The organism is Microbacterium sp. NPDC089189, from assembly GCF_040685095.1.
In the GTDB taxonomy this organism is placed as follows: Bacteria; Actinomycetota; Actinomycetes; order Actinomycetales; family Microbacteriaceae; genus Microbacterium.
Genome location: NZ_JBFBHG010000003.1, coordinates 1 through 56,045, shown reverse-complemented (window position 1 = coordinate 56,045; position 56,045 = coordinate 1). Strand labels below are relative to the sequence as shown.

At 70.0% G+C, this 56,045-nt stretch carries 51 protein-coding genes, 1 tRNA gene and 1 pseudogene (1 of these 53 running past the window's edge); 25 read left to right on the top strand and 28 right to left on the bottom strand.

What is annotated here, in order from left to right; translation table 11 throughout:
* Window positions 1-1,197, top strand: partial view of a D-mannonate dehydratase ManD gene (gene manD, locus AB0N73_RS02585; protein ID WP_363560051.1) — the 3' portion only. Its footprint begins 45 nt before the window's first position; 1,197 of the gene's 1,242 nt are visible here — the last part of the coding sequence; its start codon lies off the left edge, out of view; it ends in the stop codon at window positions 1,195-1,197.
* A 64-nt stretch (window positions 1,198-1,261) separates the two neighbouring features.
* Here the strand turns inward: manD and AB0N73_RS02580 are convergent, their stop codons facing one another.
* The 5 genes from AB0N73_RS02580 to AB0N73_RS02560 form a co-directional block, all read right to left on the bottom strand.
* Window positions 1,262-3,871, bottom strand: a complete 2,610-nt coding sequence (locus AB0N73_RS02580; protein ID WP_363560049.1) for a family 78 glycoside hydrolase catalytic domain — start codon at window positions 3,869-3,871, stop codon at window positions 1,262-1,264.
* 50 nt (window positions 3,872-3,921) lie between these two features.
* Entirely contained in the window at window positions 3,922-6,384 is a 2,463-nt protein-coding gene (locus tag AB0N73_RS02575) for a glycoside hydrolase family 3 N-terminal domain-containing protein (RefSeq protein ID WP_363560047.1), read from the bottom strand.
* Window positions 6,385-6,393: 9 nt separating this feature from the next.
* On the bottom strand, window positions 6,394-7,596 hold the full coding sequence (locus AB0N73_RS02570; RefSeq protein ID WP_363560045.1) for a family 1 glycosylhydrolase: 1,203 nt from the start codon (window positions 7,594-7,596) through the stop codon (window positions 6,394-6,396).
* A gap of 100 nt (window positions 7,597-7,696) precedes the next feature.
* Entirely contained in the window at window positions 7,697-10,708 is a 3,012-nt protein-coding gene (locus AB0N73_RS02565; RefSeq protein ID WP_363560043.1) for a glycoside hydrolase family 2 TIM barrel-domain containing protein, read from the bottom strand.
* Between the two features lie 110 nt (window positions 10,709-10,818).
* Complete coding sequence (locus AB0N73_RS02560) at window positions 10,819-11,286, bottom strand: MarR family transcriptional regulator (RefSeq protein ID WP_363560041.1); 468 nt, start codon at window positions 11,284-11,286, stop codon at window positions 10,819-10,821.
* Between the two features lie 188 nt (window positions 11,287-11,474).
* Here AB0N73_RS02560 and AB0N73_RS02555 point away from each other — a divergent pair, with 188 nt between their 5' ends.
* A complete protein-coding gene (locus tag AB0N73_RS02555) occupies window positions 11,475-13,298 on the top strand; it encodes an NAD(P)/FAD-dependent oxidoreductase (RefSeq protein WP_363560039.1) in 1,824 nt (607 codons plus the stop codon).
* A gap of 78 nt (window positions 13,299-13,376) precedes the next feature.
* Window positions 13,377-13,499 (top strand): type B 50S ribosomal protein L36, encoded by a 123-nt coding sequence (ykgO, locus tag AB0N73_RS02550; RefSeq protein WP_363560037.1) that lies wholly within the window; start codon window positions 13,377-13,379, stop codon window positions 13,497-13,499.
* Window positions 13,500-13,561: 62 nt separating this feature from the next.
* Here ykgO and AB0N73_RS02545 read toward each other — a convergent pair whose 3' ends face one another.
* Window positions 13,562-14,815, bottom strand: a complete 1,254-nt coding sequence (locus AB0N73_RS02545; RefSeq protein WP_363560035.1) for an acyl-CoA dehydrogenase family protein — start codon at window positions 14,813-14,815, stop codon at window positions 13,562-13,564.
* Window positions 14,816-15,054: 239 nt separating this feature from the next.
* Between AB0N73_RS02545 and AB0N73_RS02540 the strand changes: the two genes are divergently transcribed.
* On the top strand, window positions 15,055-16,011 hold the full coding sequence (locus tag AB0N73_RS02540; protein WP_363560033.1) for a helix-turn-helix domain-containing protein: 957 nt from the start codon (window positions 15,055-15,057) through the stop codon (window positions 16,009-16,011).
* 154 nt (window positions 16,012-16,165) lie between these two features.
* On the opposite strand, the gene AB0N73_RS02535 is transcribed toward AB0N73_RS02540, so the two are convergent.
* Entirely contained in the window at window positions 16,166-16,726 is a 561-nt protein-coding gene (locus AB0N73_RS02535) for an NAD(P)H-dependent oxidoreductase (RefSeq protein ID WP_363560031.1), read from the bottom strand.
* 113 nt (window positions 16,727-16,839) lie between these two features.
* Window positions 16,840-17,313 (bottom strand): MarR family transcriptional regulator, encoded by a 474-nt coding sequence (locus tag AB0N73_RS02530; RefSeq protein ID WP_363560029.1) that lies wholly within the window; start codon window positions 17,311-17,313, stop codon window positions 16,840-16,842.
* A gap of 112 nt (window positions 17,314-17,425) precedes the next feature.
* On the opposite strand from AB0N73_RS02530, the gene AB0N73_RS02525 reads away from it, so the two are divergent.
* From AB0N73_RS02525 to AB0N73_RS02515, 3 genes are read left to right on the top strand one after another with little or no spacing between them, the layout of a single operon-like run.
* The gene (locus AB0N73_RS02525; protein WP_363560027.1) at window positions 17,426-18,475 is read left to right on the top strand and encodes an LLM class flavin-dependent oxidoreductase; all 1,050 of its coding nucleotides are present in this window, start codon (window positions 17,426-17,428) and stop codon (window positions 18,473-18,475) included.
* Window positions 18,468-19,172, top strand: coding sequence for an NAD(P)-binding domain-containing protein (locus AB0N73_RS02520; protein WP_363560025.1), 705 nt, complete (start codon window positions 18,468-18,470; stop codon window positions 19,170-19,172). The genes AB0N73_RS02525 and AB0N73_RS02520 overlap by 8 nt, the downstream gene beginning before the upstream one ends.
* A 54-nt stretch (window positions 19,173-19,226) precedes the next feature.
* Window positions 19,227-19,592 (top strand): DoxX family protein, encoded by a 366-nt coding sequence (locus AB0N73_RS02515; RefSeq protein ID WP_363560023.1) that lies wholly within the window; start codon window positions 19,227-19,229, stop codon window positions 19,590-19,592.
* Here AB0N73_RS02515 and AB0N73_RS02510 read toward each other — a convergent pair.
* The 3 genes from AB0N73_RS02510 to AB0N73_RS02500 all read right to left on the bottom strand — a co-directional run bounded on the left by AB0N73_RS02510 (window position 19,576) and on the right by AB0N73_RS02500 (window position 23,948).
* Complete coding sequence (locus AB0N73_RS02510; protein WP_363560021.1) at window positions 19,576-21,258, bottom strand: ATP-binding protein; 1,683 nt, start codon at window positions 21,256-21,258, stop codon at window positions 19,576-19,578. The two genes, AB0N73_RS02515 and AB0N73_RS02510, sit on opposite strands and share 17 nt — an antisense overlap.
* Before the next feature lie 178 nt (window positions 21,259-21,436).
* A complete protein-coding gene (locus AB0N73_RS02505) occupies window positions 21,437-22,861 on the bottom strand; it encodes an FAD-dependent oxidoreductase (RefSeq protein WP_363560019.1) in 1,425 nt (474 codons plus the stop codon).
* A gap of 142 nt (window positions 22,862-23,003) precedes the next feature.
* Entirely contained in the window at window positions 23,004-23,948 is a 945-nt protein-coding gene (locus AB0N73_RS02500; RefSeq protein ID WP_363560017.1) for an aldo/keto reductase, read from the bottom strand.
* An 86-nt stretch (window positions 23,949-24,034) separates the two neighbouring features.
* Between AB0N73_RS02500 and AB0N73_RS02495 the strand changes: the two genes are divergently transcribed.
* The 3 genes from AB0N73_RS02495 (at window position 24,035) to AB0N73_RS02485 (ending at window position 25,691) form a co-directional block, all read left to right on the top strand.
* On the top strand, window positions 24,035-24,640 hold the full coding sequence (locus tag AB0N73_RS02495) for a TetR family transcriptional regulator (protein WP_363560015.1): 606 nt from the start codon (window positions 24,035-24,037) through the stop codon (window positions 24,638-24,640).
* A gap of 83 nt (window positions 24,641-24,723) precedes the next feature.
* Window positions 24,724-25,380: a hypothetical protein gene (locus AB0N73_RS02490; RefSeq protein ID WP_363560013.1), complete on the top strand. Its 657-nt coding sequence runs from the start codon at window positions 24,724-24,726 to the stop codon at window positions 25,378-25,380.
* Window positions 25,377-25,691 (top strand): transcriptional regulator, encoded by a 315-nt coding sequence (locus tag AB0N73_RS02485; protein ID WP_363560011.1) that lies wholly within the window; start codon window positions 25,377-25,379, stop codon window positions 25,689-25,691. Before AB0N73_RS02490 ends, AB0N73_RS02485 begins: the two co-directional genes overlap by 4 nt.
* 96 nt (window positions 25,692-25,787) lie before the next feature.
* On the opposite strand, the gene AB0N73_RS02480 is transcribed toward AB0N73_RS02485, so the two are convergent.
* Entirely contained in the window at window positions 25,788-26,393 is a 606-nt protein-coding gene (locus tag AB0N73_RS02480; RefSeq protein WP_363560009.1) for a TetR family transcriptional regulator, read from the bottom strand.
* A gap of 101 nt (window positions 26,394-26,494) precedes the next feature.
* Between AB0N73_RS02480 and AB0N73_RS02475 the strand changes: the two genes are divergently transcribed.
* Together AB0N73_RS02475 and AB0N73_RS02470 are read left to right on the top strand one after the other, a co-directional pair.
* Window positions 26,495-27,313, top strand: coding sequence for an SDR family oxidoreductase (locus tag AB0N73_RS02475; RefSeq protein WP_363560007.1), 819 nt, complete (start codon window positions 26,495-26,497; stop codon window positions 27,311-27,313).
* Between the two features lie 147 nt (window positions 27,314-27,460).
* Window positions 27,461-27,754: a hypothetical protein gene (locus AB0N73_RS02470; protein ID WP_363560005.1), complete on the top strand. Its 294-nt coding sequence runs from the start codon at window positions 27,461-27,463 to the stop codon at window positions 27,752-27,754.
* Window positions 27,755-28,524: 770 nt separating this feature from the next.
* On the opposite strand, the gene AB0N73_RS02465 is transcribed toward AB0N73_RS02470, so the two are convergent.
* The 6 genes from AB0N73_RS02465 to AB0N73_RS02440 all read right to left on the bottom strand — a co-directional run bounded on the left by AB0N73_RS02465 (window position 28,525) and on the right by AB0N73_RS02440 (window position 32,234).
* Entirely contained in the window at window positions 28,525-28,974 is a 450-nt protein-coding gene (locus tag AB0N73_RS02465) for a hypothetical protein (protein ID WP_363560003.1), read from the bottom strand.
* Between the two features lie 325 nt (window positions 28,975-29,299).
* Window positions 29,300-29,668: a hypothetical protein gene (locus tag AB0N73_RS02460; protein WP_363560001.1), complete on the bottom strand. Its 369-nt coding sequence runs from the start codon at window positions 29,666-29,668 to the stop codon at window positions 29,300-29,302.
* 335 nt (window positions 29,669-30,003) lie between these two features.
* Window positions 30,004-30,363, bottom strand: a complete 360-nt coding sequence (locus AB0N73_RS02455; RefSeq protein ID WP_363559999.1) for a hypothetical protein — start codon at window positions 30,361-30,363, stop codon at window positions 30,004-30,006.
* Between the two features lie 105 nt (window positions 30,364-30,468).
* Window positions 30,469-30,747 (bottom strand): hypothetical protein, encoded by a 279-nt coding sequence (locus tag AB0N73_RS02450; protein ID WP_363559997.1) that lies wholly within the window; start codon window positions 30,745-30,747, stop codon window positions 30,469-30,471.
* Window positions 30,748-30,945: 198 nt separating this feature from the next.
* On the bottom strand, window positions 30,946-31,920 hold the full coding sequence (locus AB0N73_RS02445; RefSeq protein ID WP_363559995.1) for a HEAT repeat domain-containing protein: 975 nt from the start codon (window positions 31,918-31,920) through the stop codon (window positions 30,946-30,948).
* Window positions 31,917-32,234 carry a putative toxin gene (locus AB0N73_RS02440; RefSeq protein ID WP_363559993.1) on the bottom strand — a complete coding sequence of 106 codons (318 nt, stop codon included), beginning with the start codon at window positions 32,232-32,234 and terminating at the stop codon, window positions 31,917-31,919. The genes AB0N73_RS02445 and AB0N73_RS02440 overlap by 4 nt, the downstream gene beginning before the upstream one ends.
* 44 nt (window positions 32,235-32,278) lie before the next feature.
* Between AB0N73_RS02440 and AB0N73_RS02435 the strand changes: the two are divergent.
* Window positions 32,279-32,428: pseudogene (locus AB0N73_RS02435) on the top strand (site-specific integrase); the annotation flags it as partial.
* A 190-nt stretch (window positions 32,429-32,618) separates the two neighbouring features.
* Here the strand turns inward: AB0N73_RS02435 and AB0N73_RS02430 are convergent.
* Together AB0N73_RS02430 and AB0N73_RS02425 are read right to left on the bottom strand one after the other, a co-directional pair.
* A tRNA-Ser gene (locus AB0N73_RS02430) sits at window positions 32,619-32,708 on the bottom strand.
* A 238-nt stretch (window positions 32,709-32,946) separates the two neighbouring features.
* Window positions 32,947-33,801, bottom strand: a complete 855-nt coding sequence (locus tag AB0N73_RS02425; RefSeq protein WP_363559991.1) for an LLM class F420-dependent oxidoreductase — start codon at window positions 33,799-33,801, stop codon at window positions 32,947-32,949.
* A gap of 163 nt (window positions 33,802-33,964) precedes the next feature.
* On the opposite strand from AB0N73_RS02425, the gene AB0N73_RS02420 reads away from it, so the two are divergent.
* Together AB0N73_RS02420 and AB0N73_RS02415 are read left to right on the top strand one after the other, a co-directional pair.
* The gene (locus tag AB0N73_RS02420; RefSeq protein ID WP_363559989.1) at window positions 33,965-34,915 is read left to right on the top strand and encodes an L-lactate dehydrogenase; all 951 of its coding nucleotides are present in this window, start codon (window positions 33,965-33,967) and stop codon (window positions 34,913-34,915) included.
* A 5-nt stretch (window positions 34,916-34,920) separates the two neighbouring features.
* The gene (locus AB0N73_RS02415) at window positions 34,921-35,661 is read left to right on the top strand and encodes a creatininase family protein (RefSeq protein ID WP_363559988.1); all 741 of its coding nucleotides are present in this window, start codon (window positions 34,921-34,923) and stop codon (window positions 35,659-35,661) included.
* A gap of 133 nt (window positions 35,662-35,794) precedes the next feature.
* Here the strand turns inward: AB0N73_RS02415 and AB0N73_RS02410 are convergent, their stop codons facing one another.
* Genes AB0N73_RS02410 through AB0N73_RS02390 form a run of 5 tightly spaced genes read right to left on the bottom strand, consistent with a single transcriptional unit; the run spans window position 35,795 to window position 42,069 of the window.
* Window positions 35,795-37,396, bottom strand: coding sequence for an ABC transporter ATP-binding protein (locus tag AB0N73_RS02410; RefSeq protein ID WP_363559986.1), 1,602 nt, complete (start codon window positions 37,394-37,396; stop codon window positions 35,795-35,797).
* The gene (locus tag AB0N73_RS02405; RefSeq protein WP_363559984.1) at window positions 37,393-38,190 is read right to left on the bottom strand and encodes an ABC transporter permease; all 798 of its coding nucleotides are present in this window, start codon (window positions 38,188-38,190) and stop codon (window positions 37,393-37,395) included. Before AB0N73_RS02405 ends, AB0N73_RS02410 begins: the two co-directional genes overlap by 4 nt.
* Window positions 38,187-39,206 (bottom strand): ABC transporter permease, encoded by a 1,020-nt coding sequence (locus AB0N73_RS02400; RefSeq protein ID WP_363559982.1) that lies wholly within the window; start codon window positions 39,204-39,206, stop codon window positions 38,187-38,189. The genes AB0N73_RS02405 and AB0N73_RS02400 overlap by 4 nt, the downstream gene beginning before the upstream one ends.
* Entirely contained in the window at window positions 39,206-40,816 is a 1,611-nt protein-coding gene (locus AB0N73_RS02395; RefSeq protein WP_363559980.1) for an ABC transporter substrate-binding protein, read from the bottom strand. The genes AB0N73_RS02400 and AB0N73_RS02395 overlap by 1 nt, the downstream gene beginning before the upstream one ends.
* 47 nt (window positions 40,817-40,863) lie before the next feature.
* Window positions 40,864-42,069, bottom strand: a complete 1,206-nt coding sequence (locus tag AB0N73_RS02390) for an amidohydrolase family protein (protein ID WP_363559978.1) — start codon at window positions 42,067-42,069, stop codon at window positions 40,864-40,866.
* A gap of 282 nt (window positions 42,070-42,351) precedes the next feature.
* Between AB0N73_RS02390 and AB0N73_RS02385 the strand changes: the two genes are divergently transcribed.
* Both AB0N73_RS02385 and AB0N73_RS02380 read left to right on the top strand, forming a co-directional pair.
* On the top strand, window positions 42,352-42,834 hold the full coding sequence (locus AB0N73_RS02385; protein ID WP_363559976.1) for a PPC domain-containing DNA-binding protein: 483 nt from the start codon (window positions 42,352-42,354) through the stop codon (window positions 42,832-42,834).
* A 44-nt stretch (window positions 42,835-42,878) separates the two neighbouring features.
* Window positions 42,879-43,631 (top strand): GntR family transcriptional regulator, encoded by a 753-nt coding sequence (locus AB0N73_RS02380; protein WP_363559974.1) that lies wholly within the window; start codon window positions 42,879-42,881, stop codon window positions 43,629-43,631.
* Between the two features lie 16 nt (window positions 43,632-43,647).
* Here the strand turns inward: AB0N73_RS02380 and glsA are convergent, their stop codons facing one another.
* From glsA to AB0N73_RS02365, 3 genes are read right to left on the bottom strand one after another with little or no spacing between them, the layout of a single operon-like run.
* Entirely contained in the window at window positions 43,648-44,586 is a 939-nt protein-coding gene (gene glsA / locus AB0N73_RS02375; RefSeq protein ID WP_363559972.1) for a glutaminase A, read from the bottom strand.
* 57 nt (window positions 44,587-44,643) lie between these two features.
* Complete coding sequence (locus AB0N73_RS02370) at window positions 44,644-45,450, bottom strand: alpha/beta fold hydrolase (protein WP_363559970.1); 807 nt, start codon at window positions 45,448-45,450, stop codon at window positions 44,644-44,646.
* A 49-nt stretch (window positions 45,451-45,499) separates the two neighbouring features.
* Entirely contained in the window at window positions 45,500-45,988 is a 489-nt protein-coding gene (locus AB0N73_RS02365; protein WP_363559968.1) for a nucleoside deaminase, read from the bottom strand.
* 181 nt (window positions 45,989-46,169) lie between these two features.
* Between AB0N73_RS02365 and add the strand changes: the two genes are divergently transcribed.
* From add to AB0N73_RS02325, 8 genes are all read left to right on the top strand, one after another.
* Window positions 46,170-47,270, top strand: coding sequence for an adenosine deaminase (gene add, locus AB0N73_RS02360; protein WP_363559966.1), 1,101 nt, complete (start codon window positions 46,170-46,172; stop codon window positions 47,268-47,270).
* The gene (locus AB0N73_RS02355) at window positions 47,267-47,893 is read left to right on the top strand and encodes a hypothetical protein (RefSeq protein ID WP_363559964.1); all 627 of its coding nucleotides are present in this window, start codon (window positions 47,267-47,269) and stop codon (window positions 47,891-47,893) included. Before add ends, AB0N73_RS02355 begins: the two co-directional genes overlap by 4 nt.
* Before the next feature lie 49 nt (window positions 47,894-47,942).
* Window positions 47,943-48,953, top strand: coding sequence for a BMP family ABC transporter substrate-binding protein (locus AB0N73_RS02350; RefSeq protein ID WP_363559962.1), 1,011 nt, complete (start codon window positions 47,943-47,945; stop codon window positions 48,951-48,953).
* Window positions 48,953-50,488: an ATP-binding cassette domain-containing protein gene (locus AB0N73_RS02345; protein ID WP_363559960.1), complete on the top strand. Its 1,536-nt coding sequence runs from the start codon at window positions 48,953-48,955 to the stop codon at window positions 50,486-50,488. Before AB0N73_RS02350 ends, AB0N73_RS02345 begins: the two co-directional genes overlap by 1 nt.
* Window positions 50,485-52,296, top strand: coding sequence for an adenine deaminase C-terminal domain-containing protein (locus AB0N73_RS02340; RefSeq protein WP_363559958.1), 1,812 nt, complete (start codon window positions 50,485-50,487; stop codon window positions 52,294-52,296). The genes AB0N73_RS02345 and AB0N73_RS02340 overlap by 4 nt, the downstream gene beginning before the upstream one ends.
* Complete coding sequence (locus tag AB0N73_RS02335; RefSeq protein WP_363559956.1) at window positions 52,296-53,462, top strand: hypothetical protein; 1,167 nt, start codon at window positions 52,296-52,298, stop codon at window positions 53,460-53,462. Before AB0N73_RS02340 ends, AB0N73_RS02335 begins: the two co-directional genes overlap by 1 nt.
* Window positions 53,459-54,373, top strand: a complete 915-nt coding sequence (locus AB0N73_RS02330; RefSeq protein WP_363559954.1) for an ABC transporter permease — start codon at window positions 53,459-53,461, stop codon at window positions 54,371-54,373. The genes AB0N73_RS02335 and AB0N73_RS02330 overlap by 4 nt, the downstream gene beginning before the upstream one ends.
* 66 nt (window positions 54,374-54,439) lie before the next feature.
* Window positions 54,440-55,552, top strand: a complete 1,113-nt coding sequence (locus AB0N73_RS02325; RefSeq protein ID WP_363559952.1) for an acyl-CoA dehydrogenase family protein — start codon at window positions 54,440-54,442, stop codon at window positions 55,550-55,552.
* The last annotated feature ends 493 nt before the right edge of the window (window positions 55,553-56,045 follow it).

The window sequence follows — 56,045 nt, the reverse complement described above, 5'->3', positions numbered from 1 at the left end:
CGCAACTTCGTCACCCTCAAACTGACGACCGCCGACGGAGTGACAGGGCTCGGGGACGCCACGCTCAACGGCCGCGAGCTGGCCGTGGTCGCCTACCTGCAGGAGCACGTCGTGCCTCTGCTCCTGGGTCGCGATGCGTCCCGTATCGAGGACACGTGGCAGTTCCTGTACCGCAGCGCGTACTGGCGCCGCGGTCCTGTCACGATGGCCGCGATCGCCGCCGTCGACATGGCGCTGTGGGACATCAAGGGAAAGGTCGCCGGGCTCCCCGTCTATCAGCTGCTCGGCGGCGCCTCGCGCAACGGCCTGCTCGCCTACGGCCACGCCAGCGGGCGCGACAACGAGGAGCTCTTCGACTCGGTGCGCTCGCATCAGGAGCAGGGCTATCGGGCGATCCGCATCCAGACCGCCGTGCCCGGGCTGAAGTCGATCTACGGCATCGCCTCGAACGCCACCTACGAGGCGAACTCGGGCGTGCGGTACGACCACGAACCCGCGCAGCGCGGCGGGCTCCCGAACGAGGAGGACTGGGACACCCGCAGCTACCTGCGTCACGTTCCCACCGTGTTCGAGGCCGTCCGCAACGAGTTCGGCGGCGAGCTGCCGCTGCTGCACGACGCCCACCACCGGATGACCCCCATCCAGGCGGCGAAGCTCGGCAAGTCCCTCGAGCCGTACGACCTGTTCTGGCTCGAGGACTGCACGCCGGCGGAGAACCAGGAGGCGCTCCGGCTCGTCCGCCAGCACACCACCACGCCGCTCGCGATCGGCGAGATCTTCAACACCGTGTGGGACTACCAGCAGATCATCCGCGAGCAGCTCATCGACTACGTCCGATCCGCGGTGACCCACACCGGCGGCATCACCCATCTCAAGAAGGTGCTCGACTACGCCTCGCAGTACCAGATCAAGTCGGGCATGCACGGCCCGACCGACATCTCGCCGGTCGGCATGGCCGCGGCGATGCACCTCGGGATGTCGATCCACAACTTCGGCATCCAGGAGTACATGAAGCACGGCGAGAAGACCGACAGCGTCTTCCAGCAGTCCTACACATGGCAGGACGGCTTCCTGCACCCCGGCGACAAGCCCGGTCTGGGTGTCGAGCTCGACGTGGATGCCGCCGGCACCTACCCGTACATCCGGGCCTACCTGCCCTACAACCGCCTCGCGGACGGAACCGTCCACGACTGGTGAGCGGGCGACGACGAAGGCCGCGGAGCGAGACGCCCGCGGCCTTCGTCGTCTGTGCCGGTGGCGCTCAGCCGTGTTCGATCACGGCACGGCGCTCGCGGAACGCCCCCGCCGTCACCTCGCGCACGGTGCCGTCCGGGAAGACGACCCGCCCGCGCGCCCCGACCGGAGTGTCCACGGTGATCTCGATGTCGCTGCCGTCGGTCTCCCACCGCACCGCGATCGACCCCTGCGGGCTGTCGAGTCGCCCCTGCGCCCACCGCAGCCCGCCGCCGGTGACCGGTCGGACGGTGAACGACTCCCAGGCCGCGGACTCCTCGTCCTGCGACAGACCGACGAGGTGCGTGTGCAGGAAACGGACGACCGCCCCCTTGCTGTAGTGGTTGAGCGACTCGCGCGCCTCGCCGTGCTCGTCGACGCCCTCCCAGTCCTCCCACACGGTCGTGGCGCCGCGGTCGAGCATCGCCAGCCACGATGGCGACGTGCGCTGCAGCAGCAGCTCGTAGGCGACATCCGCATACCCGGCGTCCGCCAGCACCGGCAGCAGATCGCCGGTCGACAGGAAGCCGGTGCCGAGGTGGGTGTCGGCGCGGCGGATGAGCTCGACCAACCGGTCCGCCGCGGGCCCCCGGAGCGTCGACGGGAGAAGGTCGAAGGCGAGAGCCCGGACGTAGGAGGCCTGCGTGTCGACCGCGGTGCGGCCGTCGTCGCTCACGAACTCCCGCTGCCAGGCATCGCGGATGCGCTCCGCGAGCATCGCGTAGCGTTCGGCCTCGGCAGGCCGGCCCAGAAGCGCGGCGATGCGCGCCACCGTGGCCGTCGAGCGGTACAGGTACGCGGTACCGACCTCGCCGTTGTCCGCCATGAACCACGCCATCGGGTCGTCGGCGACGGGGTCCGCCCGGGTGCCGTCGGCCCGCAACGGCTGCGGCTCGATCCACTCGCCCCAATGGAACGTGCCGTCCCAGAGGTACCGCTCGTGCGCCAGCGGTTCGGCGGAGCGGGCGACACGGGTGTGGTGGCGCGACGAGGCCGCAGCCTCCAGCGCCCACTCCACCCAGCGGCGCATGGCCTCCCAGTTCTCGGCGAGGATCTCGGCGTCGCCGTACGCGCGATACATCTCCCACGGCACGGCCACGATCGCGTCGCCCCATCCCGCTGACCCGGTCATCATCGCGAACTGGTCGTCGAGGTTCTGCCGGATGCGGCGGCCGTCCGGGGAGAAGTTCGCGATGCGGCCGTCGTCCAGCTGGTCGTCGCGCACCGAACGCAGCCATTTGCGGGTGAACCCGGAGACGTCGTACAGCCGGGCCGCCGTCGGCGTGAACACCTGATAGTCGCCGGTCCACGCCAAGCGCTCCCGGGTGGGGCAGTCGGTGGGAACGTCCACGGCGTTGCCGCGGAAGCTCCATTGCGCCATGGCGTGCAGGCGCTCCAGGTCGGCGTCGCTGCACGAGAAGGCGGCGATGGGTGCCAGGTCGGTGTGGACGATCCGCATGCGCACGGTCGCCGGATCGAGGACCGCGTCGGGTCGCCGGATGCGGGCGTACCGGAAGCCGTGGACGGTGTGGCGGGGCTCGAACGAGCTGCCGTCACCCCGCGAGACGACCTCGTCGCGCTGCACGAAGATCGTCGGCGGCTCACCGGGGCGGGAGGAGTCGAGGTGCGACGTCGAGAGGTCGCCGGCCGCGTCGACGTGCTCGCCGTAGTCGATGCTCGTGCGGGTGCCCGCCGGCCCGAGATCGGCCAGCGAGACCCAGCCCGACGCGTTCTGCCCGAAGTCGAGCACCCAGGTGTCGTCGGCCACACGGGTCGCCGACGAGACGGCGCGATCCTCGATGACGCGCACCGGCGGCGCGGGCGACCACGAGATCGGGGGCGCCGCGACCACACCGACCTCCACCGGCTGCGCCGGCGGCACCGCCCGGGTCAGATCGACCCGCTCGCCCTCCATCAGGTCGGCCGACACGATGGACGACGGCCTGCTCGTCCAGCGCGCATCGGTGCGCACGACCTGGTGGGTGCCGTCGACGAGATCGAGGTGGAGCTCGGCGCGGGCCGCGGTGCGAGGGCCCCACTGTGCGGGCATGCGGTGCGCCCCCACCTGGCCGCGGAACCATCCGTCCGACAGCACGATGCGAAGCGTGTTGCGGCCGGCACGGAGGCTCGCCGCGACATCCGACGCCTGCGCGTACAGCGTCTTGTCGTAGGAGGTGGAGCCGGGCGACAGCTCCGCCGTCCCCGCCCGCGTGTCGTTGACGAACGCCTCGTAGACCCCGAGCGCGGTGGCGTACAGCCGTGCCCGTGCGACCGGCACGGCGGGAGGATCGAACGTGGCCTCGAGGACGTACGCGGGACGTCGCCCGGCGGTGTGTCCGGGCTCCTCGACCGGCGAGATCCAATCCGCGGTCCAGTCGGCGTCGAGGAGTCCGCACTCGAGGTCGGACCATGCGGACCACCGGCTCCAGTCCGCATCCGCATTCCGCGTACTGACGCGCCACCGCACCTGCGCTCCGCTGCTCAGCGGCGCCCAGGGCCAGCCGACGACGAGGTGGCGGCCGGACTCGGCCTGCACCTCGGCGAGAGGCACGCCGTCGCGGAGGGCCTGGAGCCGGTACGCCGTCTGCGCCCCCGGCCCCGAGACCTTCCACGACAGGCGCGGCGCGGCCTCCGACACGACGACCTCGTCTCCGCCGCTGTCGACCGACAGTGCGTACGGCGCGGGATTCAGAGCGACTCCTCGGCACCGGCGGGCCGGGGCTCCGACACCCTGACCTCGGGCAGGTACGACCGACGCGCGACGACGGCGGTCTCGCCCGAGACCGTCAGATCGGCCCGCGCGCGGATGTCGTCGGACGACGATCCGGCCATCAGCACCACGGTGCCCGGCGCGGTGACGAAGCGCCCGCCCGCGTCGGAGAAGCCGAGCTGCGACATATCGATCACGACGTCCACCGCGCGCTCCTCTCCGGGCTCGAGCGGCACCCGGGCGAAACCGACGAGCTGCTGCATCGGCCGCGTCATGCCCCGCGTGCGGCATGACGCGTAGAACTGCACGACCTCGACGCCGGACCGATCCCCCGTGTTCCGCACCGCCACCCGGGCACGGATGCGGCCGTCGACCGCGATCGCCTCATCCTCGAGAGCCAGGTCGCCGTAGGCGAAGGAGGTGTAGCTCAGCCCGTGGCCGAACGGGTAGAGCGGCGTCGCTTCGAGGTCGGCGTAGCGCTGGAAGTTGTCGCCGATCTCTCGTCGGTACCCGCTGCCGCGCTTGGCGGACTGGTAGATCGGCACCTGGCCGGTCGCGCGGGGCATCGTGAACGGGAGCTTCCCCTGCGGCGAGGCGGCGCCGAAGAGGACCCGCGCCACGGCGCTCGTCCCCGCCTGCCCCGGGTAGTAAGCCGTGAGGATGGCGGGCACGGCGTCATCCAGCTCCGCGATCGCGAGCGGTTTGCCGGCGAAGAGCACGGCAGCCGTCGGACGACCGACCGCCGCCACGCGGCGTGCGAGCTCGATCTGGTGCGCGGGGAGCGAGACGTCGGCCGTGTCGGTGCCCTCGCCCTCGGTCATCAGGCCGGCGAACGCACCGGAGCGTCCGCCCAGCGCCAGGATGACGATGTCCGCGTCGTGCGCGGCCGCCACGGCATCCGCGATCCCGGCGTCGTCCTGCGTCGCGTCACCGGCGAGCACGCCGATCGCCGGCACCGCCACGACGTCCGCGTCGGGAAGCAGGTCGCGCACGGCGTCCGCCAGGCTGCGGGCACCGTAGTCGTCACGCGTCACCTGGTCGAGGTCGATCGCGGCCATGGCCTCCATGCGGACGGCCGCGGCCTCGCGCATGGCCGGCGGCATGTCGCCCAGCATCCCCTCCATGCCCGCGAGCCGCGCCTGCCCCGTCGCGAGGCCGCGCATCATCTCCAGCGACGCCGGATACGTGTAGTTCGCGAACGACGCGAGCGCGGAATCCGCGTGCGGGCCGACGACGGCGATCCGCCTCGCCGCCGGATCGAACGGCAGCACGGCATCGTTGCGCAGCATCGTGAGCGACTGGTGGGCCAGGTCGGCGGCGATGCCGCCTCCGTCGCGCGCGATCGCCTCGAGTTCGATGGGGTCCTCCGAGACGAACGGCGCCTCGAACAACCCGAGCTCGAACTTCTGCGTCAGCACCCGGTGCACGGCCGTGTCGAGCAGCGTCTCGTCGATCCGCCCGCCCTCCACGGCGGCGGCCAGCGTCGCGCCGTAGCCGAAGGCACCGGGCAGCTCGACGTCGAGTCCGGCGTGCAGCGCGAGCGCACCCGCCTCCTCGGCGTCGCTCGCCGCGGCCTGGCGATCGACCAGGAAGTCGAGCGTCCGGTAGTCGGAGACCACGGTTCCGGTGAACCCGAGCCTGCCGCGCAGCAGATCCGTGAGGACCGCGCGGGAGGCCGCCACGGGCTCGCCGTCGATCTCGGAGTAGCTGTTCATCACGCTGCCGAGGCCGGCGAGCGCGATGGCCGCCTCGAACGGCGTCGCGTACACGTCGTACAGCTCGCGCGGCCCCAGGTGCGTCGCCGCGAGGTTCTGACCGCCCTCGGTCCACCCGTAGGCGAGGAAGTGCTTCGCGGTCGCGATCACACCGTCGGCGAGGTCGTCGCCCTGCAACCCTCCGATGAAGGCCACGCCCATCGCCGTGACGAGCAGGACCTCCTCGCCGTACGTCTCGTGGACGCGGCCCCACCGGGCATCGCGGGCGATGTCGAGCACGGGCGAGAGCGCCTGCGTGACCCCGATCGAGCGCGCCTGCCGGCGGATGAGGTCAGCCATCTCGCCGACGAGGTCGCTGTTCCACGTCGCCGCCAGCCCCGACGGCGTCGGGAAGCTCGTGAACTGCTTCCCGAGGACCCCGTTCAAGGTCTCGTTGTGCACGATGGCGGGGATGCCGAGGCGCGTACGCTCCACCAGGAATCGCTGGAAGGCGTTGTTGGCGGCCGCCAGCACGTGGGGAGCCCCGGCCATGACGTTGACGCCAGAGATGTGACCGATCCCGTGCTCCAGACCGGCCGCCACGCGGTCGGGCGTCGCCAGGCTGTGGGGCAGGATCCCCACGAGCTGCTGAGCCTTCTCGCGCACCGTCATCTGCGCCATCAGCGCCAGCGCGCGGTCGGCGGGGGCCAGTGCGGCGTCCCGGTGGGGCTCGGTCACATCGCTCACGAAGCCTCCTTACGCGAGTCCGTTGCGGCGAGACACATCGCCGAGCCACGCGAGGCTGGGCTTGGGGGTGCGCACGAACGTCTCCCGGTCGGCGGCGATGAGGCCGAAGGTGGGCGCCCAGTGACCCCACTCGTAGTTGTCCAGCAGCGACCAGTGCAGGTAGCCCCGCACATCCACGCCGTCCTCGATCGCACCGGCCAGTGCGGTCAGCGCCTCGCCCGTGTAGGCGATGCGACGGTCGTCGTCCCCCGTCGCGATGCCGTTCTCGGTCACCACGATGGGCACGCCCCCGGTCACGTCCCAGGTGTGCCGCGCCGCGATGCCGAGCGCATCCGGGCGGTACGCCGTGCCGACGAGGGTGTTGTCGGGGTGGGCCGGGTAGGACTCGATGCCGTCGGCGTTGACCCACTGCGTCGAGTACGACTGGACGCCCACGAAGTCGTCGCCGCGGGCGGCTTCGAGGTACAGGTCCTCCCAGATGTACGAGAGCTCGGCCGCCTTCTCCTCGGCGCCGGGCCGCACTTCGAAGGCGCGGTTGGCCACGGTCCAGCCGACCTGCGCGCCGGTGCGCTCGCGCACCAGGTCGCGCACCGCGTGGTGCGCCTCGACCAGGATCTTGCCGATCTCGGGATCGGGGGCGGGGAGCTGGCGTCGTCCCTCGCCCTCGACGGTCGGGCTCGTCCACTTCTTCCGGGACTCGGGATCGTTCATAAGCCGGGACATGCCGGTCATCATCGCGAACATGTTCGGCTCGTTCATCGTGCACACCCACGGCACGCCGTCGAGGATGCTCGTGGCCGCATCCACGTACGAGGTGAACCGGTCGATGGCGGTGCTGCCCAGCCAGCCGCCCTCCTCGGCGAACCACCGCGGGTTCGTGAAGTGGTGGAGCGTGACGACGGGGGTCAGGCCGAGCTCGACGGCCGTGTCGATCATGCGGCGGTAGTGGGCGAGCTCGGCGCGGGAGATCATGCCGGGGCGGGGCTCGATGCGTGCCCACTCGATGCCGAACCGGTAGCTGTTGAGGCCCGCATCCGCGAGCAGCTGCATGTCCTCCCGGTAGCGGTGGTAGCTGTCGATGGCGTCGCCGCTGAACTCCATGCCCGGCGAACGGCCTTCGTTCGCCCAGAAGTCGCTGTTGACGTTGTTGCCCTCGATCTGGTGCGGCGCGGTCGACGCGCCCCAGAGGAAGCCGGGAGGGAAGTTCTTCATTGCACATCCTTCGTCAGAGGGGTTGACACCTCGTGTCAACCGATTGCCATACGGTATCAGAAAATAGTGAGCAGTTACTGAATTCGGGGAGGATCCGGCGTCAGTCCGCGATGCTCAGTCGCCAGCGCCAGGCGTAGTCCGCCCCGTCGAGACGGAAGCCGGGCAGCACGTCGGGACCCAGCCGCGCCGTGCCCACGCCGCGATGCGCGACGTCGAGTGCGACCACGGTGACCTCCGACGCCGGCAGCTCCCACCAGTGCGCCGCCTTCTCGAGCTGGCCCGCCGTGTGGCGGGTCACCGTGGCGTGCAGCTCGCGATCGGCCGACATCGCCACATGGCCCGCGGGCCCCGACAGATCGAGCGCCGTGACCCCGCCGCGCGTGCCGTGATGCTGCGGGTACAGGTAGGGCACGGCCATCGCATCGACGTCGCTCCGCCAGCGGCCGAGCAGTGCGCCCGCGCGCCGATCCGGGTAGTTCTCCTCGGGCCCGAGTCCGATCCACGTCGCGTCACGGATGCCGGGAGCCAGGATGAACTCCACTCCCACCCGGAGCCCGTCGGCGGTGCCCTCGGGCAGGGTCACCCGCTCGTCGAAGACCCAGTCGGCATCGCCGATCGCGATCACGCGCCGGTGATGCACGACGGCGGCACCGAACGCGGCACGGTACGTGGTCGTCACGGTCGCCGACGCCTCGTCGGTCGAGACCTCGACGTCCTCGGGCTCGAGCGAGAAGAACCCGCTGCGCACGAAGCGGTTGTCGAGGGCGAACGACTCGTCGTTGTCGGTCAGCGCCCGCCACAGCGAGAGCCGGGGCGGCGAGACGAGCAGCGGATGCGTGATGTCGCCCTCCACCAGGACGGGCGTCGTTCCCGCATCCGGGAGCGGGTCGGCCGGGCGCCCCGTCCTCACCTGGAGGATCGCTCGCTCGGTGCCCGCCGGCGCCCACGGCTCCGCTTCCGCGGTGCGCACGACCAGAGAGAGCGCCAGCGCGTCCGGGTGGGCCAGCGCGGCGACCACCGGGGCGGGCAGCGGGATGTCGACCTCGCCGCCGGCCGGCGCCGCGACCCCGGTCAGATCCGTCTCGGCGGAGACCCCGCTCGTCGTCTCGACCCGCACGGCGAACTCCAGCGCGTCCAATCCGGCGAAGCTCTGCCTGTTGCGGATGCGGATACTCCCCCGTCGGGCGTCGTCGACGTCCGAGACCACCCGTACCGGCGCGAAGAGCGCGCGCGCCTCGCAGAACGCGGGCTTGGGGGTGAGATCCGAGAAGGCGAGGCCGTTGAGCATGACGTAGCCGTCGTTCGGATGGTCGCCGAAGTCTCCGCCGTACCGGCCCCGCCCGTCGCCGTCCGGGTCGAGGGCGTGATCGAGGAACTCCCAGATGAACCCGCCCTGGAGGCCCGGCAGCGTCTCGAAGAGCTCCCAGTAGCGGGCGAGCCCCCCGGTGCTGTTGCCCTGCGAGTAGGCGTACTCGCACAGGATGAGCGGGCGATCCGAGCGCGGATCCGCCGAGAACGCGATGAGCGAGTCGAAGGACGGGTACATCGGGCACACCACGTCCGTGGCGGCGTGCCCGGCGTGCCAATCGGACGACAGTGCACCCTCGTAGTGGATGGGGCGCGTCGGGTCGACAGCGCGCGACCATGCGGCGAGGGCGTCGTGAGCGGCGCCATAGCCCGTCTCGTTTCCGAGCGACCAGAGGATGACGCAGGGGTGGTTGCGGTCGCGGATGAGCATCCGCGAGTAGCGCTCGTGGAACGACGCCAAGTAGCGCGGATCGTCCGCGATCGAGCCGGCGAACGCGTGGCCTTCGATGTTGGCCTCGTCGACGACGTAGAAGCCGTACTCGTCGCACAGATCGAGGAAGACCGGATCATTGGGGTAGTGCGAGGTGCGGATCGCGTTGACGTTGAACCGCTTGAGCAGCGCCAGCTCGTCGTGCAGGCGCTCACGGGTCATCACGCGTCCGGTGCGGGGGTCCACGTCGTGACGATTCACCCCCTGGATGAGGATGCGTTCGCCGTTCACGAGCAGATCCCGGCCCACGATCTCGACCCGCCGGAATCCGACGCGAACGCTCGCCCGGTCGACGGCGACGCCCTCGGCGTTGCGCAGCACGACCGCGATCGTCTCGAGGTGCGGCGTCTCGGCCGTCCACGGCGAGACGGCGAGATCGGTGCGTTCATCGCGGGCGACGCCGGCGACGGCGCCGTGCACGAGGGTCTGCGCGAACTGCCCGGCGATCGCGGCGAAGCGTTCCGGCACGGGCGCTCCCGCCGCCTGGATGCTGAGCAGGTCCATGAAGTCCGGGGGCAGTCGGGGCGGCGGGCACTCGGCGCGCACGTCGGCGGGCTTGGGGATCGTCTGCGCCGCCTGCCGCGCGGGCACGGCGACCGTGCGCGTCTCGCCCAGCAGGTCGACGTCGACGGTCCACCCGGCGACCCCCTCGCTGTCCGAGACGCCGGTCGTCTCGACGTCGATGCGCACGGAGCCGAGACCGCTGGCCGCGTCGTAATCGGCGACGACCACGACATCCGCGATGCGCGCGAGGGGGACCTCGGTGAGGTGCACGCTGCGCGAGATGCCGGACTGCCACCACTGGTCCTGGTCCTCCAAGTAGGTCTGCGACGACCACTTGGCGACGCGCAGGTCGATCGTGTTGTCGCCGTCGACGACCGCGTCGGTGACGTCGAACTCGGCCTCGAGGTGCGAGTCGGTGCTCGATCCGATCTCGCGCCCGTTCACGACGACCCGGAGATGGCCCTCGGCCGCGCCCACGTGGAGGATCAGCCGGCGGTCGCGCGCAGGCGTCAGTCGCACGGTGCGTCGGTAGACGCCGACGGGGTTGCGGGCCGGGACGATCGGCGGGGCGTCGACGAAGGGCATCGGCACGTTCGTGTACTGCGCCGGGTCGTCGGCACGACGCATCGTCCACAGCTCCGGCACCTGTACGGCCTCCCAGTCCGTGGCGAGGTCCGCACCGTCGCTCTCCAGCAGTTGGAAGTCCCACGCACCGTCGAGCGGGATGTCGGCGGCCCGCCGGATCGAGTGGATGGGGAGGCGCCCGACGGCGGAACTCAGCGCGCTGGCATCTCGGGCAAAGGTCGTCATTGCATCCTCCTCGGCCACCTGGGAACCGGTTGCCACGTCCACGGTAACAGAATGCCGTAAGACCTTTCTATTTTTCTCTGACCCCGCCGCACCGGCCGAGAAGGCTCGGCTCACCGCCCGGCGTCGCTCCGGAGGACGCGGGCGAGCGCGCTCAGGCCCGCCTCGAGAGCGATCAGCTCGTCGGTCGTCAGCCGCGCGAGGATGTCGGCGCCGAGCTCGGGTCGCGCGCCCATGACCTCGCGCACGACGGCGCGGCCGAGGTCGGTCGCATGCACGCGCCGCACCCTCAGATCGTCCGGATCCTTGCGGCGCTCGACGACGCCGGCGGCGACCAGGCGGTCGACGAAATTCGACATCGAGGGCAAGGCCACGGCGAAATCCCGACCCAGCTCGGCCACCGACGCTCCCCCGTCGGTCGTCACCACGATGGCGAGCACACGCAGCTGCTGGAGCGTGAGCCGGCTCGTGCGCAGCGGCTCGAGCATCCGCGGGATGGAGCGCACGGCGATGGCGAGCGAGACCGCCTCGATCCCGGCCATCGCTGCGGCGCGCGGCGTCGGCGCACCCTCGTCATCCATCGCATCACGGTATCCCAGTGGACTCACAGCGACAGAAAGTTAGCCCAAAGCTAACCTTTTCACGAATCGAGAATCCGATCCGAGGTCGTGTCGGCGCACCGAGATCGGGCGGGGAACCGCTCGGTCATGACACGTCCTGCGTGCTCATCGTCGCGCCGTCGGCCGCCAGCGACAGGAGCACGACACCCATGACCGCGTCGACATCCCCCCACACCGACGACATCGACCTGGACGCCCTCCGCGCCCGCTACCGCGCGGAGCGCGACCGACGCATCCGACCCGACGGCGCCGCCCAGTACCGGCGCGCTGCGGGACGCTTCGGCTACTACGCCAAGGATCCGTACACCGCGCGCGTCGAGCGCGATCCGGTGACCGACGCGGTCGACACTCTCGTCATCGGCGCCGGCTTCGGCGGCCTCCTCACTGCCAGCAGACTTCGCCAGGCCGGAGCGGATTCCATCCGGCTCATGGATGAGGCGGGCGACGTGGGCGGCACCTGGTACTGGAACCGCTACCCCGGCATCCACTGCGACGTGGAGTCGTACGTCTACATGCCGCTGCTCGAGGAGCTCGACTACATCCCGCAATGGCGGTACGCCCCGGGTGAGGAGATCCGCCGCCATGCGGTCGCCATCGCCGAGCGGTTCGATCTCTTCCGCGACGCGCTCTTCCAGACGCGGGCCACCGCGCTGACGTGGGACGACGATGCGGGACACTGGCGCGTCGAGACGGACCGCGGCGACCGCTTCACGGCACGCCACGTCGTCGTATCGTCGGGAACCCTCACCGAGCCCAAGCTGCCGGGGATCCCCGGGATCGAGACCTTCCGCGGCCACACCTTCCATACCAGCAGGTGGGATTACGGCTACACGGGCGGCGACGCCGGGGGCGGACTGACGAAGCTCGGCGACCGGCGCGTCGCGGTGGTCGGCACGGGCGCGACGGGCCTGCAGGTCGTACCGCACCTTGCCGAAGCGGCGGGCCACCTCTTCGTCTTCCAGCGCACGCCGTCGACGGTCGATGTCCGCGACAACCGCCGCACGGATCCGGCGTGGGCGGCATCGCTGCAGCCCGGGTGGCAACGGGAGCGGATGGACAACTTCCTCGCGGTGCTCGCCGGGGAGCCGGTGGAGAAGAGCCTCGTCACCGACGGATGGACGCAGACACCGCACCTGCAGCGGCAGATCATCTCGGGCGCGGTCGACACGTCGCTCTCGCCCGAGGACCGGGCGATCGCCGACGAACGCGCCGACGCCGAGACCATGAACCGCATCCGCGCTCGCGTCGACGAGGTGATCGACGACCCCGCGACGGCCGAGCTGCTCAAGCCCTGGTACCGCTATATGTGCAAGCGTCCCGGCTTCAGCGACACCTACCTGCCCGCCTTCAACCGCGAGAACGTGACCCTCGTCGACACGGCGGATCACGGCGGCATCACCCGCCTCACCGAGACCGCCATCGTCGTGGGCGACACCGCCTACGAGGTGGATGCCGTCATCTTCGCGACGGGCTTCGAGGTCGGGATCTCGGGCGTCATGTCGGGCACCCTGCCCGTGTACGGCCGGGGCGGGCAGACTCTGCTCGAGGCCTGGCGGTTCGGTCCCCGTACCCTGCACGGGTTCTCGACCCACGGCTTCCCGAACCTGTTCCACCTCGGGGCCGTCCAGAACGCGAACTCCGTCAACTTCGCCCACATCCTGCAGGACCAGGCGGAGCACATCGCCGCGGTGATCACGCGGGCCGAGGAGCGCGGCGTCCGCGTCATCGAGCCGAGCGTCGTGGCCGAGGAGGCGTGGGGGCGCGAGGTCGTGTCGACGGCGCACGACACGACGGCCTTCCAGGCGGAGTGCACTCCGGGCTACTACAACGGCGAGGGCACCCGCGCGATCACGGGCATGACGTACAGCCCGGGTCCGGTCGCCTTCCGCCGCCTCTTGGAGGAATGGCGCGCGGGCGACATGGCCGATGTGCTGGGCGCGCCGGCACCGGCGTCCGCGTCCGCCGCGCGGTGAACACGCCGGAGGAGCCGGGGCCATCCACATCCGCTATGGTGTGAGAATCATTCTCAATAAAAACCAGGTGGTGAGGACATGAAGGTCCGCAACTCGCTCAAGTCCATGAAGAACATGCCGGGGGCGCAGGTGGTGCGCCGCCGGGGTCGCGTCTTCGTCATCAACAAGCTCAACCCGCGGTTCAAAGCCCGTCAGGGATGAGCCTTCCTCCCCCGGCGGAGACGGTCGCGCGCGGCGCCGCCGTCTCCGCCGGGTGAGGCGCGCTAGGCGGAGAGCCGGTTCTCGCCCGCCGCCAGGTGGTCGTAGTCGGGGTTGCGAAGCAGCTCGTGCAGGTGACGACGGCGGACGCCCATGTTGCCGCCGTCGTAGACGGGGAAGCAGAGTACGTCCTGCATGATCTCGCCGAGAGCCGAACGATCGCCGTACGAGTCGACGCCGACCAGACGCATCGCGTCGTACACGGTCTGCACCGACAACTCGGAGTTGTAGATCTTCACCATGTTCGACAACTCGCGATCGAGCCCGCCCGTCTTGTCGAAGTGATCGGCAGCCTTCCACGCGAAGTAGCGCCCCACCTCGATCCGGGTCTTGATGTCGGCGAGCATGTACCCCGCATTCTGATGCTCGATGACCGGCACGCTGCCCGAGCGCTTCTCGGTCTTGACGAAGTCGTACGCGAGCTCGAACGCGGCGCGCATCTTGCCGACCGCGGCGGCCCCGATGCTCGAGCACGTCCAGGAGAAGGCTCCCTTCGTCAGGGCCAGGCCGTCGCCGGGAGCCCCGATGAGGTTGGAGAGCGGGACGCGCACATCCCGGAACTCCACGACCGGCGAATTGGTCGCGCGGTGCCCGAACGTGTCGATGATGCCGGTGATCTCCACTCCCGGCGTCCCCTTCTCGACCACGATGATCGCCAGCGACTCCTCCGGCGGCTTGGTCGGGTCGATCCGGCACACCACGCTGATCACGTCGGCGCCGTCATCGTCCCATCCGGAGGCGTTCGTCGTGTACGCCTTGCTGCCGTTGATGACCCACTCGTCGCCGTCCTGCACAGCGAAGGTCTGCACTCCGTACTGGGGATCCGGGTGATCGAAGTTCGCCCCGCCCGCCGACTCGGTGAACGCGATGGCGGCGAGCGCCGGACGACCGTCCAGGAACGGAGCGAAGAAGCGCTCCTTCTGCTCCGGCGTCCCGGCTGCGACGATCGGAAACAGTCCCAGCCCGGTGCCCAGGATCGCCGACGGCACATTGACGTCGATCCTCGCCAGCTCTTCGCACGCGAGAGCGAAATCCAGGTTGCTGAAGCGGTGTCCCCCGTTCTCGGCGGGGATCAGGCCGCGCACGAATCCCGCATCCACCATCTCTTGATAGAAGGGCTTCAGCGATCGGAATCGGACGAGGGGATCGGACGATGACGCGATGGCGCTCCCGACACCGCTCAGGACGTTCTCGGCGAAGTCTCGCGCCTGCAACCGCAGACCGAGCTGCTGTTCGGAGAGTGTGAAATCGATGGGCATCGGGGAGCTCCATTTCTGCCTGTTCGGGATGGGTCCGGGTAGCGTCGCAGGCTCGATCTCCCGGCGAATCGTACGAACGCGCACGGCAGGTGGGATGACCGTGCACACCGCGCTCATGTGAGGAAACGGTTACAGCGGGGAAATCCACGGCGAGGCAAGGGGAAACATCGCGTTGGTCTGCTGACTCTGCAACACGTCACGGCGCACACGATCTGCGGACCAGGGAAGGGAGCGGAGCCGTGCAACGGTGGAACACGACCGACCGCCCCACCTCCGAGCAGTACGCGTACTGGCGCGAAGTGGTGTGCGAGGCTTTCACCCCGCTTCGACCGACGGCTCGGGGCTCGCTGGACTCCTGGCGAGACTCCGGCCTCGACGGATGGGTCGACTCGCACGCGTTCGGCTCTGTCAACGGGGCGGAGATCGCCACGTGCGCGCAGACCATGCGTCATGACGACGAAGAGGTCAGCCGCGTGTCGGACGAGGTGGTGTTCGTCAACCTGATGCTGAGCGGGCGCTGCATGGTCAGTCAGGGCTCACAACACGCATGGTCGGGTCCCGGGACGTTCTCTCTCGTCGACGCCGCGCGTCCGTTCCGCCTCGATTACGTCGACGACTGGCGCACGATCTCCTTCCGAGTGCCGTCCTCGCAGATTCCGGAGGGCATCGGAGCGGGCCTCACGGCACAGCCGTTCTCGGCCGGCCGCGGGATCGGTGCCGTGCTCGCGGACACGATGCGCGCAGCGTGGGCGAGTGCTGCACAGCTGACCGATTCGCAGGCGAGCGCCACGGGTGCCGCGATCGCCTCGCTCGTGAGCGCTCTGGCACAGGGAGGGCCGAGGGACGGGGCCGAGGACGAACCCGCCCGAGACGACGCGCTGCGACGCAGTATCGAGCACTTCGTGGCGCGCCATCTCCAGTACGGCGACACCTCCCCCGGTGCGATCGCCCAGCACTTCGCCATCTCGGTGCGCAAGCTCCATCAGCTCTACGAGAGCGCCCCCCTGACGTTCGGCCAGACGGTCATGCGGTTGCGCGTGGAGAAGTGCGCGGACGACATGGTGTCGGCGGCAGGCCGCGTCACGCTCACGTACCTGGCGGCGAAGTGGGGGTTCAGCGACCTCTCGCATCTCAATCGCGCCTTCCGTCAGCATCTGGGTGACTCGGCGCGTGGATACGCAGCGTCGCATGCCTGACCGGATCCCGCGATCCATGCGCACGGTCGGCGGAGGATGGGGAGCCGACGGGGTGGGGCTCTGACTCCGCCCCGTCGGCCATCCGCGCATCGGGGGAGGATGCGGCTACGACACCGCCCCGACGACCGGCTCCGGATGCCGCGTCACCGCTTCCTCAGGCGCGGAGCGATTTCAGCGCGCCCGCCCACGCCTCGACCTGGCCGAACAGCACGCCGGCGGCGTCGGTGTGCTGCGCGCCGGGCGCGAAGGTGCTGAAGTTCTCGAAGTCGCTGAACAGCGAGAAGCTGAGCTGCTGACGCACATCGGCGAGCTGCAACTCGGCGGCGATGCCCCGCAGGTGCTCGATGGCGCGGGCTCCACCCAGGCTGCCGTACGACACGAACCCGGCCGACTTGTTGTTCCACTCCGTGTAGAGGTAGTCGATGGCGTTCTTCAGCACGCCCGAGGTGGAGTGGTTGTACTCCGGGGTGACGAAGATGTAGCCGTCGTACTGGCTGATCTTGGCCGACCACTGCTTGGTGTGCTCGTTCGCGTACGCGCCGAACGACGGCGGCGCAGCCTCGTCGAGGTGGGGCAGGGGGAAGTCGAGGAGGTCGACGAGCTCGTACGTGGCCTCGCGACCCGCCGCCTGTTCGACGACCCAGTCGGCGACTGCCTTCCCGTTTCGTCCGGGGCGGGTGCTGCCGAGGATGACGGCGATACGAAGGTCTGACATGGGGATTCACTTTCGTCCGGTGGTGGATTCGTCATTCCCGCAGGGCACGGGGATGTTCGGAAGGCGCGACGAAGCGCGCGGCGTCGCGCCGCGATCGCTCCGAGGTGGGCCGGTCAGGAGGGGGCGTCGAGCCCGAGATGTTCGCGCAGGGACTCGGTCATCTGCTCGACGTGGTCGAGCTGTTCCCGCGAGAGCGCATCGAGGAAGAGGTCCTGGATCGCCTTCAAGTGCGGAACGGACCCTCGCCGGAAGGCCGCGGCACCGGTGTCGGTGAGCACGATCTGGGACCCACGGCTGTCGTCGGCGCACCGTTCGCGGCGGATGAGCTCGCGCTTCTCCATCCTGCCGAGGTGATGCGAGAGCCGGCTGCGCTCCCACCCGATCGAGTCCGCGAGTTCTGAGGACCGCAACGACCGTCCCGCTGCCTCGCTCAGAGCCAGGAGGACGTGATAGTCCCCGGAGGAGAGGGCCGAGTCGCTCTGCAGTCGGCTCTCGAGGCGCGCTCTGAGGATCTCTGCCGTCTCGATGTAGTTGCGCCAGATCCGCAACTGCTCCGCATCGATCGACTTCCTGCCCTGCGTGCTCATGGCACCTCCCTGCGCTGTGCCTCCAGCATAAGGACGACTTTATTGACGTGTCAAGCTTGACACGTCAACTTCTATCACTGATGATTGACCCGTCAATCATTGGAGGATTCTTGTGGATGCTGTGCCGTTCGAACTGGGGCTGAACACATTCGGCGACGTCGCGAGCGATGACGGGCGGACGATGAGCGACGCGGAGACGGTGAGGCTGTTGATCGACGAGGCCCGCCTCGCCGAGGCCGTCGGTCTCGACGTGTTCAGCGTCGGTGAGCACTATCGCGAAGGGTTCGTCGACTCGGCGACCCCGGTCATCCTGGCGGGCATCGCGACGGCCACGTCGAGGATCCGCCTGGGGTCGGCGGTGACGGTGCTCAGCACCAACGATCCGGTCCGCCTCTACAACGAGTTCTCCACGCTCGACGCGATCTCGAACGGTCGTGCGCAGATGGTCGTCGGCCGCGCATCGCAGACCCAGTCGTTCCCCCTCTTCGGATACGACCTCGCCGACTACGAAGAGCTCTTCGAGCAGAAGCTCGAGCTGTTCATGAGACTGCAGCGCGAGGAATCCGTGACATGGTCCGGGACGGTTCGCGCCCCGCTGGTCGACCAGACCCTCCATCCCACGATGCGCCCCGGCGGGATCCCGACGTGGGTCGGCGTCGGCGGCAGCCCCGAGTCGGTGATCCGGGCGGCGCGGTACGGGCTTCCGCTGATGCTCGCGATCATCGGCGGCCAACCGGAACGTTTCGCCGGCCACGTCGACCTCTACTTCCGCGCGCTCGAGCAGTTCGGGCAGCCTCGCCTGCCGGTCGGGCAGCACTCCCTCGGGTTGGTCGCCGACACCGACGAGGAAGCAGCGGAGACATGGTGGCGTTCGTGGGAGCCGATGGTGACCATGATGAGCAAGGAGCGCGGCTTCTACCCGCCCACGCGAGAACGGTACGACCTCGAGCTGAGCACCGGTGCGCTGTTCGTCGGCTCGCCCGAGACGGTGGCGCGCAAGATCGCCCGGATGGTGCGCACGCTGCACCTCAGCCGCTTCGACCTCAAGTACGACGTCTTCGGACTCCCCCGGACAGCACGCGCCCGCTCCATCGAACTGCTCGGCACGGAGGTCGCTCCCCGCGTCCGGGAACTGCTCGCGGATGCGTCCTTCCGTGGCTGAGCCGCTGCCCACGATCGGGATCCTCGGTGCGGGCAAAGTCGGGACCGTCCTCGCACGCCTGTTCCTCGCCGAGGACTTTCCGGTGCTCATCGCCGGCTCCGGCGATCCGAGCCGGATCGAGCTCATCGTCGATGTGCTCGCGCCCGGCGCGCGCGCAGCCTCCGCCGACGCCGTCTCGGCGCAGGCGGACATCGTGATCCTGGCTCTGCCCCTGGGCAAGTACACCTCGGTCAGCCCCGCCCCGCTCGAGGGCACACTCGTCATCGACGCCATGAACTACTGGTGGGAGGTCGACGGGGTGCGCGACGACCTCAACGACCCCCGCGTGTCGACCAGCGAGCTCGTGCAGCGATGGTTGCCGCGGTCTCGTGTCGTCAAAGCGTTCAACCACATGGGCTATCACGACCTCGACGAGGGCCCCCAGCCGGCCGGCTCCGCGGGACGACGGGCCATCGGCATCGCCGGTGATGACGAGGCCGACCTCGACGTGGTCGCTCGCGTCGTCGATGCGGTCGGCTTCGACCCGGTGCGCGTCGGCTCGCTCCACGACAGCATCTCGCTGCAGCCGGAGAGCGAGCTGTTCGGGGCGAACCTCGCCGCCGACCAGGTGCGCGCCGCGGCAGAGCGCTTCCCCCGCTCCGAACGCGGACGCATCGTCGCCGCAGCGCGCGCCGATCACCTCGCCGCCCGCTCCTAGATCTCCACACCGCTCCGGCAGTCCTGCCGCATCCCGACCCACGAACGGAACCTCATGACCATCGCCCTCTGGATCCTCAACGCTCTTCTCGGCTTCGCGCTGTTCGCCGCCGGCCTCATGAAGGTCGTCCGCCCGCGCGCCGCGCTCAAAGAGCGCGGGATGAACTTCGTCGACGACTTCAGCGCCGGCAGCGTCAAGGCGATCGGCGTCGCCGAAGTCCTCGGAGCCCTGGGCCTCATCCTGCCGCTCGCCACGGGAATCGCTCCTCTCCTCACCCCGATCGCGGCGGTGGCCCTCGCCGTCACGATGCTCGCCGCGGCGGCCGTGCACGTGCGCCGCACGGAGAGCCCGGTCGTCACGCTGGTCCTGGCAACCCTGCTCATCGCGAGCGCGGTGATCGGCTTCATCGTGGTGCTCTGAGCTCCGCGGATCCCTCCTCGGGCGGTGTCGCTGCCGGGCCGCCGACCGGCAGGTCGATCGTGAAGGTCGTCGGCGTTCCCGGCGCACTGTCGATGAGCACGTGCCCGTCGTGGGCGTCGACGATCGCCCGAAGATTGGTGAGCCCGAGCCCGAACCCCTGGATCTCTCGTGAGCGTGCGGAGGGCGTTCGGTAGAACCGGTCGAAGACGCGGCGCTGTTCCGCATGGCTCACGCCGGGCCCGCTGTTGCTCACGGCGATGCGCACACGACCCTCCGACTCCTGGTACCGCACGGTGACCGGGCTTCCCGGGGTGCCGAACTTCACGGCGTTGGTGATCAGCTCCGTGACCGCGATGACGAGCTGGTCGGCGTCTGCTCGCGCGTGCAGCGGTGAGGCGCCGGCGACCTCCACGGCCATCCCGTTCGCCGCCGCGGCATCCCGCGTCCGCTCGGTCGCCGTTCGGATGACGCCTTCCACATCCAGGTCGACCAGGTGCAGGGTCTTCTCACCGCCGTGGGCCTGCAGCAGCTCGCCGACGCGGGTGAACAGATCGTTGGTCTTCCTCGTGACGATCTCGACGTAGCGCTGCAGCTTCTCGTCGGCGGGATCGAGCTCGTCGGCGATGAGGTCGAGGAACCCGGTGATGCTGGTGGTCGGGGTGCGCAGCTCGTGCGACACCGTCCGGAGGAACTGCTCGCGCACCTCGACCGCGTCGGCCAGCTCCGTCACGTCGTACGCGACGATCACGGTGCCGAGCAGCTGCCCGTCGTCGCGGTACACGCGGCTGGACGACGCCATGATGGCCACCTGCTCGTCGGGAGGCCCGAGCCATTCGACATGGTCCTGGATGATCTCGCCTCGGAGCGCCCGCGGGATGATCTGCTGGTCGTAGGGGATGACGCTCACCCTGTCGGCCGCCAGGACGTTGTCGCCGGCGTAGGGCGGCTCGTCGAGTTCGAAGCCCACCATCTGCGTCATGGCGTGGGCGAGCTTGTTCGCGACGTCGAGTCGGCCCTCGTTGTCGTAGAACGCCACGCCCGCGTTCACCGTGTTCAGGATGCCCAGAGCCACCGCCTCGGTGTCCTTCGCCTCGCGGAGCGCGGCCGATTGGGCGGCGGAGGCCTCGGTGAGACGGCGAGCATTCCGGCGGAGCTGCCGGGCGGCGACGAACACGATGACGGCGACGCCGACGATGAGGGTCGGCAGCGTGACGACGTTCGCCCACTCCACCGGGGTGTCGGGCCACGCACCGACGTAGGCGAACTGGAACGAGGTGATGAATCCGGCCCCGAACACCGCGACCACCATCCCGGGCCAGGCGAACCCGTAGGCGAGCCAGAGGATCGGGAACACCGCCAGCATGGTGACGGCGGGCACGAAGGGGAACAGCTCCGCCCGCACGAGGGCGACGGCCAGAAGGTCGGCGACGGCGACGAGGATCATCCACGACGGTCGATACCGCTCCCAGGGAACGACGATCGCCGCGAGTGTGGCGACCGCGGCGATCCCGAATCCGATCAGCATGGCCGGGGTCGACAACCCCTCCGGGTGCACGATCGCGGCGATCATCGCGATGAAGAGCACGCCCAACGCGAACGGGAGCTGAGCTCGGAGGAAGACGCGGATGCGGCCGCGCCGAGTCGCTCCCTGCTCGAACAATGGCATCCGTGACCCCCTCGCATGAGCCGCCGCCCCATCTCTCGACCGGCGTCGGCACGGACGCGATGCCACCCGAGCATTTCTCGATCGGGCGTCGGCGGCGTTGCCGACTCGGCTCCCGCGTCTGTGTTCCGATCCTATTGAGGACCTGTGCGTTCGAGACGACGACGCGGGCGCCGCACCCTCACGAGTCGAAGCCGACGCCGAACAGTCCCGCCAGGCGCAGGAGCGGACCGTCCTTGCCGCCGTTCTGATCGGAGTGCGCCACGGCCCGCCGCATCCACTGGATGAGCGGGTACGCGAGCGGCTCGGGCGGGATGGGGATCGGCAGCCGGCGCGACATCCGCAGCCTCGTGCGCTCGGTCTCCGCGCCGTCCAGCAGGTCGAGCATGACGTCGGCGCCGAAGCGGGTCGCGCCCACGCCGAGCCCGGTGTAGCCGGCGCTGTAGGCGACCCGGCCGCCCTTCGCGATGCCGTGGAACGCGGTCAGCTGCGTCGACATGTCGATCGCCCCGCCCCAGGCATGCGTGAACCGGATGCCCGCGAGCGGCGGGAACGTGGCGAAGAAGTGGTCGGCGAGGCGCTGGAACGTCTCGGCGCGCTGGTCCTGAGAGGCGCGGATGCGGCGACCCCGGTGGTACACCGCGTCGTATCCGCCGAACAGGATGCGGTCGTCGGCGGTCTTGCGCAGGTAGTGGAACTCGCGCGAGGAGTCGGTGATGCCGTGGCGTCCGGTCCAGCCGATGGCGGCGAGCTGCTCCTTGGAGAGCGGTTCGGTCACCAGCACGTAGTCGTAGATCGGCACGGTGAACAGCCGCAGCGCGGGCAGCAGCGACGGGAACGCGTTCGTGGCGAGCGCGACGCGACGCGCGCGGACGTGCACGTCGCCGGCGCGCGCCGTCATCCCGTCCCCGGCGGTGCGGAGCCCCCGCACCGGAGTGTTCTCGTGGATCTCGACGCCGAGTCGCTCCGCGGCCTCGGCCAGCCCCCACGCGAGCTTCGCGGGATGCACGTAGGCGACGTCGCCGGCCTCGTACAGACCCGCGCGATACAGCGGCGAGTGCACGAACACGCCGAGGTCGTCGCGGGCGAGGAAGCGGGCGTTCTCGCCGTCGGCGGCCTCCCGCAGCCACGCGATCTGGTGCGGCTCGGTGGCCACGGTGAGCATCCCGGTCGTCTCCCATTCGGCATCGATGCCGTGGGTCTGCAACGCCTCCTGGAACGCGGCGAAGTTCTCCTCCGCCAGGCGGTCGAGCACCGGCATGTCGGCGGCGAAGTGCAGCTGACCGTTCTCCTCGCCGTGCGTGAGGGTCGCCTCGCAGAACCCTCCGTTACGACCGCTCGCCGCCCAGCCGATTCGACGGGCCTCCACCAGCACGACCCGGCGATCGGGATGCCGTTCCTTCGCCAGGAGCGCGGTCCACAGTCCGCAGAAGCCGCCGCCGACGATCAGCAGGTCGGCGGTCGTGTCGTCGGCGAGCGCCGGTCGCGGTTCCGGGCGCGCCGGATCGTCGAGCCAGAAAGGGGTGGCGGATGCACCGGCGAGCGCGGCGCGCAGCACGGCCGGATCGGCCTGCAGGTCGTGGCCGTAGGCGGTGGGCACGGTCATGGCGGCTCCTTCGCGGCGGGCGGCAGATGACTACAGTCTGCGCAGCCGGTCGCCCACCGTCCAGAGGCGGCTTCACCAGAGAGCGATGTGCGAACGGGGGCAGGGCCGACGCAGCACGCCGACCCCGCCCCCGTTCCGCACCTCAGAAGACGATGGGGCCGCCGATGCCGCCCTCGGGGGCGATCGACTCGATCCGGGCGAGGTCGCCGGCCGTCAGGCTCACATCAGCGGCACCGATGTTCTCCGCCACCCGCTCGCGGCTGCGCGAGCCGGGAATCGGGACGATGTACTCCTTCCGGGCGAGGAGCCAGGCCAGCGACAGCTGGGAGAGCGTGGCGTTCTTCTCCTCTGCCAGTGCGGTGAGCTCGTTGACGATGGCGACGTTCGCGTCGTAGTTCTCCGGCGCCCACCAGGGGACGTTGTGCCGGAAGTCGCCGGCGCCGTACTCCGAGCGGGGCTTGACCGCGCCGGTCAGGAACCCGCGGGCGAGCGGTGAGTACGCGACCAGGCCGATCCCGAATTCCTCGAGCACCGGGAAGAACGCCTCGGACTCGTGCGAGAAGACCGAGTACTCCGTCTGCAGGACGCTGATGGGGTGCACCGCGTGAGCCGCGCGGAGGTTGTCCGGGGTCGTGTTGGACATGCCCAGATACGCGACCTTGCCCGCGTCCACGAGCTCCTTCATCGCACCGATGACGTCCTCGACCGGAACGGCCGGGTCGTGCACGTGCTGGTACAGCACGTCGATGTGGTCGACGCCGAGGTTCTTCAAGCTGGCGTCGACCACGGCGCGGATGTGGTCGGGCTGCGAGTTGGGGCTGAACGCGGGCGCCTCGAAGCCGAACTTCGTGGCGATCGTCACTTCGTCGCGGATGGGGGCGAGCGCGGCGCCGAGAAGCTTCTCGCCCTGACCCCATCCGTACATCTCCGCCGTGTCGAAGTGCGTCACGCCGAGCTCGTGGGCGTGACGGATGGCGGCGATGGACGCGGTGTCGTCAGTCGGGCCGTACCCCACCGCCGTGCCCATCGCCCCGTAGCTGATCGCCGATGCCGTCAGGCCCTGCTGGCCAAGAGTGCGTGTCTGCATGATGTCCTCTCGAATACCGATCTACGACAGACTACGCCTTAATTGTCTTACTCAGACACTTACGGCGTGGGCAGTAGGATTTGGGCATGCCCGACCTTCCTCCGCGCCAGGCTCCGACGCTGCGGCAGATGACCCGCGACGCTGTGCGCGCGCGGATCGCTGACGCTGCCATCGACCTGTTCGCCGAGCACGGGTTCGATCAGGTCACCGTCGAGCAGATCGCGACGTCCGTGGGCATCTCGACGCGCAGCTTCAACCGGTACTTCCCCGCCAAGGAGGACGTCGTGATGGGCGGCGATGGGGTCGCGTGGGGCGAGCTCGTCTCCGACGCCTTCGTTGCTCGCCCGGCCGAGGAGCCGGTGTGGTCGTCGCTGCACGCCGCCTATGCGTCGATGCTCGCCACATCCACCGGTCCGCAGGACCGGCAGAAGCTCGCGATGCGCGTGCTCATCAGCGCCCCGACGCTGCGCGCACGCAACCTCGAGAAGCACCTCGCCTGGGCCCAGCTGCTCACTCCCCTCGTCGCCGCACGCCTGACCGGCGCGGATGCGGAGGTGCGCGCCGAAGCGATCGTGCAGGCCAGCCTGGCCTGCCTCGACGTCGCGCTCCTCGCCTGGGCACGCGAAGACGAGCACCGCTCACCCAGCGCGATCCTGCAGACGACCTTCGATGCGCTGTCGGCGACGGTCTGAGGCGCCCTCACTGCAGGCGGGTCAAGCCCATACCGCCGAGCACAACCATAGCTTTGCAAAGTGGTTTGTGATACAAACTTGATATGGACAACGCATCCGAGGACCGCCCGCTCGACCCCGCCGGCATGCTCGATCTTGTCGAGCGCCAACAGGACCATGTCGTGCGCAGCTCGGCGCAGCTCATCCCCTGGATACTGTTCACCTGGGCGGTGGCCTGGACCCTCGGATACATCGCCCTCTGGCTCGTCGATGGGCTCCAGCCGACCTTCTCCCTCCCGAGCGGGGTCGCTGCCGCGATCTTCTTCGGGCTGACAGCGGTGGCGATCGCCGCGTCGGCCGTGCTCGGCCCGCGGAGCGACAGAGGGGTCCAGACCACGAAGGATTCGGCGTTCACCGGCACCGTCTTCGGTGTGGCGAGCGCGGTGGCGCTGACCAGCATCTTCGTCCTCGGTGTTCAGTTGACAGCTCACGGGATGCCGCCCGAGGTCGCCGGCGTGTACTTCCCCGCGATCTACACTCTGGTCGTGGGAGTGATCTACCTGATGGCCGGGGCCGTGTGGCGTGCGGTGCCGTGCGTCGTGCTCGGCGCCATGCTCGTGGCCGTCGCCCTGGTGGCGGGCTTCTTCCCCTACCCGTCGCCGTACCTCGTGGTCGGTCTGGCCGGCGGCGGCGTCTTCCTCGGCGGCTGGGTCGTCACCCTGCTGTGGGTGCGCGGACGCGGCGGGTCCGCGCGACGATGACCGATCTCGATCCCGTCATCCACGCGCAGAACCGACTGCGCATCACCACGACGCTCGCCACACTCGAGCCCGGGGAATCGATGGCCTTCCCCCGGATGCAGGAGCTCCTCGAGATGACCGCCGGCAACCTCTCGACCCATCTGCGCAAGCTCGAAGACGTCGGATACGTCGACGTGACGAAGACCCATCAGGGCCGCACGCCGATCACCTATCTCTCCCTGACCGTGACCGGACGCCGAGCGTTCGAGGACTACACGCAGCAGCTCCGTGACCTCCTGGGCGGTGGCCTCCCGCATCGCTCCGACGGGTGAGCGGATCATCGGAATCGACATCACAGCCAGCGCTCGTACGCTTCACCCCCGCGTCATCGCGACCCGCCGTGAACCCTCGCCGGAGCGGCGAAGAGGTCAGCCGACGCGGAGAGACGCCATGGCGTTGTCGAGGTAGATCCCGAACGGCTCTTCTCGATCCGAGGCGAACCAGGCCTGTCGAGCGGCTTGCATGCACGCGAACGCCGCGCCGACGATCGCCGCGGGACGCGGATCCGAAGGATCGGACGAGCGGCCGGCGAGCCGGACGGCGACGCGACCGATGAGTAGCTCCTGGACGCGCTGCATCTTCTCCAGGTACCGGGCGTAGAGCTGGGGCGTGCTGCGAACGATCTCGTCCATGGCGTCGTTCCGGGCGCGCTGATGATCGTCCTGCACGTAATCGAGAGTGATGTCGAAGACTCGTCGCAGCGACTCCCACACGGGCTCATCGACCGGACGATCGTCCAGCGCCTCAGCCATCCGATCGGCGAACAGATCGTACTTGCCGATCACGAGGTCGTCCTTCGACGGGAAGTACCGGAAGAAGGTGCGCTTCGACATGCCGGCAGCGGCCGCGATCTGATCGACGGTGGTGCCGTCGTACCCCTGCGCGACGAACAGATCCTGCGCCACCGACGTCAGCTCGGTCTGCACGAGACGTCGTGTGCGCTCACGAATCGGCACCGGGGGTGTCTCGCTCATCCACTCATCATATCCCCAGGATGCGGAATTGACACCGAGTGACAAGATAGACATATAGTTTCCATGCGGCGTCAGAGGGGCGCCCTCATCGGAGGAGCATCATGAGCAAGGTCTGGTTCGTCACTGGTTCGTCAAAGGGATTCGGTCGCGAGTTCGTGCTCGCCGCCTTGGAGCGTGGCGACAAGGTCGCCGCGACCGCTCGCAACACCGACACCCTCAGCGACCTGGTCGAGAAGTACGGCGAAGCCCTCCTCCCCCTCCGGCTCGACGTCACCGACCGCGATCAGGTGTTCGCCGCAGTCACGAGCGCCCACGAGAACTTCGGCCGGCTGGATGTCGTCGTCAACAACGCCGGCTACGGCCTCTTCGGCACCGTCGAAGAGATCACGGAGCAGCAGCTCCGTGATCAGCTCGAGACGAACCTGTTCGGCGTGTTCAACGTCACCCAAGCGGTTCTGCCCATCCTGCGCGAGCAGGGCTCGGGGCACATCATCCAGATCTCGACCATCGGTGGCGTCGCGGCGTTCCCGAGCCTGGGTGGCTACCATGCGTCCAAGTGGGCGCTCGAAGGCCTCACCGAGTCCCTCGCCCAAGAGGTCGCCGGCTTCGGGATCAAGGTCACCCTCGTCGAGCCCGGCGGGTTCGACACCGACTGGAACGGGGCCTCATCCACCGTCGCGGATGCACTGCCGGCGTACGCGCCGCTGCACGAGGCCATGGCACAGCGCATGGCCGGAGCACCCCAGCCCAAGCCCGTCGGGTTCGGCTCGGCCATCCTCAAAGTCGTCGACGCCGAGAAAGCACCGCTGCGCGTCTTCTTCGGAGAGCAGCCCACGCAGATCGCTCCGCACATCTACCAGCAGCGCCTGGCGGAGTGGGCCGAATGGGCCCCTGTCTCCCGCGAAGCCGAGGGCAAGTAACACCTCTCATCTCCGAGGGGGCGGGCGACCGACAGCCCGCCCCCTCTCTTCGCTGGGGGCGACTGTCGACCTCGAACCGACCGCGGAGCGTAGCCGCGTGGACCCGTGCGCTCGTTGCTTGGGATGGGTAGCCTCGAAAGCGTGCTCATGGTCGGCTGGCTCGTTGCGGCTGCGGGAATCGTCCTGTTCCACGCAGCACTCACGATCACGTTGCGCGCCAATGCGACGACCCGACTCCCTTTCTACCGAAACGCCGAGATCGTTCCTCCCGGATCCGTCGTGCTGCGTTCTGTCGGCGCGGGTCTCATCGTCCTCGGGGCCGTGCTTCTCAGCACAGAGGCCTTGTACTGGCCGTTCGTCATCATCCTGGCCGGCCCGATCGCGGCGCTCGCAGTGATCACCTGGCACAACAGGAAGATCGCGGCACGACGAACTACCTGAAAGCGCTCGGGGTGATCGACGGGCCGTGTTCACCCACCCTCAGCGGCGAAGACATCATCCAGACCCCGTCCGCCGTCATCGCGCAGTGCGGGCTCCAGGTCACTCTCGACCGTCATCGCCGTCGCGCCGAGCGGCGGTTCAATCGCGACGTTCTTCGGCGGCTTCGCGAGTGAGGACGTCTCTCGCGATCCCGTCGCCAGCGGGAGTGTTCGAAAGCCATACGACAGCCCCAGGCGTGGGAATCTCATTCCCCCAGTCCCGCTCCCATCCCTCACGGATACGGGCCATCGCAGGCGTCGCGCTCAAACGCCATTCGTGAAAACCGTCGTCAAGCACATCACCCGGGACGACAAGCCCGCTCCGAAGTGCGTCCTCCACCAGGGCCAACGTTGCCTCACGAACGCTCCCTGCCGGATCCGCGCCGCGTGCCACTGACCGGGCCGCTTCGGCCAGGTAGGTCCAGTCGTCGAGTCCACGGATGAGTAGATCTTCCAGTCCGGTTCGCATTCTCATCCCCAGCTCCGCGTCAGACATCCGGGCCATCGCCGCGTCGTCACTGGATAGCCGCTCCGACTCCGGTCCTCCACTCGAGAGTAGATCTAAGCACGCACGTCACCGAAGGTAAGCGTCACCTCCCCGACTCTCACCGGAGAACTCGGCCTGACGGACGTCAGTCACCATCCAGCAGCCCACGATCCACCACCGAAAACTCAGCGCGCGGCTTCACCCACAGCGGACTAGGTGCCCCCACGTGTGGGGCGGACCCGGGGCTACTCTCTCGCCGCGTACTTTCGCAGAACGTGCTGCGCACGATGCCTTGCCTGCTGGGACGCCCACTCTGCGTGAGTGATCTCATCGAGCAGCAGCTTCTCCGCCTCATCCGGCGTCCCATCATCGAGCCAATCCAGCGCCCGCAGGACCCAGTAATCCAGGCGCGTCAATACCGCCATGCTCGCGACCAGGCCTAACGGAACCGTCGCTACGAGCGAACCCGGCGCACGATCGAGTTCCGCCTCGCGTTCAGTGAGTTCCGAGACGACACTTCGCCGAGAGCGCTCGAGGCAAGGAAGCAGCGCGATCGGATGCGCCGGATCCAACTCGCGCTTCGGCTCACTCAGGCCGCCAACGTAGAGAGAGGTACCGACGAGGCCCAGCCACGACGACTCGTCCAGCCGCAGGACCGGAGTCCATGCTGAGTCAACGGGCAGCGTCACGTCCATAGCCTTGCATCGTAGCTAGAGCACGCCCGCCCCGGCATCGCTGCCGAATGTAAACACCGGACAGACCGGGAAGGTGTCCGAAACCGATCGGATGGCTGACCTCGCGCTCTCGATAGCTGCCGGGTCGAACCTGATCGATCGGCGTCTCAAATCGAATGTCGCGCTGTCATCGAGTACGACGACCGTGTAGACACTCACCGAGAACATTCCGGCGATCACCCGTCGAGGAACCCGAATTCGCAGCGCTCGGAAAGACGTTCAAATCTCTACAGCCTGACATCCAGGACTCCCATGTCCGCGATGCCCGCCGTCGCCCCGCAACAGATCACTTGCCCCAGTCCGACGAGAGGATCTTCCCTGTCCGCCAGTCGAGAGCGACCAAGAACCCGCTCCATGTCGACGCGAACAACTCGTCGCTCCCATCGAGGGTGACGGTTGCGTAGCTTTCGACCTGCTGACCGGGCGGGAGTTCCGCGCGCCACACCACCTCTCCCAGCCCATCTACTAAGGCCAAATTGTGCTTCCGTCCGCCCGCCCCGACGGGGTTCGACAACACGAGCACCCCGTCTACCTGCGGCACCACTGCGATAAAGCGGACGTCACGACCGTCGGGTTGCACGCGGCGCCGCGGCGACCCTTCGATGAGAATCTCCAACCACCCATGGACGAGCGCGAACGCCGGAGCACCAGTCATCGGAGAACCTCTCCCGCGCCGAACGCCGACTGCGGTCCTTGGTTGAGCAGCTGCATCTGCGGCTCCCGGCCGACATTACCGAATGCCGCCCATGCCTCACCAACATGGGCTCTCGCCCCCACTGGCAGCTTGACGGAGGATGCACGAAGGAACTTCTCATTTCTCTATCCCGGAGATCCTGCAGGGAGGAAGAAAACCCTCGACCTCTGCGTAATCAGGACTCGCGGGGCTTCTCAAGTGGCGGTGACGGTGGGATTTGAACCCACCGCGGGGAGGGGCCCGTCAACAGACCGCACTGTTCACGCGACTACGCCCGGGACACCACACCTAGCCGGCTAATCACTCAAGCCGTTCCTGTGACATGTGACGTCCGCGAACCAATCCGCTGTCATCGACGCGGCGTTCCAATCCCCATCGGGTTCAAGAACACAAAGGACAGCTCGTGCGGCCCGTCCGCGCGAGGACGCCATCCCCCGCGAGGGAAGTGTGTCGACATATGCCCAAACGTCTTCCTTCGCCCGGAGAAGGTCTTCAGGCCTGCCGTGCTGCGTGAGCCAGTACCGTTCGGCAGCAAGCACCGCGCCCTGGACGGCATCTGGAATATCGATCCCTCGTAACTTGCCGAGGAGAACCATCATCAGTGCAGGCCACTCGCCGATCGTGTTCTTCTTCGCGAACGCCGTTGCCTCGGCCAACAGGTCATCTGAACTCAGTCGGTCGTTACTCCGAACTCTTCAAGCACCCGCGCGGCGTTCGCGAGAACTGAACAACGCACCCAGCGCCGTGCCGGCCCGCGCGCTTCATCGGAGCGCGAAGAACACCACGATGCCGATCACACCTGCCAGTACGGACACGCCGCCGAGGATCTGCCCCCAGAAGGTCAGCGGCCGACGCGGGTCACCCGCCTTCAAGTGCCCCCATGCCGTGTTCGCGAGGATGAAACCGAGAACACCCAAAGCGATCGACAGTGGCGGGAAGAAGAAGGCGAATGCCACGCCGAGCGCTCCCACAACGATCGCGACGATCCGGCCTGGACCCACCGCCCACGGCTGGACGACGGGGCGCCCGTCGATTCCCATCGGAGGCTTCTCGTTGCGGAGCGCGCGCCCGATGTCCTGCCGCAATGTCAACGGAGCGCTCGGACCCGACGGTGCGTCCGGTGTGTGATCCGCGCCCGCGTGACTATGTGGATGCTTCATGTTCCTGCCGCCCGTTCCAGAAGAAGACGAAGACACCGGGCCGCCAACACATCGACCCCTCACGAACGCTTCGCACGCTCACTGCTCATTTGTCCAGACGTCACAGAGGGCGACGACACTATCGGATCCCCACAAATGGACGTCGACGGTTTCCACGTCGCCGATGAACCATCCCAGGCGCACAAACCCCATGATCGTTGCGAGGTCCACGAAATCCTCGGCGTCCAGAGGCGCGTTCTCTACGACGGTGACGAGCTTGGGCCCGAGAGGCGGGATGAACTCGCCCTCAAGATGTTGCGCAAGGTACGCCGCGAAACCGGGCCAATCTGGTAAATCCAGCGAGGTCGACCACTCGCGAGAAGTGCCATCGAATGCGCGCGGACCCCGAGTGGCGAGATCAGCGTGCAGCCACTTCAATGACTCCGCGTAGTCGACATCGACTCGAGCCGGATCAGCGGTCGAGAGTTCGGCGATCTTCGACAACGCCTTGGCTGCGGCCTTTCGAGCCCAGGGACGCCTGTCGTTCAATAAGGCCTGCAGGCCCGGGCCCGCCTCTGGAGCTGGATGCTTGATCAAGGCCGAAGCGGCATGCCCATTGACAGTCGCATCCGGCAACAGACTCACGAGGACGTCCGCCGCCTCCCGTCGCTTTGATCGACCGAATCCGAGGACTAGCATCTCCCGCGCGCGTCCGTACTTCGGGTCTGCTGCGATAGTCGCAAGGTCGTCGAACCACGCATCGTCCCACGTGGCGCCGAGTGCGTCTCCGATCGCCCACCGAAGATCACTGTCGCTCGCCCCGTCGCAGGTGTGGAAGAGGGCAATGAGCGGAGCGACTGCTGCGGGCCGAGCCCACGGCACGCCTAAGGAGCGCACCACTTCCTTCAGCGAGCGCTCGTCATGAATCTCACCCAACGCTTCAATCAAGACGGCGATGGCGCTCGAATACCGCTGACCCGAGTTACGTAGTTCCGCTAGAGACCCGACCTCGTAGCCCAATGCCGCCAAGCGGGCCAGAAGTGACTGCTTGGCGATCTCGTCCGACGTGTTCACGGAAGTATCCACTTTAGGTTGAGCACCCCGGCATCGTGTGCCGCCTGGAGCGGCCCGCTCGGCTTTGTTGACTCGCGAATGTAGACGTTGAAGACGAGATTCTCCTGCTCGGCGTAGGCGGCAAAGTCCCGCAGTTGTGCAGTATACGAAAGACGTTGCGTGTTCTTGACCTCCCCGATGACGGTCTCGGTGAGCTCGTCAGGAATTCGGTAGGTGGCCGCACCGCTAGCTGATGGGATGTGTGTTGTATTTTTGTTCACCCCCGCAAGAATCTCTCCGACCCGACCCGACCCGACCCGACTCACGCACAGCATCCATGGTTTTCGCGGCTGCCGATTGCAGCTCGGGAGCAGCCTGCGCCGGCGCGAACGTGAAGGCAGTTCAACGCATGCTCGGACATGCGTCAGCGGCGGAAACACTCGACACGTACGCGGACCTGTTCGACGACGATCTCGATGGCGTCGCGCACGCTCTCGACGCAGCTCGCCACAGCGCCTTTCTCCTGTAGCAGGAGTCCGAGCCCACCCAACGTGAACAGCTGCCGCCGCAGCTTCCACAGCACCCCGCGCAACCCGGAGGCCCATCCATTAGATGAGGCCGTCGCGAACGGCTTTTCTCGTTTTTACTCACGAGCCATTCCGCGACAAGAAAGAAGCCCCGCGATCCTTGTAAAAACAAGGATCGCGGGGCTTCTCAACTGGCGGTGACGGTGGGATTTGAACCCACGGTAGGGGTGAACCTACACAACATTTCGAGTGTTGCACCTTCGGCCGCTCGGACACGTCACCGCCGAACAGCTTACGTCAGCCCGCGCCACGCCGCCAATCGGCGCCCGCGGCCCGCCGCATCCGCTCCGCGCATCGACGAAGGGAGGAGATACGGCGAGGGGAGGAGGAGAACAGCCGGATGCGTCCTCCGCTCGCTGTATCTCCTCCGCTCGGCCGCGGCCGCCTGCCGCGGGGGCATCGATCGCGCCCGCCGCCGCGCACCCGCCGCCGCGCGCCTCCGCCCCACCACAGCAGAGGGTCAGCGCACGAGGGCGGCGGCTCCCGCGATCAGGTCGACCGCGCGAGAGGGCTCGTCGATGCCGGCGGCGAAGACGTAGGTCGCCGTGAAGCCGGCCGCGGCCAACTCGTCGACGGTCGCCGCCACCGTCGCGGGGGTCGACGACGGGTTCACCGCGATCATGGCGGTCTTCTCGATCTCGTCGTAGTCGCGGCCGGCCGCGTCGCAGTGACCGCGCAGCACGTCGAGCTTGTGCGTCGGCACCCCCTCCATCGCGCCGAGGTTGCACGCGTCGGCGTATTGGGCGACGAGCTTGAGGGTCTTCTTCTCTCCCCCGCCACCGATCATCAGGTAGGGCTTCGTCACGTTCTGCGGCGAGTTGAGCGTGCGCTCGAGCTGCCAGATCGCTCCCTCGTACGGCTCTTCCGAGTCCGACCACATCTGCAGGCAGATCTGCAGCGTCTCCTCCAGCTCGCGGAACCGTTGCGCCACCGGCGGGAACGGGAAGCCGAGCCCGCGGCACTCCTCCTCGTTCCAGGCGGCTCCGATGCCGAGCCCCACCCGGCCGCCCGAGAGGACGTTCAGCGTCGAGATCTGCTTGGCCAGCAGCGAGGGGTGCCGGTAGATCACTCCGGTGACCAGCGTGTGCAGCAGCGCCTTCTCGGTGTGGGCGGCGATGAAGCCGAGCGTCGCGTACGCCTCGAGCATCTCGTGCTCGACCGGACCGATGCCCGGCAGCTGCCAGAAGTGGTCCATGACGGTGATGCGCTGGATGCCGGCTGCCTCCGCGTTCCGCACATGCGCCGCCAGCGCGGGGCCGAGCTGCGCGGCACCGCTCTTCCAGGTGAAGTCCGCGATGTGGATACCGAATTCCATGACGTCGTCCGTCCCGGACGGATGCCGCATCCGCCCTCCGGACTCAGGGTACGACCGCCCCGCCCCGCCGGGGCCGTCTGCGCGCGGATGCCGATGCGATGCCGAGCCCTTACTCCCGGAAGAAATGCGCGCGCCGCGCGAGCGCCGCTGACAGACTGGACCCATGTCTGCGATCGAGAACTCGAAACTCACTGTCGTCGGCGCGGGGAGCGTCGGATCCTCCGTGGCCTATGCCGCCCTCATCCGCGGTTCGGCCCGTCACGTCGCGCTCTACGACATCGCCACCGAGAAGACCGAGGCCGAGGTGCTCGACCTCGCGCACGGTGCGCAGTTCACCGGTTCGAGCGACATCATCGGCGGCAGCGACATCTCGGTCGTCGAGGGCTCGCACGTCGTGGTGATCACCGCCGGCGCCAAGCAGAAGCCGGGGCAGACCCGCATCGAGCTGGCCGGCGTCAACGCCAACATCATCAAGAACATGATGCCGCAGCTGCTCGAGGTCGCCCCGAACGCGATCTACGTCATCGTCACCAACCCGTGCGACGTCCTCACGGTGCTGGCGCAGGAGGCCACGGGCCTTCCGGTCGAGCGCATCTTCGCCTCGGGCACCGTGCTCGACACGTCGCGCCTGCGCTGGCAGCTCGCCCAGCGCGCCGGCGTCTCGCCCTCGAGCGTGCACGCCTACATCGCCGGCGAGCACGGCGACACCGAGTTCCCGCTGTGGTCGAGCGCCTCCATCGGCACCGTCCCCATCCTCGACTGGAAGACCGGCGGCAAGGAGCCGATGACGGTCGCCGAGCTCGACCAGGTCGCGATCGACGTGCGCGACGCCGCCTACAAGGTCATCCAGGGCAAGGGCGCGACGAACTACGCGATCGGCCTCTCGAGCGCCCGCATCGTCGAGGCGATTCTGCGCGACGAGCACGCGGTCATGCCGGTCTCGACGGTGCTGAGCGACTACCACGGCATCGACGGCGTCGCCCTCTCGGTGCCCTCGATCGTGAGCGCCTCGGGGGCCGTGCCCATCCCCGAGACCTCGTTCGACGACACCGAGCTCGAGCTGCTGCACCGCTCGGCCGACGCCCTGCGCCAGGCCGCCGCCTCGCTGCGCTGATCCGCGTGATCGAGCTCGCCTCCGCCACCTGGGAGGAGGTGCGGGACTTCCTCTCCGGGGGCTCCCGCATCGCCGTCCTGCCGTTCGGCGCGCTCGAACAGCACGGCCCGCACCTGCCGTTGGCGACCGACACCCTGCAGGCGGATGCGGTGGCGCGGGGCCTCGCCGACGTGCTCGAGGCCGCGCTGCTGCCCGCGATCCCGCTCGGCAACACATGGAGCAACGACGCGCTGCCCGGCACCGTGTCGATCAGCGCCGACACCGTCACCGCCGTGTGCAGCGACGTCGCGGGATCGCTCGAGCGCGCCGGGTACGCCCTGCTCGTCGTGGTGAACGGCGACTTCGGCAATCGCCTGCCACTGCAGCGCGCCGCCGAAGCCTCGGCCGCCCGCGGCGGACTGCCGGTCGTGGTGCTCGACTACCCCGGCCTCGTCGAGATCGGCGATGCGGTGAAGGAGTCGCCCTGGGCCGCACCCGGGCTGTGTCACGCCGACGAGCTCGAGACCTCGATGGTGCTCGCGGTCGCGCCCGCGCTCGTGCACACCGACCGGATGGCGCCGGCCTACCCCGAGCTGCCGGCCGACTTCGGGCTGCGCCAGATGGCACTCGCCCCGCTCTCGCCGACCGGGGTGTTCGGCGATCCACGTCCGGCGACCGCCGAGAAGGGCGAGCGGATCATCGCGCACGTCGTCGCCGAGAGCGCGGCCGTCGTCCGGCGCGTGCTCACGGGGCTCGGCATCGTCTGACCCCAGACCATGTCCCACTTTTCCCCGCCTGAGCGGCCGCCAGGCGGGGAAAAGTGGGACATGCCGGCCGAAAAGTGGGACATGGTCGGTGGGCGAGAGCTCGCAGGGTGCGCCCACCCCTGCAAGCGTCGACTCAGTCGCGGCGGGAGCCGGGGATCGCGCCGATCAGCTCGCGCGTGTACGGGTCACCGGGGTCGCTGAAGATGCGCTCGGCCGACGCCTGCTCGAGGATCCGACCGCCGCGCATCACCGCGACACGGTCCGAGACCTGCCGGATGACCCCGAGATCATGCGAGATGAACAGGTACGTCAACCCGTGCTCGGCCTGCAGATCGACGAGCAGCTGCAGCACCTGCTCCTGCACCGACACATCGAGCGCCGACACCGGCTCGTCGAGGACGACGAGCTCGGGACGCAGCGCCAGGGCTCGGGCGATCGCCACGCGCTGGCGCTGACCACCCGAGAGCTGCGCGGGTCGCCGCTCGATCAGCTCGGGAGCGAGGCGCACCTGCGACAGCAGATCGCGGACGATTCCGGTGCGCTCGGCGCGGGCCACGCCGAAGGCTGCGAGGGGCTCGGCGATCAGCCGGGCCACCGACATCCGCGGGTCGAGCGAACCGAACGGGTTCTGGTAGACCACCTGGATGCGCCGGCGCAGCTGCCGGAGCGCCTCGCCGCGGAGCGCCGTGATGTCGGCGCCGTCGAAGTGGATGCTGCCGGTGTCTGCCGAGATGATGCGGGCCACCATGCGGGCCGTCGTGCTCTTGCCCGACCCCGACTCGCCCACGAGCGAGAAGGTGGTGCCGCGGGGCACCGCGAACTCGACGGCGTCGACGGCGCGGATGCCGCCGCCGTAGGTCTTGCCGAGCCCCGAGACTTCGAGGAGCGGGGTCCCCGCCTCGAGCTGCACCCGGTCGACGACCGAGGCGGACGGGGTGAGCCGGCGGCTGTTGAGCCCGGGAGCGGCGGCGACGAGGCGTCGGGTGTACGGGTGGGCGGGCGCCGTGAGCACGTCGACCGCGGTGCCGGTCTCCACGATCAGGCCCTTCTCGACGACCACGATGCGGTCGGCTCGGTCGGCCGCGACCGCGAGGTCGTGCGTGACGAGCAGAACGGCGGTGCCGTGGGCGGCCGCGAGCGACTGCATCCGGTCGAGCACGTGCCGTTGCACGGTGGCGTCCAGTGCGCTGGTGGGCTCGTCCGCGATCACCAGGTCGGGCTCGCAGGCCCACGCGATGCCGATCAGCACACGCTGGCGAAGCCCGCCGGAGAGCTCGTGCGGGTACTGGCCGACGCGCAACTCGGGGTCGGGGATGCCGACCTCGCGGAGGATCTCGACCGCGCGCGCGGCGGCGGCAGCCCGATCGAGCCGCCGGTGACGGCGCAGCGTCTCGGCGATCTGCTCGCCGATGCGCATGAGCGGGTTGAGGCTGTGCGAGGGATCCTGCGGCACGAAGCCGATCCGGCCGCCGCGGATACGACGCAGCGCCGCCTGCGGGGTCTTCAGCAGGTCGGAGCCGTCGAACACGATGGCCCCGGAGCGCGTGCGGGCCTCGACGGGCAGGAGCCGCACGAGCGCCGAGGCGATCGTGCTCTTGCCCGAGCCCGATTCACCGACCACGGCGACGATCTCGCCGCGGCCGACCTCGAGGTCCACGCCGCGGACGGCGGGGTGGGCCTTACGGCCGGTGCCGTAGTCGATGCGGAGGTCGGTGACCTTCAGCAGAGCGGTCATCGGTCGCCTCCGATCCAACGGGCCGCGCGGTTGACGGCCAGCACCACCGCCAGGATGACGGCGCCGGGCAGCAGGCTGAGCCACGGGGCGGTGGCCACGAAGTCGCGCCCGGACGACACGAGCGCACCCCACTCCGGAGCGGGCGGCTGGGCGCCGAACCCGAGGAAGCTGAGCGCCGACACCGACAGGATCGCGAGGGCGAGCTCGAGCGAGGCCATCGCGATGATCGGCCGCGCGGCGTTGGGCAGCACGTGGCGCACGAGGATCGCCGGGCCGCGGGCGCCGAGCGTGCGCGCCGCCTCGACGTACTCCTCGCTGCGTACCCGCAGCACCTGAGCACGCATGACGCGGGCGAAGGCGCCGGCGGTGCCGAGCCCGACGCCGAGGGCGATCGAGAGCGGTCCGAAGCCGAGCGAAGCGACGACGATGAGGGCGAGGAGGATGCCGGGGATGGCGATCAGCACGTCGACGAAGCGCATCGCGACGAAGTCGACGGGGCCGCCGAGGTAGCCGCACACGAGTCCGACGATCGAGCCGATCAGCACACCGGCGACGACCGCGAGGGCCGCGGCCGACAGCGAGAGCTGCGCACCGTAGACCACGCGCGAGAAGACGTCGCGGGCGAGGTGGTCGGTGCCGAACAGGTGCTCGAGGCTCGGGGGTGCGAGCCTCGCTGTGCCGACCGAGTCGAACGGGTCGTAGGGGGCGATGAGCTGGGGCGCGATCATCGCGAAGACGACGACCGCGATGAACAGCAGCGAGATCAGCAGACCGGGTTTGCGCAGGATGCTCATCGCTTCGCCTCCGTTCGTCCGCTCAGCCTCGTTCGGGTGCGCGGATCGATGACGCCGTAGAGACCGTCGACGATGAGGGTCACGACGGCGTAGACGGTGGCGACGACGATGACGACGCCCATCACCACGTTGGTGTCGCGGGCGAGCACGGCATCGACGGTGAGCCGGCCGATGCCGTCGCGCGAGAAGACCGTCTCGACCACGGCGGTGCCGCCGGCGAGATAGCCGATCTGCAGGCCGATGATCGTGATCGAGGGCAGCAGGGCGTTGCGCAGCACATGGCGGACGACGACCGTGCGCTGCGAGAGGCCCTTGGCGTTGGCGGTGAAGACGAAGGGGCTCGCGCCGGCGTCGAACACGGCGGCCGAGAACACCTGGAAGAAGATGGCGCCGGTGGGCAGCGCCAGCGTGATGCCCGGCAGCACGATGCTGGCGAAGCCGTTGGTGCCGGAGGCGGGGAACCAGCCGAATCCGAACGAGAACACGCTGATGAGCACCAGGCCGCTGAGGAACGCGGGGATCGCGATGCCCAGCGGCGGGATCTGCGTGACGACGTTGCGCACCCAGGCCGGCCGGGCGATGTAGGCCCAGACCGTGAACGCCAGCGCGCCGATGAAGCCCAGCACGAGGGCGAAGACCGCCACCGCCGCGGTGTGCGGCAGCGCGCGGCCGATCATGTCGACCACGGGCTGCCCGGTGGCGATCGAGATGCCGAGGTCGCCCCGGAACAGCGCGAGGAAGTTGACGATGTACTGCTGCCACAGCGGCCCGTCGAGGCCGTACCGCTCGCGCAGCGCCTGGAGGGCGGCGGGGTCGGTGGAGGTGGCGTCCCCGCCGCGCAGGGAGAGCGCGGCGAGGACGGGGTCACCGGGCAGCGCGTTGATCAGCAGGAACGCCACGGTGTAGGTCGCCCAGATCACGAAGATGCACTGTGCGATCTTCGGGATCAGGAATCGGGCGATCCGTCGTGCACGTGTTCCGGCGTCCGATCCGACGCGCTGCTCCGGTGCCGCCATCAGTCCGAGGTGACCGCGGTGTCGTACAGGTGCAGGCGGGCGGCCGAGTCGAAGGTGATGCCCTCGACGCCGGCGCGCGAGCCGTGCAGCTGGACGGTCTCGAGCGTCGGGATGACGTAGGCGCGCTCGGCGACGATCTGCTGGATCTGGTCGACGAGGTCCTGACGCGCATCCGCATCCGCCGTCTGCGCCTGCTCCTGGAGCAGGGCCTCGAGCTCGGCGTCGTCCACGATGCCCCAGCGCGACGGGGATGCCGTCGACAGCAGGGAGCGCAGCACGTCGGGGTCGGTGCGGGTCAGGCCGGCGCCGAGCAGCTCGTAGTCGCCCGAGGCGATCGTGCCGAAGAAGTCACCCGAGGCGACCATGTTGAGCTGCAGGTCGATGCCGACCTTCTTGAGCTCGATCTGGGCGGCTTCGAGCACGTCCTGCGCGTAGAAGGCGGTGACGGTGACGCTCAGTCGCTGGCCGTCCTTCTCGTAGATGCCGTCGGAGCCGAGGGTCCAGCCGTCGGCCTCGAGCAGCTCGGTGGCGCCGTCGGGGTCGTAGGCGAGGGTGTCGCCGAGATCGGTGTAGCCGGGGGTCGACGAGGTGAGGACGCTCGTGGGCGCCTGGCCGCTGAGCGAGCCCGCGACGACGTTGATCTGGTCGCGGTCGAGACCCTTGCTGATGGCCTGACGCACGGCCTCGTCGGCGAGGACGCCCGACGAGGTGTTGGCGATGAGCGAGTTCGGCACACCCGGGTTGGGCTTGGCGTACAGGTGGTACGCGTCGCCCGAGAAGCGCGACTCGTCGATGTAGGGCACGTCCTGGATGACGTCGTACTCGCCGGACTCGAGGCCGCCGGTGCGCACGCTCGCCTCGGCGATGATCGGGAACGACACCGAGGTCAGGTAGGCGTCCCCCTGGTGCCCGCGCAGCTCGGACGCCCAGTCGTAGCCCTCACGGCCGACGATCTCGACGGCGTCGTTGGGCACGTAGGACTCGAGCACGAAGGGGCCGGTGCCGACGATCGACTGGCAGCGGTCCTCGCCGGTGGCGGCGACGGTCTCCGCCGACAGGATGCCGAGCGACATCGTGGTGGCGCCCTGCTGGAACTGCACGTTCGGGGCCGAGAAGTTGACCGTGAACTCGGTGTCGCTGGTGACATCCGTGCCCGCGTAGCCGGCGAGGTAGCCGTTGGCGAGGGATGCCGATGCGCCGAGCGCCGAGATGGCGTCGAAGTTGGCGGCGACGACCTCGGAGGTGAGCGGCGTGCCGTCGCTGAAGGTGACGTCGTCGCGCAGGGTGAACGTGTACGACGTCAGGTCGTCCGCGGCCTCCCACGAGGTGGCGAGCCACGGCACGATCTCGCCCGTGTCGGGGTTCTGGTCGAGCAGCGAGTCGGTCAGCTGACGGCCGACGATCAGCGACGTCGTGACCGACGTCTGCTGCGGGTCGAGGCAGGTGGGATCTTCCTTCAGCGCGAACACGATGTTCTGCGCGACGTCGGCGCCGGGGGTGGCGGCCGACTCGGCGGCGCCCGCGGAACAGCCGGCGAGGGCGACCACGGCGGCTGCCGCGGTCAGCGGAACGGCGATGCGCCGGGCTCCGCGAGTACGTGAGGTGATCACTGGGTCTCCTTCGTGCGAGGACAGGGGCTGTGGAGCATGGGGGGAGTTCAGGCCGGCAGTGCGCCGGTGACGAGCTCACCGCGCGCGACGACAGCGACGATGTTCTCGGTGGTCAAGGTGTCGATGTCCTGCCAGGGCTTGCCCCGCACGACGACGAAATCGGCACCGCGGCCCGGCTGCAGCCGCCCGACCGTGGCGGTGAGCCCGATGGCGTCGGCCGCATCCGAGGTTCCGGCGCGGAGCGCCCGCTCGGCGCTCCATCCGAACGAGCGCTTCATGAGGCGCAGCTCCTCGAGCTGGTCACCGAAGCGCACCATGACGCCGTTCGCGTCCGTGCCGAGCACGAAACGGATGCCGGCGGCAGCGGCCCCGGCGAAGTTCTCGTCGCGCTCGGTGACGACGGCGCGGCCCTTCTCGGCGGCGTCGTCGCTGACCGGGAACCGGCGCTCCGCGATCGCGTCGTTGATGAGCAGGGTCGGCGCGACGGGGAGGTTCCGCTCGAGCAGGGTCTCCCAGTGGCGCTCCTGGATGCCGGTGCCGTGCTCGATCGAGTCGACCTCGAACTCGAGCGCGATGTCGACGCCCTCCGCGGTGTGGGTGTGCGCGGCCACCAGCATCCCCAGCGCGTGGGCCTCGTCGACGGTCGCCGCGATCTCCTGCGGGGTCTGGTTGCGCCAGCCCACCTTGTCGCCCATCGACAGCACGCCGCCGCTCGTGAAGATCTTGATGCCGTCGGCACCGGAGCGCGCCCAGCGGCGCACGAGCTTGCGGCACTCGTCGGGCGAGTCGGCCACGGGCGCACGGTGCGGGTAGTGCGGCGGCACGAAGAGGTCGCCGTGACCGGCGGTCATGCCCACCGCGCCGTGCACGCGCAGACGCGGTCCGGGGATGAGGCCGGCGTCGAGGGCACGGGCGGCCGAGAACTGCACGTCGCTGCCCGACAGGTCGCGCAGCGTCGTGACACCGGCGGCGGCCGCGTGCCGGGCGTGGGCGACGACGTGGAGCGAGCGCTCCGACTCGGGGGTGATGAGCGGCCAGGTCAGCCAGTCGGCGGGCGCGGCGCCGGCGGACGAATCGAGGTGCACGTGAGTGTCGATCAGCCCGGGGATGATGCTGAACTCGGACTCCGACGCGGCATCGGCGGGCGTCACCGCGGTGATGCGGTCGCCCTCCCAGCTGAGCGTGGCGGCACCGCGGTCGCTCTCGCCGTCCCAGACGGTGAGGCCGGTGAGGTTCTGCAGGATCGCGGGCACGGAGGACTCCTCGCGGGGACGAAGGTGGGGAAGGGGACGACGGTCGTCGGGGGGCAACGCTGTCCGGATCGCCACCATACCCGCGGCGACACGCCACAAATCAACAAGTGGCGTCATCCGGCGGAATATTTACCGGACTGAAACACGGAGCATTCGCCTGAAATGCGGGGTTCAGCGATGCTGGAACCGGTTCGGTCGTCAGCCGAACAGCACTCGCTTATCGACAAGCGGGTTCAGGCCCGCACACCCCACCCCCACGCCGCCGCGTGAGATCGGAGCACCATGCGCACAGCCGAAGCGACCCCGGGGCGACGGATCGTCGTCATCTTGGAACCCGGTGACGAGGTGCTGTCGTCGCTGGCCGAGGCGAGCCGCCGCCACGACGTGGCGCAGGCCGCCATCACGACCTTCAGCGGTGCGCTGCGCAACGCACGTCTCATCGCCTCCGACACGGTGCCGGCCGACCCCGAGCTGCCCCTGCCGGAATCGGTCGAGATCTTCTACACCGAGGGCGTGGGCTCGGGCACCATCACCCGCGGCGCCGACGGCGAGCCCGTCGTGCACGTGCACGTCGCACTGGGCGCGAAGGACCGTTCGGGGCTCGGCGCGGTCGGGCACCTGCTCCACGGCGAGACGCACTACGTCGTCGAGATCGTCCTCGAGGAGATCCTCGCGCCCACCCTGGTGAGGCGCCCGCATCCCGGGTCGAGCGGCATCCCGATCCTCGATGTGACCGAGAACGACACATCCCCGGAATCCGTCTGAGCCATGATGGGTGCAGCCGCGCTCGCGTCGAGAAGGGTTCGCCCGTGACATACCTGCCCCTGCCCCGGCCGCTCGGCGACCGGGCGCACCTGCGCGTGCTGCACGAGCTGCTGCGGTTCGTGCGCGAAGCGGCCGAGAGCCGCACGCCGCTGCCCGGTGAGCTCGAGCTCACCGCCCGGCTCGACTGCACACGCCAGCAACTGCGCAACGCCATGTCGAGCCTCGAAGCCCAGGGCATCGTGCGCCGCCGGCAGGGGTCGGTCACCACCGTCGACCCCATCGCCCTGCGGCTGAGCGTGCGGCTGGAGGAGCAGTTCGAGCACGCCGAGCTGCTGGACCGCCTGGGCTACCAGTCCCAGGTGCAGACCCTCTCGTCGGAGCGGACGGTGCTCGGCCCCGACGCCGGCGCCGTCATGGAGCTACCCGCCGAGATGCCCGCCTACGTCGTGCGCAAACGCTGGCGCGCGGACGGCGCCGTCGCGATGATTGCCGACGACCTGCTGCCGCTGGACGCACCCGACACCCCGATGGATGCGGATGAGTCGGTCTTCACGGCCGCGGCCCGCGTCTGGGGCGAACCCGTGATCTGGGAGGTCTCGACCCCGGGCGTCGCCACCCTCGACGACACGCTGGCCGAGCTTTTCGAACGCCCGGCGGGCACCCCCGTCATGACGTTCGAGATCGTGGGCATCGGGGCGAGCGGGCGCCGCCTCATGCACAGCGTCGAGTACCACGACCCCGACATCGTGTCGTACTCGCTGGTGCGCACGGTGCGCCCGCCGTGGGGCGGGGTCTGAGCCGACGCCTCCGGGCTCAGCCGCGATCCGCGGCGAAGACGTGCAGGCCGAGGTCGGCGCTCAGCGCCTCGGCCGCCACGCGTCCGCGCACGCTCGTGCCCTGCTCGTCGAGCGGCGGGCTGATGACCGCCGCTCCCAGCGCACCGGGCGCGGAGAGCACGATCGCCCCCGAGACGCCCGACTTCGCCGGGATGCCGACGCCCCGCATCCATCGCCCCGATCCGTCGTAGACGCCGCAGGTCGCCATGACCGACACCACGTCGCGGGCGATCGAGGCCGGCACGACCTGCACACCGGTCACGGGATTGCGGCCGCCGAGGGCGAGGGTCGCCCCCATGACGGCGAGCGCCTCGGCATCCACGAGCGTCGCGCAGGCTCGGGCGTAGACGGCCACCGCATCGTCGGCGCCGACGCGCAGCGTGCCCTCGGCGCGCATGAGGTGCGCGAGGGCGTGGTTGCGGTCGCCCAGCAGGTGCTCGCTCGCGGCGACGTCCTCGTCGACGGTGAGCTCGCGCCCCGCGAAGGACGAGAGCCCCTCGTGGATGCGGGCGTTGCGGGCGTCGACGTCGTCGCCGTCGACCAGCGCCGCGGTCAACAGTGCGCCCGCGTTGACCATGGGGTTCGGCGGGCGGCCGGTGCCGGTCTCGAGCTTGATCGCGTCGAAGGCCTCACCGGTCGGCTCGATGCCGATGCGATCGAGTGCCTCCCCGTCGGTGTCGAGCAACGCCAGGGCGAAGAGGAAGGGCTTCACTGCGGACTGCACGCTGAACGCCGCGTCCGCCTGGGCGCTGGCGCGGATCGAGCCGTCGGGCAGGGCGAGCGCGATGCCGCAGAGGTCGGGGTCGGCGTCGGCCAGCTGCGGGATGCTCGCATCGACCTCGCCGCCGCGCTCGTGGCACACGCGATCCCGGAGCGCATCGAGGTCGTACGAGGTGGGGTCCGAGGCGGAAGTCATCCCCCGAGCCTGCCAGCCCGGCCCGGAAACGGCTCCGGGGCTTGCGCCGCCGGGGGCTCAGGCCGGGGCGTCCTGGAGGAAGGCGAGTCCTTCGCGTCGGAAGTCGCGCGACCCGGGGGCGTTGAAGTGGTGGCGGCCGGGGATCTCGAAGAAGCGGCCCTCGGGGCAGGCGGCGGCGAGCGCCTTCGACCCGTCGATGACGGCGTCGAGCGAGCCGGTGGCGAACAGGATCGGCTGCGCGGGCGCGCGGTCGGGGTCCGGGTCGGAGGCCCCTGACGCCCGCATCCCCTCGGCGATCGCGACGAGGGCCAGCGGGTCGTTGCCCGGTACCCGCTCCACCAGCTGGATGTAGTTCTGGGTGACGCGATCGGTGACCGGAACCCCCTCGGTCAGATAGGCGCGCGCCTGATCGATGTCGAGACGGCTGAGCGGGATGCCGTCGGGCACGCCGCCGAGGATCACCCGCTCGAGGCGGTCGGTCAGATCGAGCGCGACCTCCCAGCCCACGCGGGCGCCGAGCGAGTACCCGACGTAGACGGCGGTGTCGATCAGGTAGGTGTCCAGCACCGCTTCGACGTCGCGCGCCATGGCGCGGAGCCCGTAGTCGCGCGCCTCGTGCGGCTTGTCGCTGGCGCCGTGGCCGCGCTGGTCGACGGCGAGCACGCGGTAGCCGGCGCGCAGCAGATCGCGCACCCATCCCGTGTTCACCCAGTTGTCGCGCGTGCTCGAGGCGAACCCGTGCACGAGCAGCGCGGTGGGGTCGGCGTCATCACCCCAGGAGTACGTCGCGATGCGGAAGCCGTCTTCCGACATCACGAGAACGGGGTCGGGGATCTGGGTCAGGTCGGGCAGCGGCGTACTCACGCCCTCCATCCTCCTCCCGTCCGCTCCGTTCGACGACGGCCGGACGGCGTCAGGCCCAGAATCCGACGTGGGCGAGGGCGGCCTCGTCCTCCAGCAGCGGGCCGACGACCTCGATGGGGCGCTGCCCGCGGGCGAAGACCTCACGGCACGGCAGCGAGAAGGTGGGGTTCTCGGGGTGGTCGCCCGTGAGCCCCAGCAGCCGGTGCTCGGAGAGGGCGTAGACGACGCGGTCGATGCCGCACCAGTACGCCGCACCCGCGCACATCGCGCACGGCTCTGCGCTCGTGAAGAGCGTGGAACCCGCCATGCCGTCCGCCCCGAGCACCCGGAAGGCGGCGGCGACGGCCTGCAGCTCGGCGTGCTGGGTGGGATCCCCCTCGGGCGGGAGCGAGTTGTTGCCGCACGACGCGACGATCTCGCCCGCCGCGCTCACCACGATCGAGCCGAAGGGATGCGTGCCGCTCGCGCGAGCGCGCTCGGCCACGGCGATGCTCTCGCGCAGGAATCCGAGGTCGTCTTCTGTCAGCTCGTGCGCCATCGTCTCCCCTTGTGAACAAGTGCTACGTCTCGACTTTCACCGTAACGCGTGAATCCCCGAGAATCAGCGGCAGCAGTTACGCGGGTGTTACAAGCACCGAACGACCTGTCGTCAACTTGTCAACAAGTGCCGTCGGGCCGATACGGTTCCTGAGCAACCCACCCGCTTTCGAAAGGGCCCCATGCCGTACTCCCCCGCCACCGCTCGGATCGACGAGGAAGCGATCCGCGCGCTGCCGAAGGCTGAAGTCCACGTCCACCTCGAGGGCACGTTCTCCCTGCTCGACCTGCTGACGCTGGCGAAGGAGAACGCGGTCGCCCTCCCGGGCCCGGCCGCGACGCTCTTCGACATCTCCACCCACACCGGCTTCGACGCCCCCGACGTCACGACCGGCGGAGGCGCCGGCGCCGGTTCCGCCGGCCTCTCGGGCTTCCTGCGCTTCCTCGACTGGCAGTGCGGTCTCGTGCGCACCCCGGCGCAGGCCGCCCGGGTGGCCTACGCCTTCGCGGCACGCCAGAGCGCCTCCGGCATCCGCTACAGCGACGTGATCGTCAATCCCACGCACTGGAACGCCTGGCGCGGGCGCGACCTCGCCCTCTTCGACGCGCTCGCGGCCGGCTTCGACGAGGCCGACCAGGACGGCCTGTGCCGGGTGGGCATGGCGTACTCGCTGCTGCGCAACCAGAGCGCCGCCGAGGCCGAGGCCGCGGTCGCGGGCCTCGTCTCCGCCCGCCCGCGCCGCGTCGTCGCACTGTCGGTCGACGGCGACGAGAAGGTCACCGGTCGCACCGGCGAGAAGTTCCAGCACGCCTTCGCCGCCGCCGCGCGCGCCGGCCTCCGCCGCACCGTCCACGCCGGCGAGTCGAGCGGGCCCGAGGGCGTCTGGGACGCCATCGACCTGCTGCAGGCCGAACGCATCGACCACGGGGTGCGCGCGATCGAGGACCCCGCCCTCATCGAACGTCTCATCGCCGACGACATCAGCCTCGGCGTGTGCCCCCGCTCCAACGTCACCCTCGGCATCTACCCCAGCTGGGAGCAGCACCCGCTCCGCCGGCTGCTCGACGCCGGTGTCCCGGTCACCCTCAACACCGACGACCCGGCGCCGCTCGGATCGACGCTCGAGTCGGACTGGGCGGTCGCCGCGGAGCAGTTCGGCTTCACCTACGACGACCTCGTCGGCTTCGCCGCCCGGTCGATCGAGGCCTCCTTCGCCGATGCCGACACGAAGGCCGCCCTCCGTGCCGACCTCGCCGAGCACACGGCGGTCGTTCCCGCATGATCCGTCGCCGTCGCCAGCTGATCGCCCTCGCCGCCTGCGGCGCGGGGGCGATCGCGCTGGCGACGGCCGTCTCCGCATCGGCGTGGGCGACCGACGACCGTGTCGAGCTCGCCACGGTCGTCGCATCCTGGCCGGCCGCGTACGAGGCCACCGGGATGAAGTCCGAACCGCTGTACACCGAGCACATCGCCGTGTCGCGCGACGACGACACGTTCCGGGTGCGCATCGAGGTGCTCGGGCAGGGCGACGCGGCGCTCGGCACGCAGGACAGCACCGTGCGCGTGGCGGACGACGGCACGGTCTCGTGGGTGTCGGGCTGCACCAAGACGCCCGCGCTCTGCGCCGACGACACCCAGCTGCGGGGCTTCCTCGCCACGGCGGCGCTCGTGGGCCTCGACCGGCAGGGGCGTCTGCCCGCCACCGGCACGGCCCGCGACCTGCACGGCACCGCCGTCGTCTGCGTCGCCGACGCCGACCTGCACCCGGATGCGGCGCCCGCCACCGTGCGACTCGACCCCTGCTTCGACCGCGCGACCGGTGCGGTGGTCGGGCACTACTCGCCCGGCAGCGACGCCTTCGTCGGCGCGACCCTCGCCCCCGGCTTCACCGTGACCGGCCCCTGACTTCCCCCGCAAAACCCCATCCACAGCACGCCCCGAAAGGACCCACCCCATGCGCACCCGCCCTCTCCTCGCCGCAACCGTGGCCGCCACCGCCGCGATCGCCCTCGCCGGCTGCTCCGTCTCCGTCTCCGAGACCTCGGAGACCGTCACCAGCGACGACGTCGTCCGCGTCGGCGCCCTCACGCCCGGCAACGCCAACGACGGCGCGTTCAACCAGTCGCTCGCCGACGCCCTCGCCCAGCTCGAAGAAGAAGGCCTCATCGAGTACGAGCTGCGCGAGCAGATGGCCGACCCCGCCACGAGCGAGCCGGTCGCCGCCGACTTCGCCAGCCAGGGCTTCGACCTCGTCATCGGCCACGGCATCGAGCTCGGTGACGCGATCTTCTCGGTCGCCGAGGACTTCCCCGACACCGCGTTCACCGCGTCGGGCGGCCTCGACATCCTCGACCGCTACACCGACAACGTCGAGACCTGGACCTACGACTCCTCGCAGGTCGGCTACCTCTCGGGCTACATCGCGGGCCTCACCGGCGCCACCCCCATCGGTCGCGTCGAGAGCATGGAGCTCGACTTCGTCGTCGCCACCGACGAGTTCTTCCAGCAGGGTGTCGCGGCCGCGAACCCGGCCGCGTCGCTCCTGCCCGTCGTCTACGCCGGCAGCTTCGACGACGCCGAGGCCGCCGCATCCGCCACGACGGGTCTGATCGACCAGGGCGCGCAGCTCGTCTACACGACCGGTGACGGCATCGCCGCGGGTGTCGGCGCCGCCGCCGCCGAGGCCGGCGTGCTCTCGATCGGCGTCTCGCCGGCCGCGGGTGCCGAGGCGCTCGCGACGAACGTCTCGACGGTCGACATCGACATGTACCCGATCGTGAAGGCCTGGGTCGAAGAGGTCGCCGATGGCGAGTTCGGCGGCAAGGGCGTCACCTCGACGCTGGCCAACGGCGGCATCGTCTTCCAGGAGATCAACGACGTCGACGGCGCCGTGCCCGCCGACGTCGCCGCCAAGGTCGACGAGCTGATCGCCGGCCTCGCAGACGGAAGTGTCACCATCTCCTGATGAGCTTCTCTGCTTCCGAGACCGACCGGGCGCTCGTCGCCCGGTCGGTCTCCAAGACCTTCGGCGCCGTGCGGGCCCTCGACGACGTCGACATCGTCGTGCGTCCCGGCACGGTGCATGCCCTCGTGGGCGAGAACGGAGCAGGCAAGTCGACGCTCGCGAAGATCCTCGCGGGCATCGAACCGGCCGGCCGCGGCACGATGACGCTGGACGGCACCCCCTACGCACCCCGCGACCGCGCCGACGGGAAGACGCGCGGCATCAACATGGTGCCGCAGCAGCTCAGCCTGGTGGGCGAGCTGACCCTGGTCGAGAACCTGCTGCTGGTCGGCGAGCGCCGCATCGCCCGACGACGCACGGCCCGCGCCCTGCTGGTCGACACCCTGGCCCGCGCGGGCGTCTCGGTCGATCTCGACGTCCCCACGGCGCGCCTCAGCCAGGCGCACCGCCAGCTCGGCGAGATCGTCGTCGCGCTGGCCGAAGGCGCGACCACCCTGATCCTGGACGAGCCGACCGCGAGTCTCGGTCCGCTCGAGGTCGGCGGCCTGTTCGCCCATCTGCGCGCGCTCTGCGAGAGCGGCACCGCGGTCGTCCTCATCACCCACCGTCTCGACGAGGTCCGCGCCGTCGCGGACGAAGTGACGGTGCTCTCGCACGGACGCCGCGTGCACCACGGCGACGCGCGCGGACTCTCCCCCGCCGAGATCGCCCGCCTCATGGTCGGCGACCTTCCCGACCCCGCTCCCCGAGCGCCGCGCACGCCGGGGTCTCCGGTCCTCAGCGCGCACGCCGTCAGCGCCGACGCCGAGACGGATGCGGCGCTCGCCGAGCTCTCGCTCACCCTCCGCGCCGGCGAGATCGTCGGCGTCGCGGGCGTCGCGGGCAGCGGGCAGAACACGCTCGTCGACGTCCTCGCGGGGCTCCGAGCACCCACATCCGGCCACCTCGAGTTCGAGGGCAGCACCGCCCCCACCGCCGTCGATCTGCTGCGCGGGGGCGTCGCCTGGATCCCCGAGGAGCGCTCCGACGCGCTCGTGCCCACCCTCACGCTCGGCGACACCCTGTCGCTGTACGCCGCCGCCCGTGGCACACGGTCGACGCGTGCCGAGCGGCGCGCCGTCCGCGGCGGCGCCGCCGATCATCTGCGCGACTTCGACGTGCGCCCGCCCGTCCCCGCCCTCGCCGCCGGCGGCCTCTCGGGCGGCAACCAGCAGAAGCTCCTCGTCTCGCGCGAACTGGGTCCCACCGGCCCCGGCGGCGGCGCACCGCGCGCGGTGCTGGCGTACGGCCCCACGCAGGGACTCGACCTGCGTGCCGCGCAGGCCATCCGCGACCGGTTGATCGCGGCCGCCGAAGCCGGCGCCGCCGTGCTCGTGGCCTCGCACGACCTCGAGGAGATCCGCGGGCTCGCCGACCGTGTCCTCGTGATGTTCTCCGGGCGCATCGTCGCCGACCTGCCCGCAGCCCAGGCCACCACCACGCGCGTCGGCGCGGCCATGGCGGGACTCGACGCGAACGCCGAGGAGGCGTCATGACCGAACTGACCGAACTGCTGCCCACCACGGCCGAGCTCGTGCGGTTGCGCGCCGTGGCCGCCGGCCACGTACGTCCCGACGTCATCGTCCGCGGCGGCCTGGTGCAGTCGCCCGGCACCGAGGAGTGGCTCGAGCGCGACGTGCTGATCGCCGGCCGCCACATCGCCGCCCTCACCCCCTGGGATCACGTCGCCGAGGCGAGCACCGAGATCGACGCCCGCGGCTCGCACGTCGTGCCCGGCTTCATCGACACCCACCTGCACATCGAGTACACCAACCTCACCCCCGGCGAGCTCGCCCGCCTGTCCGTGGCCCGCGGCACGACGACCGTGCTGACCGACCCGAACGGTTCGGCGAACGTGTGGGGGGCCGCGGGCATGGACGTGCTGCTGCGCACCGACACCCCGCTGCACGTGTTCCAGCAGGTGTCGCCGACGACCCCGGGCTCATTCGACCTGGAGCGCGGCGGCGCCGTCATCCCCGAGGACGTCGTGCGCGCCCGACTGCACGACGACGTCACCGTCACGCTCGGCGAGACCAACCCGTTCGACTTCGGCGAGATCTCGACGGGACGCTTCCGCGAGGCGCTCGTGGCCGGCCGGCGGATCACCGGGCACACCGCCGCGCAGACGCACGAGACGCTGTGGGGGTACCTGGCCGCCGGCATCAGCGACGATCACAACGCCGCGACCGTCGAGGAGGTCCTGGAGCGCACGCGACTGGGCGCCATGATCACCGTGATGGGCTCGTCCCTGACCGACAACACCGTGCCGCTCTTCGCCGACCTCGACGCGATCGCCCCGGCTCTGCGACACCTCAGCTTCTGCGCCGACGACAAGCACGCCCACGACCTGAGCACCCAGGGCCACATCGACCACCACGTGCGCCAGGCGATCCGCTTCGGGATCGACCCGCAGCTCGCCTACCGCATGGCCACGACGCAGCCCGCGCACTACTACCGGCTCGATCAGGCGGTCGGCGTCCTCGCCCCGTCGCGCCTGGCCGACCTCCAGATCATCCCCGACCTCGCCGAGGTGCGCCCCTCCGTCGTGATCGTCGCCGGCGAGGTCGTCGCGCGCGACGGCGCCGCCCTGTTCGCGAACACGGACGAGCTGCCCGACTGGGTCTACGGCACCGTCCACCTCCCCGACGTGCAGGCGCCCGACCTGCTGCGCGTCTCGGCACCCGACGACGCCGCGACCGTGCAGGTGCGGGCGATGGAGATGTACAACGGGTACTTCAAGCGCGCCTTCACGGCGACCCTCCCGGTCGTCGACGGCGAGGTGGCCGCCGACCCCGCGCAGGACGTCCTGAAGATCGCGGTCATCGACCGCCACCACGGCGAGGGTCTCGCCGGCATCGGATTCGTGCGGGGCTTCGGCCTGCGACGCGGGGCGATCGCGATCACCATGAACTGCCCCAACATGAACATCTCGGTCGTGGGCGCCGACGACGCGTCCATGCGCCTCGCCGTCGAAGAACTGGGGCGGATGGGGGGCGGTTTCGTCACGGTCGCCGACGGCGAGGTCGTCGGGCGCGTGCCGCTGCCGGTGGGCGGCATGATGAGCGCCGCCCCGTTCGAGGAGACCGCGGCGGCGCTGGCCGCAGGCCACGCGGCCACGCACGCGCTGGGATGCCGCATCCCCTCGCCGTACATCATCCTGTCGTTCGTGGGCCTCTACGCCGTTCCCGACCTGGGGCTCACCGAACTCGGGCTCATCGACGCCGCCACCCAGCGGTTCGTCGAGGTGCTCCTGCCCGGGCCCGTCGACGCCTGCGGCCACGACCACGCCGACGGCGGCGTGTGATGTCGGCCCGCGTCCGCAGTCTGGTGCTCACCGGCGCCGTCGTCGCGGCGGTGCTGCTGGTCGCCACCGCCCTCATCCTGTTCGCCGGCGCCGACCCGCTCACAGGACTCCGCGGACTCGTCGAGGGCGTCTCGAGCTCGCCCTACCGCGTGGGCGAGCTGCTCGTCGGAGCTGTCCCCATCGCGATCGTCGCACTCACCCTCATCCCGGCCCTCCGCGCCGGCGTGTTCTCGGTGGGCGCCGAGGGCCAGGTGACGATCGGCGCCATCCTCGCCACCGCCGCCGTCCTCGGTCTCCGAGACCTCACCGGCGACGCCGCGCCCGCGCCGCTGTACTGGGTCGTCGGGATGATCGCGGGGGCCGTCGGCGGTGCCGCGTTCGCGCTGATCCCCGCCTGGCTCGCCTCCCGCTGGCGCGTCAACGTGATCCTCTCGACGCTGCTGCTCAACTACGTCGCCATCGGCATCCTCGGCTTCACGCTGCGCACCTGGCTCGCGAGCCCCGACGACACCGCCACGCCGCAGAGCGAACGCCTGCCGGAGGCCGCGTCGCTGCCCGCCCTCATCCCCGGCACCCGCGCCCACATCGGCGTGCTGCTGGTCATCGTGGCCGTCGTCGTGTTCGAGTGGTGGCGTCGCACCTCGCAGGCCACCCGCGTGGCCGTCTTCGCCGAGCGCCCCGCCCTCGCCCTGCGTCTGGGTGCCACGCGCACCCGCACCCTGTACGGCACCATGCTCGTCTCCGGCGCGGGCGCCGGCGTCGTCGGCTGGATGCAGATCGCCGGCGTCAACGAGCGGCTCCTCGGCTCGGTGTCGGGCGGCGTCGGCTTCTCGGGACTCGCCGTGGCGCTGCTCGGCGGGCTGCTGCCGGTCGGCATCGCGGCGGCCGCGGTCTTCTTCTCGGCTCTCACCGTGGGCGCGGTCGGCATGCAGTCCGCCACCGGCACCATCCCCTCCTCCATCTCCGATGTCATCAAGGGAGTGCTGCTGCTGGGCGTCGCCGTCATCGCCGCCTCGCGGCCGGGTCTCGTGGCCCCCGCGCATCCGGCTCCCGCGCCGGCCCCCGACGACGGTGCGTTCGCTCCGAGTGAGATCGCCGACGCCACCGCAGCATCGGGCGAACCCGCGCTCGAACCGGCCACCACCGACACGGAGACCACCCGATGAGCATCGAACTCTGGGCCTCGATCCTCGCCGGGGCGCTCGCGCTGGCGACCCCGCTGGTGATCGCCGGCCTCGGTGAGGGCTTCGTCGAGCGCGCGGGCCGCCTCAACCTCGGCATCGAGGGCATGATGATCCTCGGAGCCTTCTCGGGGGTGTTCGCCGGCAGCTTCTTCGGGCCGTACGCGGGCCTGCTGGCGGCGGTCGTGACCGGCATCCTGCTGGCGCTGCTGATGAACGTGCTCGTCTACGCGCTGAAGGCCAACGAGATCGTCGTGGGCCTCGCGATCACGATGCTCGGGCTGGGCTTGTCGACCTACCTCTACCAGCTGTGGGTTCCCGCCGGCACGACGAACGTCAGCGTCCCGACCATCGCCCGCCTCGACATGGGCCCGCTCACCGACATCCCGCTGATCGGACCGATGCTGTTCGGACAGAGCCCGCTCGTCTACGGCACCGTGCTTCTGCTGGTCGCCGCGTGGGCGGTCATGCGGTTCACGCGCTTCGGCCTGCAGGTGCGCGCCGTCGGCGCCGACCCGACCTCCGCCGCCCTGCGCGGCGTCCGCCCCCGTGCGGTCGGAGCACGTGCCCTCATCATCGGCGGCGCGCTGGCGGGTCTCGCCGGCGCCGTCATCTCGCTCGGCGTCATCGGTTCGTTCACGCCCAACATGACGGCCGGCCGCGGCTACATCGTGCTCGCGATCGTCATCATGGGGCGCATGACACCCATCGGCATCGCCCTGGGCGCCGTGCTGTTCGGCTTCCTGCAGAGCTTCTCGCTGCTCTCGCAGTCCACCAGCATCCAGCTGCCGAGCGAGGTCTACCAGACGCTCCCCTACGTCGTGACCCTGATCGTGCTCGTGCTGACCTCGCGCGCGCAGCTGCGTCGCCAGGCCAGCCGCCTGAGCTTCGCCTGACCCGCCCTCCTCCTTCGTCCCCGCCCCTTCGTCCCCGCTCCTTCGTCCCCGACCGAAAGACCCGCCATGCTCAGCCGCCCCTCGTCCGTCGCCGTTCCCACCTCCGAGCAGCACTGGGTCGACACCGTCACCGCCCTCGCATCCCGATTCGGTGAGACCGTCGCCGCCGACGATGCCGCGGCGCGACTGCCCATCGAGCACCTGCGCGAGCTGAACTCCTCGGGCCTCGACGTCGCGTTCCTGCCGCGCGAGCACGGGGGCGAAGCGCTCTCGTACGCCACGCTGGGCGCGATCGTGCGCACGCTCGCGGCATCCCACCCCGCCGTGGCGACGGTGTGGCTCATGCACCTGGGCGCCGCGCACGCGCTCGTCACCCTCTCGAACGACGAGCAGGCCGCGTTCTTCGCCGCCGAGCTGGCCGCCGGCAAGCGGTTCGCGAACGCCCTCTCGGAGCCCGCAGGCGGCAACCACTTCCTCGCGTCGCAGCAGGATGCCGACGTCGTCGGCGACGACTGGGCGCTCACCGGTCGCAAGCTCTTCGTCTCGGGATCCGAGGCCGCCGATCACCTCTTCCTCAACGCCCGCGTCGACGGCGGCCCGGCGTTCTTCGGCGTGACGATCGACGACACCGTCTCGTTCCCTCCGATCGACGAGACGATGGGCATGCGCGCGACGCGCAGCCGCACCATCCTGTTCGACGGCACGCCGCTGCTGCGCTCGCGCCTCACCGGCCCGCCCGCACCCGAGTACGCCAACCTCATCACCGTCGGCTTCGCGTTCCTCTCGATCGGCATCGCCGAGTCGGCGATCGACGCCCTGTCGACCACGGCGAACCGCAGCAAGGGCGGCACGAGCCTGGCCGACGTGTCGTGGGTCAAGCAGGAGACCGGACTCGCGTGGGCCGAGGTGACTGCCGCCAAGCTCATGGCCGAGCGCACCGCCTGGCTCGCCGACCAGCGCTCGCCCGAGTCCATGCCCGCCGCGACCGAGACCAAGATGCTCGCGAACGAGGTCGCCAAGCGCGCCGCCGCGCTCGCGGTGCGGGTCGGCGGTGGCGGCGGATACCTCGTGGCCTCCCCCATCCAGCGCATCTTCCGCGACGCGCAGGCCGGCGCCCTCATGGCCTACTCCGTGCCCTTCAGCTCCGAGCTCGTCGGCGGCTGGGTCCTCGGCGCCTGACCCGCCTGCGGGTGCGGGTGCGGGGTGGGGTCGGGCCGGGGCGGAGTGGCGTCGGGCCGGGGTACTGGCGGCGGCTGCACAACGGCGGACCGAAGCGCCCGACACCCCGCATCCACACCCTCAGCCCCGGCGTGTCGCCCGCCCCATCCGCCGTTGTGCACGGGATGGGGCAGGCCCGACCCTCGGTGGGCCCCGCCCGGGCCATGGGTGAGAACGGGCACGCGGCCCGGACCCCACCCGCACAACGGCGGAACAACGAGCGCGACACCCCGTATCCACACCCCCGGGCCCGGCGTGTCGCCCGCCGCATCCGCCGTTGTGCACGGGATGGGGCGACTCAGGCGTCCGCCGTTGTGCAGAGCGAGGGATGCGGGCCGCCCGGCGTGCCCGATGGGCGCCGAGCATGACCACCCACCCACCCCACCCCCCCCCCCCCCCCCGCCGGGCGCGCGGGCGGCCCCGCCCGCGCGGGGCCGCCGGGGGCCGCCCCCCC

What these genes read in the sequence shown, in the direction of transcription:
- AB0N73_RS02410 (WP_363559986.1), bottom strand. Translation starts at nt 37,396, where the DNA reads ATGACCGCTCTGCTGAAGGTCACCGACCTCCGCATCGACTACGGCACC.
- AB0N73_RS02400 (WP_363559982.1), bottom strand. Translation starts at nt 39,206, where the DNA reads ATGGCGGCACCGGAGCAGCGCGTCGGATCGGACGCCGGAACACGTGCA.
- ykgO (WP_363560037.1), top strand. Translation starts at nt 13,377, where the DNA reads ATGAAGGTCCGCAACTCGCTCAAGTCCATGAAGAACATGCCGGGGGCG.
- AB0N73_RS02350 (WP_363559962.1), top strand. Translation starts at nt 47,943, where the DNA reads ATGCGCACCCGCCCTCTCCTCGCCGCAACCGTGGCCGCCACCGCCGCG.
- AB0N73_RS02355 (WP_363559964.1), top strand. Translation starts at nt 47,267, where the DNA reads ATGATCCGTCGCCGTCGCCAGCTGATCGCCCTCGCCGCCTGCGGCGCG.
- AB0N73_RS02460 (WP_363560001.1), bottom strand. Translation starts at nt 29,668, where the DNA reads ATGACTGGTGCTCCGGCGTTCGCGCTCGTCCATGGGTGGTTGGAGATT.
- AB0N73_RS02570 (WP_363560045.1), bottom strand. Translation starts at nt 7,596, where the DNA reads ATGAAGAACTTCCCTCCCGGCTTCCTCTGGGGCGCGTCGACCGCGCCG.
- AB0N73_RS02500 (WP_363560017.1), bottom strand. Translation starts at nt 23,948, where the DNA reads ATGCAGACACGCACTCTTGGCCAGCAGGGCCTGACGGCATCGGCGATC.
- glsA (WP_363559972.1), bottom strand. Translation starts at nt 44,586, where the DNA reads ATGACTTCCGCCTCGGACCCCACCTCGTACGACCTCGATGCGCTCCGG.
- AB0N73_RS02530 (WP_363560029.1), bottom strand. Translation starts at nt 17,313, where the DNA reads ATGAGCACGCAGGGCAGGAAGTCGATCGATGCGGAGCAGTTGCGGATC.
- AB0N73_RS02560 (WP_363560041.1), bottom strand. Translation starts at nt 11,286, where the DNA reads ATGGATGACGAGGGTGCGCCGACGCCGCGCGCCGCAGCGATGGCCGGG.
- AB0N73_RS02495 (WP_363560015.1), top strand. Translation starts at nt 24,035, where the DNA reads ATGCCCGACCTTCCTCCGCGCCAGGCTCCGACGCTGCGGCAGATGACC.
- AB0N73_RS02440 (WP_363559993.1), bottom strand. Translation starts at nt 32,234, where the DNA reads ATGCTGTGCGTGAGTCGGGTCGGGTCGGGTCGGGTCGGAGAGATTCTT.
- AB0N73_RS02465 (WP_363560003.1), bottom strand. Translation starts at nt 28,974, where the DNA reads ATGGACGTGACGCTGCCCGTTGACTCAGCATGGACTCCGGTCCTGCGG.
- AB0N73_RS02470 (WP_363560005.1), top strand. Translation starts at nt 27,461, where the DNA reads ATGGTCGGCTGGCTCGTTGCGGCTGCGGGAATCGTCCTGTTCCACGCA.
- AB0N73_RS02510 (WP_363560021.1), bottom strand. Translation starts at nt 21,258, where the DNA reads ATGCCATTGTTCGAGCAGGGAGCGACTCGGCGCGGCCGCATCCGCGTC.
- AB0N73_RS02420 (WP_363559989.1), top strand. Translation starts at nt 33,965, where the DNA reads ATGTCTGCGATCGAGAACTCGAAACTCACTGTCGTCGGCGCGGGGAGC.
- AB0N73_RS02340 (WP_363559958.1), top strand. Translation starts at nt 50,485, where the DNA reads ATGACCGAACTGACCGAACTGCTGCCCACCACGGCCGAGCTCGTGCGG.
- AB0N73_RS02325 (WP_363559952.1), top strand. Translation starts at nt 54,440, where the DNA reads ATGCTCAGCCGCCCCTCGTCCGTCGCCGTTCCCACCTCCGAGCAGCAC.
- AB0N73_RS02330 (WP_363559954.1), top strand. Translation starts at nt 53,459, where the DNA reads ATGAGCATCGAACTCTGGGCCTCGATCCTCGCCGGGGCGCTCGCGCTG.
- AB0N73_RS02365 (WP_363559968.1), bottom strand. Translation starts at nt 45,988, where the DNA reads ATGGCGCACGAGCTGACAGAAGACGACCTCGGATTCCTGCGCGAGAGC.
- AB0N73_RS02425 (WP_363559991.1), bottom strand. Translation starts at nt 33,801, where the DNA reads ATGGAATTCGGTATCCACATCGCGGACTTCACCTGGAAGAGCGGTGCC.
- AB0N73_RS02485 (WP_363560011.1), top strand. Translation starts at nt 25,377, where the DNA reads ATGACCGATCTCGATCCCGTCATCCACGCGCAGAACCGACTGCGCATC.
- AB0N73_RS02535 (WP_363560031.1), bottom strand. Translation starts at nt 16,726, where the DNA reads ATGTCAGACCTTCGTATCGCCGTCATCCTCGGCAGCACCCGCCCCGGA.
- add (WP_363559966.1), top strand. Translation starts at nt 46,170, where the DNA reads ATGCCGTACTCCCCCGCCACCGCTCGGATCGACGAGGAAGCGATCCGC.
- AB0N73_RS02335 (WP_363559956.1), top strand. Translation starts at nt 52,296, where the DNA reads ATGTCGGCCCGCGTCCGCAGTCTGGTGCTCACCGGCGCCGTCGTCGCG.
- AB0N73_RS02475 (WP_363560007.1), top strand. Translation starts at nt 26,495, where the DNA reads ATGAGCAAGGTCTGGTTCGTCACTGGTTCGTCAAAGGGATTCGGTCGC.
- AB0N73_RS02480 (WP_363560009.1), bottom strand. Translation starts at nt 26,393, where the DNA reads ATGAGCGAGACACCCCCGGTGCCGATTCGTGAGCGCACACGACGTCTC.
- AB0N73_RS02405 (WP_363559984.1), bottom strand. Translation starts at nt 38,190, where the DNA reads ATGAGCATCCTGCGCAAACCCGGTCTGCTGATCTCGCTGCTGTTCATC.
- AB0N73_RS02490 (WP_363560013.1), top strand. Translation starts at nt 24,724, where the DNA reads ATGGACAACGCATCCGAGGACCGCCCGCTCGACCCCGCCGGCATGCTC.
- AB0N73_RS02515 (WP_363560023.1), top strand. Translation starts at nt 19,227, where the DNA reads ATGACCATCGCCCTCTGGATCCTCAACGCTCTTCTCGGCTTCGCGCTG.
- AB0N73_RS02385 (WP_363559976.1), top strand. Translation starts at nt 42,352, where the DNA reads ATGCGCACAGCCGAAGCGACCCCGGGGCGACGGATCGTCGTCATCTTG.
- AB0N73_RS02505 (WP_363560019.1), bottom strand. Translation starts at nt 22,861, where the DNA reads ATGACCGTGCCCACCGCCTACGGCCACGACCTGCAGGCCGATCCGGCC.
- AB0N73_RS02555 (WP_363560039.1), top strand. Translation starts at nt 11,475, where the DNA reads ATGACCGCGTCGACATCCCCCCACACCGACGACATCGACCTGGACGCC.
- AB0N73_RS02450 (WP_363559997.1), bottom strand. Translation starts at nt 30,747, where the DNA reads ATGGGAATCGACGGGCGCCCCGTCGTCCAGCCGTGGGCGGTGGGTCCA.
- AB0N73_RS02345 (WP_363559960.1), top strand. Translation starts at nt 48,953, where the DNA reads ATGAGCTTCTCTGCTTCCGAGACCGACCGGGCGCTCGTCGCCCGGTCG.
- AB0N73_RS02565 (WP_363560043.1), bottom strand. Translation starts at nt 10,708, where the DNA reads ATGACGACCTTTGCCCGAGATGCCAGCGCGCTGAGTTCCGCCGTCGGG.
- AB0N73_RS02545 (WP_363560035.1), bottom strand. Translation starts at nt 14,815, where the DNA reads ATGCCCATCGATTTCACACTCTCCGAACAGCAGCTCGGTCTGCGGTTG.